Here is a 46,784-nt window from a genome sequence, read left to right as displayed (position 1 = left end):
GATCCGGGACGCCTTCTCCCGGCGGGTCGTGGCCTGGGAGACCTCCGCCCGCGCGGACGCCGACCTGGTCCTCACCTCGCTGGAGTACGCGCTGGCCAGCCGTGAGGTCGCTCCCGGCCAGCTCGTGCACCACGCCGACCACGGCTGTCAGTACACGTCCATCAAGCTCACAACTCGCCTCCTACGAGCGGGAATCCACGCATCCATGGGATCGATCGGGGACTCCTACGACAACGCCCTCGCCGAGAACCTGTGGATGCTGATCAAGACCGAGTGCATCCGCGGCCGCGTCTTCGACACCCGCGCCGAGGCGAACCTCGCGCTCTTCGAGTACCTCGACGGGTTCTACAACCCCCGCCGCATCCAGAAACGACTCGGCTACCTCAGCCCCATCGAATACGAGGAGAAGCACTACGCCAACCACGCGACGGCCGAACAAGTGAACCTGAAACCCCGCCAACCCCTTCTGACCAGCTGATCAGCACCTCCCGCACGCCGGGGGAAGCTCAAGGGATACCCGAGCGTGCTGGAAATCAGTACTCACACAGCGGACGGTACTCGTGCCGCGAAGTCGACGGTGGGGATCGCATGATGCCAGGCGGCATCGCGAGCCTGGCATGCGCCGAGCACCTGAGCCGGGTCTTCGATGACCTCGACACCAAGCGTGTGGTCGGTGTCATCGAAGTGGAACTTCACCATCGTGCGGGAGTCGAACAGCCAGTAGTCGAAGTCGGGAAGCCCGAGCTTCGCGGCGGTCGTCCGGTTGAGGTTCCTGATGTCTTCCCCGGCTTCCACGTTGCCGAGGCCGCTGATGAGAAGGAACCGCTGCCCGGTGGTAAGCGGGTCGTCCACGAGGCGGACACGCTCGAACCGCTTGCCGAGGCCGGTCTGTCGCCGCACGTTGGCGTGCCATGGATTCGTCGCGTCGAACGGCAGCTCTTCGCCGCGCAGGAAGCGCTCGAACCGCTCAGTACCGAGATCCACCGCGTAGCCGCGTCGGGTCTCAAGCCGCCAAGCGGTGTGCTCGAACTCCTCGAAGAGGTGGGAAATGTGTTCGAAGGGGAGAATTTCGGGCACCTAGCCTACTCCTTCGGGGTGAATCGGGTGAGCAGATCGCGAGGGACGACGACGAACGTCTCGCCGGGTAGCACATCCCTCAGCTGTCCGAGGGCCTCGTCGTCGGTGAGACGATAGCCCTGGACGACGATGTCGCCGGTCTCCGTTTCGTAAAGTGTGGGGCAGTTGCCGCCGTCCGAGGTGCTGCCGAGGAACTTGAGCTTCATGGTGCTCTCCCTCTCTGCTGGTCGGGGAACCAGGATGGACCGTTGACGGATGCCATGAAGGCCATTCGCCCGAAATGCGACAACCATGATTTGTCTGAGCGAAGTTGAGCATGAAGGCAGGCCGCCGAGGCCGTCGGCCGGCCCCCGTTGTCTCAGGACGTGCTGCGAAGGATCACGGATGTACTTGGAACCTGAGCCGGACACTGCCAAGCGGATGCGCAAGATGCACTTGGTAGCAGCGGAACAGCTCCACGCAACGCCGCTGGGCTCGCGTGAGGCATGGGGCTGGCGCGGGCGCACCCTCAGCCGCCCGGTCGCCACGGCCTCCGGAGACGGCTGGCTCCGCCTGGTATCCGCGCAGGCCGACAAGGCCGGCGGCAAGCTCTGGGAGGGACCGCAGGAGGCCGAGCGCCTCATGCCTCCTGCGGTACCCCGCCCCCGCTTGCGGGAGCGGCACGTTTGGACCGAGGGAGAGTACGGCTACCTGGCGGAGCTGTACGAGGCAGTGACCACGCCCACCATCACCACCCGCGAGCCGATTCTCCGTGAGGCGCCGGCCCTCGATGGTGCCTGGTGGGACGGCCTCAGGGGCGCGCTCGACGCCATCGCCACAGTGTCCAGCAGTCGAGTGGCAGTTCGTCAGGAGTACCTCGACCGGGCCATGCCCGAGTACCTGGGCATCCCCATCGACACCACCGCTCCTGTCTGGACGACGGCTCATGGCGACCTGCACTGGGCCAACCTCACCGGACCGACACTCACGGTGCTCGACTGGGAAGGCTGGGGCATCGCACCTGCTGGCTATGACGCGGCACTCCTCCATGCCTACAGCCTCCTCGTTCCGGACACCGCTGCCGAGGTTCGGCAGCGGCTCGGCCACATCCTTGACACTTCTGCCGGGAGGTTCGCGGAACTCGTGGTCATCACCGAGTTGCTCCAGGCCGTCACCCGAGGCGACAACCTCGAACTGGAGGAACCACTGCGTGCGCGGCTGGCCTACCTGGCGGCCCAGAGCTGAGGTGGCAGCCAGCCCGCACGCTCACCCCTTACCGCGATAGATCCTGCCAGTGGCGCCTGTCCGGAGTTGTGATCACGTGGCGGGGAAAAGGGTTGAACGGATGATCATCCGGCTGCTAGCTTGCGGTTGACCGTGATACCACCCAAGGAGGTGAGACCCGTGAACGCTGTATCGATGTGGGTGCTCCCCCTTCCCGTCACGGCTGGCGATTGATGTAGGTGTCGCCGGGAGCGCCTTGACAACCAGGCAATCCCGGAAGGCAACAACCCATGAATTCTCTGCAGTTCACCGCCGAGTCGTCGTCGAACGGCATGGTCGAGCGCGACTTCACCGTGGGCGGGGTCCCCGGCGTCCTCTGGTCCCCTGTGGCCGGCGCGGACCGTGCACCTTTGGTCCTGATGGGGCACGGTGGTGGCAACCACAAGAAGCACCCGGCGATGTCGGGCAGGGCACAGCGCCTGGTGGAAGCCTGCGGCTTCCACGTCGCCGTGATCGACGCGCCCGGTCACGGCGACCGGCCGCGCACGGAGCACGACGAGCAGGAGATCGCCGCGCTGTTCGCGGCGCGGGCGGCCGGCGAGCCGGAAGGCCCGATCGTCGTCCGCTACAACGCACACCTGGCGGATCTCGCCGTTCCCGAGTACCGCGCGACCCTGGACGCCCTCCAGGCGCTTCCGGAGATCGGCGCCGACGGGCCGGTCGGCTACTGGGGCATCAACATGGGCACCGCAATCGGCGTACCGTTCGTGGCGGTGGAGCCCAGGATCACGGCCGCGGTCTTCGGCCAGCACTGGCCCCACGTCCTGGCCGAGAAGGCGAAGCAGATCACCATCCCGATCGAGTTCGACCTGCAGTGGGACGACGAGCACATCTCGCGGGAAGAGGGACTCACGCTGTTCGACGCCTTCGCCTCGAAGGAGAAGTCCCTGCACGTGAACTCGGGCAAGCACAAGGAGCTGCCCAGGTTCGAGGCTGACAGCGCGGTCCGGTTCTTCGCCCGGCACCTCGGCGGAGCGGTTACCGCGTCGGCCTGACGCGCGTGGTTGCGGTGTCTGGCTGTGCGGTGTTGCTCGTCACTTGGGCGGCTCCGGAGGTTCGTGAGTTCGGGTTGAGCACATGGTCGGGCGGATGACCATCACGATCATGTGGTGTGCGCGTCGTTCCAAGACGGCGAGGCGGGAGACCGCCGCGCGGAGAAAGTGGACGTGAAGCCACCTCGGAGATCAGGTGGTGCGCCGGAAGTACGACAACCATGTATCTGCCCACCGGGTGCGCGGCGGAGCCCCGCTCACGCCCGCCGACTGCGCCGGTAGTAGTCCGCGGCGACCACGGCGAGGAGGGGGCCCCAGGCGAGGAGAGGGGCGTAGCAGGCGGTCATGATGTGGCCGGCGAGGCCGTGCGGGGCGTCGGGGCCGCCCATGGCGCCGGGGCCGTACCAGCCGGAGGCGGACCGCCAGGTGATCAGGGTGACGGCGAGGGCGCCGAGGGAGGCGGGGACGACGGCGGCCAGTGGGTGGATCCGGCGGCCGCCGATCAGGGGGAGCCAGGTGGGGGCGATCTGCCCCCAGGGGCGGACCAGGCCCATGCTGAGGAAGGCCAGGGCTTCGGCGAAGGTGCTCAGGGCGATGGCGTAGACCGTGCCCCGACCGGGGACGTGAAGCTGGCGCACCAGCGCACTGCTGAGGCCGACCGGGATGCCGGCGCCGAGGGCGAGCCGCCAGAGGCCCGAGGGGAGGGCGGTGAGGGCAGCGAGCCTGGCGACGCGCACGGCCCAGGCGGGAGCGGGCAGTGCGGCGTTGGGTGGCGCGGCGATGGGGGCGGTGGTGGTGCTCATGGCGAGGTCTCCTCTGGTCGGGGTTGACGGGTCCAGACTCGCGGCGGGCCGGTGGGCGGGGCAGATGCCGATCTGGCTGAGCTGGGGCAGCGTCATATGCCGTTCGGCACAGGCGCGATCGTCGTGATCTGCCTAGGCTGGGCGGTATGGACGGGGAGACGGGGTGGCGGACGGCCGGTGCCGTGCTGTCGGTGGTGGCAGCGGCGGTGCTGGTGCCGGGGGTGGTGATGGCCGGCCGGTCCGGGCGCCCGAGGCCGGTCGTGGTGGCCAGGGCGGCCGGTCCGGTGTCGCTCGCGCTGACCGTGCTCGGCTGGGCCGTCGGCCCGTACCCGGAGAGCGACCGGCTGCTCGGGCTGGCCGGAGTGGCCGAACTGCTGGCGCTGCTGGGTCTGGTGACCGTGACGCTCCGGGCGGGCCGGGACTGGTTCCCGGTCGCGCTGGTCGGTGCGGCCGTGGTCGGCTGGCCACTGCGCTATGTGCGGCTGCCGCAGAGTCCGCTGGAGCTGGCCGAGTCGCTGGTGTTCGGGGCGGGCACTGTGCTGCTAGCCGCGCTGCTGGGGCTGTACCTGGGGGTGCAGGACGAGCACCGGCGGCGCGAGGTGGCCGCCGCGCGCCGTACGCAGCGGCTCGAACTCGCCCATGACCTGCACGACTTCGTGGCCCATGACGTGAGCGCGATGGTCGCGCTGGCGCAGGCCGGTGCGATCGTGGCGACGGTCGATCCGGAGCGGGCGGCGGAGGTCTTCCGGCGGATCGAGCAGTCCGGGCAGCAGGCGCTGACCTCGCTCGACCGTACGGTCCATCTGCTGCGCACCAAGGAGGAGGGGGTGGCAGCCGCACGTACTCCGCAGCCCGGTCTGGCCGAACTGCCCGAACTGGTGGAGCGGTTCGCCGCCGTCGAGCCGGTCGAGGTGTCGCTGGAGCTGCCTGCCGAGCCGGTCGGGCGGGAGGCCGCCGCGACCGCGTACCGGGTCGTGGTGGAGGCTCTGACCAACGTCCGGCGGCACGCGCCCCGGGCGCGCTCGGTCGAGGTGGAGGTCCGGCGTGCCGGGGGGCGGCTGGAGGTACGGGTGACCAGCGACGGCAGCGCCGGTGAGCGGACGACCAGGCACGGCGGCGGTCATGGACTTGCCCAACTGGCCGAGCGTTGCGAGGCGTTGGGCGGCAGCTTTACCGCCGGCAGGCACGGCGGCAACGGCTGGCGGGTGAGCGCGCTGATCCCGGCCGGCGCGCCGGCCCAGAAGAGCGCGTCGGTGTCGGAGAGCGCGCCGACCGCGAAGAGTGCGCTGGTGTCAGAGAGTGCGCCGGTTCCGGCGGCCGACGGTGAGGTGCGGTGACGGTGGCGGCGATCAGAGTGCTGCTCGCGGACGACGACGACGCGATCCGCAGCGCCTACCGGATCATCCTGGAGGCGCAGCCCGACATCGAGGTGGTCGCGGACGCCGCCGACGGCGCGGCCGCCGTCGAGCTGGCCCACCGCCTGCGGCCGGACGTGGTGCTCGCGGACGTCCGGATGCCGCGCATGGACGGCCTCGAGCTGACCAGGCGGCTGGCGGGGGAGTTCCGGGTGGTGGTGGTGACCACCTTCGACCTGGACGAGTACGTGCACGCCGCGCTGCGCAGCGGTGCCGCGGGCTTCCTGCTGAAGCGGTCGAGCCCGGCGCTGCTGGCGGAGGCGGTACGGGCGGCGGTGGCCGGGGACGCGCTGCTCAGTCCGCAGATCACGGTAAGGCTGCTGCGGCAGCTGGCCCCTCCGTCCGCCGCCCCGGTGGCAGCGCCACCCCGCGAGTCCCTCACCCCGCGCGAGGCGGAGATCGCCCGGCTCGTGGCCAACGGCGCGACCAACGCCGAGATCGCCGCCGAACTGTTCATCTCACCGGGCACGGTGAAGAACCACCTGGCCGCGGTGCAGCGCAAGCTCGGCGTCCGCAACCGGGTCGGCATCGCGGCCTGGGCCTGGGACACCGGGAGTGGCGTACGGCCGGACACCCGTCGGGACGGCTGAGCGAGCACTGGACGCGCGGACACCCCTGCGGACGTGCGAGCACCCCGCCTCTCGTGAGCTTGTGAACGAAAGGTCAAGCGGGTGTTCGGGGTGGTCCACTCTGGAGAGTGAGGGCCACTATCACGTCAACATGGAGCCGTGAAATTTGCACCGGGAGCATCATCATTGATATAGGCGGATGCCTCTGACCAGTCGCTTCACAGGAGAATGCGACGGAATGTGTCCATTTGCCTTCGTTGTGTCGATGAATCGCGGCTTGATCGCCTTGGCGATCGTTTGTCAGGTGGCGTAGATCACAAAGATCGTCAGGGACTGCGTGTCGCAGATCACAAGCTGACGGGCATAGGATGCGCTCGATCCGGGCTTTGTGAACTGCCTCACATGAGGTGGATCTCGGGAACCGGATCGCGGGTTCACCGCAGTGTGACCCGTCGGTTCCGATCTGCAGTCAAGGACGACTGGACGGAGGGAGCGGGGGCTATGAATGCCTACGCGCCGATCCTCGTACTCGGTGCCATCGCGGCGGCGTTCGCGGTCGGTTCCGTCGTGATGGCCTCACTCACCGGCCCCAAGCGCTACAACCGGGCCAAGTTGGACGCGTACGAGTGCGGCATCGAGCCGACCCCGCAGCCGGTGGGCGGCGGTCGGTTCCCGATCAAGTACTACCTGACGGCGATGCTCTTCATCGTCTTCGACATCGAGATCGTCTTCCTCTATCCGTGGGCGGTCAGCTTCGACGCCCTGGGGATCTTCGGGCTGGTCGAGATGCTCCTGTTCATCGCCACCGTCTTTGTCGCGTACGCCTACGTCTGGCGGCGCGGCGGTCTGGAGTGGGACTGAGCGAACCCGGTTTGTGAACGGGGGGACAAGTCACCGGACTTGAGAGGACAGAGAGGGATCTGATGGGTATCGAGGAGAAGCTGCCGAGCGGCTTTCTGCTCACCACCGTGGAGACCGCGGCGGGGTGGGTGCGCAAAGCCTCGCTCTTCCCGGCCACCTTCGGACTGGCCTGCTGCGCGATCGAGATGATGACCACCGGGGCCGGCCGCTACGACCTGGCCCGGTTCGGCATGGAGGTCTTCCGCGGCTCGCCCCGGCAGGCCGACCTGATGATCGTGGCGGGCCGGGTGAGCCAGAAGATGGCCCCGGTGCTGCGCCAGGTGTACGACCAGATGGCCAACCCGAAGTGGGTCATCTCGATGGGCGTCTGCGCCTCCTCGGGCGGGATGTTCAACAACTACGCGATCGTCCAGGGTGTCGACCACATCGTCCCCGTGGACATCTACCTGCCGGGCTGTCCGCCCCGCCCGGAAATGCTGATGGACGCGATCCTCAAGCTGCACGACAAGATCCAGCACGAGAAGCTCGGGGTGAACCGGCGCCGCGCCGAGGAGCAGGCCGAGGAGCTCGCCCTGCACGCCACCCCGACCAGCGAGATGCGGGGGCTGCTGCGATGAGCGACATCAACGGCAGCAGCGGCGCGAAGAACGTGAACGGCGGCGCGAGCGGCGGCAACGGTGCGAACGGCAGCAACGGCGCGGGCGGCGGCGCCGTCCCCGCCACCCGCACCGAACTCCCGGTCGAGGTGATCGGCCGGCGCCAGGGCATGTTCGGCGCCAAGGGCACCGGCGACACCTCCGGCTTCGGCGGGCTCAGCGCCCCGATCGCACTGCCCCCCGCGAGCAGCCGCCCCTACGGCCACGGCTTCGACGAGGTGGCCGACGAGTTCGAGGGCGCGCTGGAGGAGCAGGGCCTGGACGTGGCGGAGGTGATCGAGAAGACCGTCGTGGACCGGGCCGAACTCACCTTCCACATCGCCCGCGAGCACCTGCTGAAGGCGGTCCGGATCCTGCGCGACGACCCGGCGCTGCGCTACGAACTCTGCCTCGGCGTGAGCGGGGTGCACTACCCGCACGACACCGGGCGCGAGCTGCACGCGGTGTACCACCTGCGCTCGATCACCCACGGCCGGCTGCTGCGGCTGGAGGTCAGCGCACCGGACGCCGACCCGCGGATCCCGTCCGTGGTGAGCGTCTACCCGACCAACGACTGGCACGAGCGCGAAGCGTACGACTTCTTCGGGCTGGTCTTCGAGGGCCACCCGGCGCTGACCCGGATCATGATGCCGGACGACTGGCTGGGCCATCCGCAGCGCAAGGACTACCCGCTCGGCGGCATTCCCGTCGAGTACAAGGGCGCCCAGATCCCGGCGCCCGACCAGCGGAGGTCGTACAGCTGATGCCCACTGACTTCGAGAACGCGGCCGAGTACCGGCAGGCCGGCGAGCGCGAGACCACCGAGGGCCGGGTGTTCACCGTCACCGGTGGCGACTGGGGCGAGGTGGTCGAGGCCGTCGCCCGGGCCGACGACGAGCGCGTCATCGTCAACATGGGTCCGCAGCACCCGTCCACCCACGGGGTGTTGCGGCTGATCCTGGAGATCGACGGCGAGACGGTGAAGGAAGCCCGCTGCGGCATCGGCTACCTGCACACCGGCATCGAGAAGAACATGGAGTTCCGCAACTGGGTCCAGGGCACCACCTTCGTGACCCGGATGGACTACCTGACTCCGCTGTTCAACGAGACCGCGTACTGCCTGGCGGTCGAGAAGCTGCTCGGCATCACTGCCGACGTCCCCGAACGGGCCGACGTCATCCGGGTGTTGATGATGGAGCTCAACCGGATCTCCTCGCACCTGGTCTGCCTGGCCACCGGCGGTATGGAGATCGGCTCCACCACGCTGATGATCTACGGCTTCCGGGACCGCGAAGTCGTCCTGGACGTCTTCGAGTTGGTCACCGGCCTGCGGATGAACCACGCGTACGTCCGTCCCGGCGGGGTGGCCCAGGACCTGCCGCCCGGGGCCGTCGACCAGATCCGCGAGGCGGTCAAGCTGCTGCGCTCGCGGATGCACGAGTACGACAAACTCGCCACCGACAACCCGGTGTTCAAGGCCCGCCTGGTGGACGTCGGCTTCCTCGACCTGTCCGGCTGCCTCGCCCTCGGCGCCACCGGACCGATCCTGCGCGCCACCGGCCTGCCGCACGACCTTCGCAAGTCCGACCCCTACTGCGGGTACGAGAACTACGACTTCGAGGTCGCCGTCGCGGAGAGCGCCGACTCCTACGGGCGGTTCCTGATCCGCCTGGAGGAGATGAGGCAGTCGCTGCGGATCGTCGAGCAGTGCCTGGACCGGCTGCGGCCCGGGCCGGTGATGGTCGCCGACAAGAAGATCGCCTGGCCCGCCCAACTCGCCCTCGGGCCGGACGGGTTGGGCAACTCGCTCGACCACATCCGCAAGATCATGGGCACCTCGATGGAGGCCCTGATCCACCACTTCAAGCTGGTGACGGAGGGCTTCAGGGTCCCGGTCGGGCAGGCGTACGCGGCGGTGGAGTCGCCCAAGGGCGAGCTCGGGGTGCACGTGGTCAGCGACGGCGGCACGCGGCCGTACCGCGTCCACTTCCGCGACCCCTCGTTCACCAACCTGCAGTCGATGGCGGCGATGTGCGAGGGCGGCCAGGTGGCCGACGTGATCGTCGCGGTGGCCGGGATCGACCCGGTGATGGGAGGCGTGGACCGGTGACCGATTCCCAAGGCGGCGTCGAGCTCGGCCTGCCGGCGATGCCGGCCAAGCCGTACCCGCCCCAGGTGCACGACCGGCTGGCGGCGGACGCGCGCGAACTGATCGCCCGCTACCCCGTCGCCCGCTCCGCGCTGCTGCCGCTGCTGCACCTGGTGCAGGCCGAGGAGGGCTACGTCAGCCCGACCGGAATCCGCTTCTGCGCCGAGCAGTTGGAGCTCACCACCGCTGAGGTCACCGCCGTCGCCACCTTCTACACGATGTACCGCCGCCGCCCGGCCGGCACGTACCACGTGGGGGTGTGCACCAACACGCTCTGCGCGGTGCTCGGCGGCGACCAGATCTTCGCCGAGCTCAAGGAGCACCTCGGGATCGAGAACAACGAGACCACCGAGGACGGCGCGATCTCCATCGAGCACATCGAGTGCAACGCCGCCTGCGACTACGCGCCGGTGGTGATGGTCAACTGGGAGTTCTTCGACAACCAGACCCCGCAGAGCGCGAAGCAGTTGGTGGAGCAGTTGCGCGCGGGCGGCGAGGTACGGCCCACCCGAGGCGCCCGGCTGTGCGGCTTCAAGGAGACCGCGCGGATGCTGGCCGGCTTCCCCGACGAGCGCCCGGACGCGGTGGACGAGTCCGGCGCGGGCGGCGCGCCCTCGCTGGCGGGGCTCAGGCTCGCCAGGGGCGAGGCGCTGCCCGGCACTTCGGGAACCAAGGTGGTCTCCCCCCGGCACGAAGGGACGGACGCGTGATGACCTCCGTGGAGCCGGCCGAGAAGCTGCTCTCGCCGGTGCTCTCGGCCTCCTGGGACGACACCCGTCCCTGGACGCTCGCCACCTACCGCCGGTACGACGGTTACAAGGGCCTGCAGGCCGCCCTCGCCATGCCGCCGGACGACGTGATCGCGCTGGTCAAGGACTCCGGCCTGCGCGGGCGCGGCGGCGCCGGCTTCCCGACCGGGATGAAATGGCAGTTCATCCCGCAGAACGACGGCAAGCCGCACTACCTGGTCGTCAACGCCGACGAGTCCGAGCCGGGCACCTGCAAGGACATCCCGCTGCTCTTCGCCAACCCGCACTCGCTGATCGAGGGCATGATCATCGCCTCGTACGCGATCCGCTGCGACCACGCCTTCATCTACCTGCGCGGCGAGGTCGTCCCCGTGCTGCGCCGGCTGCACGCGGCCGTCGCCGAGGCGTACCAGGCCGGCTACCTGGGCCGGAACATCCTCGGCTCGGGGATCGACCTGGACATCACCGTGCACGCGGGCGCCGGCGCGTACATCTGCGGCGAGGAGACGGCGCTGCTGGACTCGTTGGAGGGGCGGCGCGGCCAACCGCGGCTTCGGCCGCCGTTCCCGGCGATCGCCGGCCTCTACGCCTGCCCGACGGTGGTCAACAACGTCGAGTCGATCGCCTCCGTGCCGCCGATCCTGGCGCGCGGCAAGGACTGGTTCAAGTCGCTGGGCACCGAGAAGTCCCCCGGCTTCACGCTCTACTCGCTCTCCGGGCACGTCACCAACCCCGGCCAGTACGAGGCACCGCTCGGCATCACCCTGCGCCAGCTGCTGGAGATCAGCGGCGGGATCCGGGCCGGGCACCGGCTCAAGTTCTGGACCCCGGGCGGCTCCTCGACCCCGATGTTCACCGACGAGCACCTGGACGTCCCGCTGGACTACGAGGCGGTCGGCGCGGCCGGCTCGATGCTCGGCACCAAGGCACTGCAGATCTTCGATGAGACCACCTGTGTGGTCCGCGCGGTCACCCGCTGGACCGAGTTCTACGCCCACGAGTCCTGCGGCAAGTGCACCCCGTGCCGTGAGGGGACGTACTGGCTGGTCCAGCTGCTGAAGCGGATCGAGGCCGGCGAAGGCGTCGAGGGCGACCTGGAGAAGCTGGCGGACATCGCCGACAACATCAACGGCAAGTCCTTCTGCGCCCTCGGCGACGGCGCCGCCAGCCCGATCGCCTCCTCGCTGAAGTACTTCCGCGCCGAGTACGAGCAGCATCTCGCCGAGCGACGCTGCCCCTTCGACCCGGCGGCCGCCACGGTCTGGGCCGACCGGCGAGACGCCCACCCGTCCGCCACCGAGAGGGAGGTGCACGCGTGACCGCCACGACCGAGACCGGGTCGGCCACCGACCTCGTCACGCTCACCATCGACGGAGTCGAGGTCCAGGTCCCCAAGGGGACCCTGGTGATCCGCGCCGCCGAGCAGATCGGTACCCAGATCCCGCGCTTCTGCGACCACCCGCTGCTGGATCCGGCCGGTGCCTGCCGCCAGTGCATCGTGGAGATCGAGGGCCAGCGCAAGCCGGTCGCCTCCTGCACCATCCCGGTGGCCGAGGGCATGGTGGTCCGCACCCAGCTCAGCTCGCCGGTCGCCGAGAAGGCGCAGCGCGGCGTGATGGAGCTGCTGCTGATCAACCACCCGCTGGACTGCCCGATCTGCGACAAGGGCGGCGAGTGCCCACTGCAGAACCAGGCGATGACCAACGGCCGGGCGGACTCCCGCTTCGAGGGCATGAAGCGCACCTACGCCAAGCCGATCCCGCTCAGCAGCCAGGTGCTGCTGGACCGGGAGCGCTGCGTGCTGTGCGCCCGCTGCACCCGCTTCTCGCAGCAGATCGCCGGCGACCCGTTCATCGAACTGCTGGAGCGCGGCGCGCTGGAGCAGGTCGGCATCGGCGACGGCGACGAGTTCGAGTCGTACTTCTCCGGCAACACCATCCAGATCTGCCCGGTCGGGGCGCTGACCTCGGCGGCGTACCGGTTCCGCTCCCGTCCGTTCGACCTGGTCTCCTCGCCGGGCGTCTGCGAGCACTGCTCCTCCGGCTGCGCGCAGCGCACCGACCACCGCAGGGGCAAGGTGCTGCGCCGCCTGGCGGGCGACGAGCCCGAGGTGAACGAGGAGTGGAACTGCGACAAGGGCCGGTTCGCCTTCCGCTACGCGCAGTCGCGCGACCGGATCACGACTCCCCTGGTGCGCGCGGAGAACGGCGAACTCGTGCCCGCCGGCTGGCCGGAGGCGCTGGAGCGCGCCGCCGCCGGGCTGCGCGGGGCACGGGCGGCGGTGCTCACCGGCGGCCGGGTGACGGTCGAGGACGCCTACGGGTACGCCAAGTTCGCCCGGGTGGTGCTCGGCACCAACGACGTGGACCTCCGCTCCCGTCCGCACAGCGGTGAGGAGGCGGATTTCCTGGCCGCGGCGGTCGCCGGCCACGGCGTCGACCTGGACGGGACCGGCGTTTCCTATCAGGCGCTGGAGGCCGCGCCCGCCGTGCTGCTGGTCGGTTTCGAGGCCGAGGAGGAGTCGCCGATCGTCTTCCTGCGGCTGCGGAAGGCCAACCGCGCCAAGGGACTTCGGGTCTTCTCGATCGCCTCGCACGCCTCCCGGGGGCTGGCCAAGCTGCGCGGTGCGCTGCTGCCCGCGGCACCGGGTACCGAGGCGGAGTGGCTGGTCGCCCTCGCCGGGAAGGAAGTTCTTGCGGACGACGCCGGGCGCGCCGCCGACGCGCTGCGCAGCCCGGGTGCGGTGATCCTGGCCGGTGAGCGGCTGGCGGCGCTGCCCGGTGCCCTGACCGCGGTGCTGCGGCTCTCGGAGGCGACCGGTGCCCGGGTGGCCTGGGTGCCGCGCCGGGCGGGGGAGCGTGGGGCGATCGAAGCCGGGGCGCTGCCCGGGCTGCTGCCGGGCGGCCGTCCGGTGTCCGTGCCGGCCGCCCGGGGTGACGCCGCCGCAGTCTGGGGCCTGGCCGAACTCCCGGCCGGGCTGGGCCGGGACACCGACCAGATCCTGTCCGCCGCCGCCGGCGGCGACCTGGACGCGCTGCTGGTGGGCGGCGTCGGCCTGGACGACCTGGCCGATCCGGTGCTGGCCGAGGAGGCGCTGGCCCGAGTGCCGTTCGTGGTGTCGCTGGAGCTGCGCCCGTCCGCCGTCACCGAACGGGCCGACGTGGTGCTGCCGGTGGCCGCCGTGGCGGAGAAGGCCGGGACCTTCCTGGACTGGGAGGGCCGGGTGCGGATGTTCGAGGCCGCGATCAAGCCCGACCAGCTGATGCAGCGTCAGCTCTTCTCCGACGTCCGGGTGCTGAACATGCTGGCGGACGCGATCGGACGGCCGCTGGGCCTGCCGGACGTCCTGGCGGCCCGGCTGGAGCTGGACCGCTTCGCGCCGTGGACGGGCGACCGGCCGGCCGCGCCGGCCACCCACCCGGGCCCGCTGCCCCGCCCGGCCACCGGGCAGGCGGTGTTCGCCGGCCACCGGCTGCTGCTGGACAACGGCACCCTGCAGCAGGGTGACGAGCACCTGGCCGGCACCCGGCACGCCGCCGTGGTCCGGCTCTCGGCGGCCACCGCCGAGGAGATCGGCGCCCGCCGGGCCGTCCGGGTCACCGGACCGGCCGGTTCGCTGGTCCTGCCGCTGGAGATCACCGGGGCGATGCCCGACCGCACCGTCTGGCTGCCGCTGAACTCCACTGAGGGCGGCGCCCATCGCACTCTCGGCACCACGGTCGGCCACCTGGTCACCATCGCCGCGGCCGACTCGGCCCCCGCCGTCTCGGACGCGGCAGTCCCCGCGGAGGAATCCTGATGCTCGCCGCGTATGAAACCCTCGGCTTCTTCGGCCGCGACCCGTGGTGGCTGGTGCTGCTGAAAGCGGTGTTCTGCTTCGCCTTCCTGGTGCTCACGGTGCTGATCGCGATCGTCTGGGAGCGCAAGGTCGTCGCCTGGATGCAGCTGCGGATCGGCCCCAACCGGCACGGCCCCTGGGGCATGCTCCAGTCGCTGGCCGACGGCGTGAAGCTGGCACTGAAGGAGGACCTGGTCGTCACGCACGCCGACAAGGTGGTCTACGTGCTGGCGCCGATCGTCAGTGCGATCCCGGCGTTCATGGCCTTCGCGGTGATCCCGTTCGGCCCGGCCGACGACGAGGTGTCCGTCTTCGGCACCCGTACCCCGATGCAGCTCACCGACCTGCCGATCGCCCTGCTCTACATCCTGGCGGTGGCGTCGGTCGGCATCTACGGGATCGTGCTGGCCGGCTGGTCCTCCGGCTCGACCTACCCACTGCTCGGCGGCCTGCGCTCGGCGGCCCAGATGGTGAGCTACGAGATCGCGATGGGCCTGTCCTTCGCGGCGGTGTTCATCTACTCGGGCTCGATGTCCACCTCGCAGATCGTCGCCTCCCAGGAGCCGACCTGGTTCGCGGTGCTGCTGCCGGTGTCGTTCATCGTCTACATCGTCGCGATGGTCGGCGAGACCAACCGGGCGCCCTTCGACCTCCCCGAGGCCGAGGGCGAGCTGGTCGGCGGCTTCAACACCGAGTACTCCTCGCTGAAGTTCGCGATGTTCATGCTGGCCGAGTACGTCAACATGGTCACCGTCTCCGCCGTCGCCAGCACCCTCTTCCTGGGCGGCTGGCGGGCGCCGTGGCCGGTCTCCGCCTTCTGGGCCGGGGCGAACCACGGCTGGTGGCCGTTGCTGTGGATGGTCGTCAAGATCCAGCTGCTGCTGTTCCTCTTCATCTGGCTGCGCGGCACCCTGCCCCGGCTCCGCTACGACCAGTTCATGAAGCTGGGCTGGAAGGTGCTGCTGCCCGTCTCGCTGGTCTGGCTGGTGATGGTGGCCAGCGTCCGGGCGCTGCGCAACGAGGGCTACGACTTCGGCCAGGTGGTGCTCTACGTCGGCGCGCCGATCGGGGTGATCCTGCTGCTGGCCCTGCTGCGGGACGTGCTCCGCAAGGAGCCCGAGCCGGCCGCATCCGACCACGGGGCCCCGCCGGGCGGGGAGTTCGACCCGATGGCCGGCGGCTACCCGGTGCCGCCGCTGCCCGGCCAGCAGCTCCCGCCCGTACCGCGCCGCCGCAGCCGGGCCCCGCAACTCCAGGACGCCCTCAACGGGCCCGACCATTCCGAAGGGAGCTGAACCGGGATGTCGGACGACAGGACTGACAAGACCACCGGGCCCACTCCAACGACCGGGCCGTCGATCCTCGGACCGGCCGCAGGCTTCGGCGTGACCTTCAAGGCCATGTTCAAGAAGCGGCTCACCGAGCAGTACCCGGAGTACCGGAAGCCCACCGCACCGCGCTTCCACGGCCGCCACCAGCTGAACCGGCACCCGGACGGCCTGGAGAAGTGCGTCGGCTGCGAGCTCTGCGCCTGGGCCTGCCCGGCCGACGCGATCTACGTCGAAGGCGCGGACAACCGGGACGAGGAGCGCTACTCGCCCGGCGAGCGCTACGGCGCGGTGTACCAGATCAACTACGCCCGCTGCATCCTGTGCGGGCTGTGCATCGAGGCGTGCCCGACCCGGGCGCTCACCATGACCAACGAGTACGAGCTGGCGGACGACTCCCGGGCCGACCTGATCTTCACCAAGGAGCAACTGCTGGTGGGGCTGAGCGAGGGCATGGTCGACACCCCGCACGCGATCTACCCGGGTGCCGACGAGGGCGCCTACTACCGGGGCGAGATCCCCGCCGCCGCGCCGGGCACGGTGCAGCAGGAGCGCACGGTACGGGACAAGGAGGTGCAGCCGTGACCTCCACCGGAGAGGCGGTCCAGTTCTGGGTGCTGGCCGTGGTCGCGGTCGGCGGCGCGCTGGGCATGCTGCTGATGAAGAAGGCCGTGCACAGCGCGCTCTGCCTGGCGGCCACCATGCTGGCGCTGGCGGTCTGCTACCTGGCGCAGGGCGCGGTGTTCCTGGGCGTGGTGCAGATCGTCGTCTACACCGGCGCGATCATGATGCTCTTCCTGTTCGTGGTGATGCTGGTCGGGGTCACCTCCGCGGATTCGCTGAAGGAGCAGCTGAAGGGCCAGCGGATCGCCGCCGCGCTCTGCGGACTCGGCTTCGGAGTACTGCTCGTCGCCGGCATCGCCAGCGCGAAGCTGGGGCACTTCACCGGGCTGGCCGAGGCCAACGCCGAGGGCAACGTGCAGGGGCTGGCCCGACTGCTGTTCACCAAGTACGTCTGGGCGTTCGAGGTCACCGGCGCCCTGCTGATCACCGCCGCGGTCGGCGCCATGGTGCTGACCCACCGCGAACACGTGAAGGCCCGCAGCACCCAGCGCGAGCTGGCCGCCCAGCGGGTCAGGGACAACATCCAGGTGCCGCCGCAGCCCGCCCCCGGCGTCTACGCCCGGCACAACGCGGTGGACATCCCTGCCCTGCTGCCGGACGGCACCGTCGCCGAGCACTCCGTGATGGGCACGCTGCGCGAGCGCGGCCAGATCCGCGACGTCAGCCAGGAGATGCTGCGCCGGATGGCCGAGCTGGAGTCCGCCACCGCCGATTGGCTGGGCCGGCCGCCGTCCGCGCGCCCGCCGGTCACCGGGCCGCGCAAGGCGCTGGAGACGGTCCCCGAGAAGGCTTCGAAGAAGGAGGCGGACGAGACGTGAATCCCGTCAACTACCTCTACCTGGCCGCCCTGTTGTTCACCATCGGCGCGAGCGGCGTGCTGATCAGGCGGAACGCGATCGTGCTGTTCATGTGCGTCGAACTGATGCTGAACGCGTCCAACCTGGCACTGGTCACCTTCTCCCGGATGCACGGCAACCTGGACGGCCAGATCATCGCCTTCTTCACCATGGTGGTCGCGGCGGCCGAGGTCGTGGTCGGCCTCGCCATCATCGTCAGCATCTTCCGGACCAGGCACTCCGCTTCGGTCGACGACAGCAACCTGATGAAGCTGTAGGCGGAGGGCCCAACACGTGAACTCCCTTATTCCGCTGCTGGTCGCGGCCCCGCTGGCCGGCGCCGCCCTGCTGCTGCTCGGCGGACGGGCACTGGACCGGATCGGGCCCTGGCTGGGCACGCTGGCCGCCGCGCTCTCCTTCGCCTTCGGCGCCGTGCTGTTCTCGGACATGCTGGGGCGCCGGGCCGAGGCGCGGGCGGTGCACCAGCACCTGTTCAGCTGGATCCCGGTGAACGGCTTCCAGGCCGACGTCTCCTTCCAGCTCGACCAACTGTCCATCACCTTCGTCCTGTTGATCACCGGCGTCGGCACCCTGATCCACCTCTACTCGGTGGGCTACATGGCCCACGACGAGCGCCGCCGCCGCTTCTTCGGCTATCTCAACCTCTTCCTGGCAGCGATGCTGCTGCTCGTGATCGCCGACAACTACCTGCTGCTGTACGTCGGTTGGGAGGGCGTCGGGCTCGCCTCGTACCTCCTGATCGGGTTCTGGCAGCACAAGCCGAGCGCGGCGACGGCCGCCAAGAAGGCGTTCATCGTCAACCGGGTCGGCGACATGGGCCTGTCGATCGCGATCATGCTGATGTTCACCGAGTTCGGCAGCTTCGCCTTCGAGCCCGTCTTCGGGGCCGCCGGACGGGCGAGCGAGGGCAAGCTGACCGCGATCGGCCTGATGCTGCTGCTCGCGGCCTGCGGCAAGTCCGCCCAGGTGCCGCTGCAGTCCTGGCTCGGCGACGCGATGGAGGGCCCGACCCCGGTCTCGGCCCTGATCCACGCGGCCACCATGGTGACCGCCGGGGTCTACCTGATCACCAGGTCGGCCGCCGTCTTCAACCTGGCCCCCGACGCCCAGACCGCCGTGGTGGCGGTCGGTGCGGTGACGCTGCTCTTCGGTGCGATCGTCGGTTGTGCCAAGGACGACATCAAGAAGGCGCTGGCCGGCTCCACCATGTCGCAGATCGGCTACATGGTGCTGGCGGCCGGGCTCGGCCCGATCGGGTACGCCTTCGCCATCATGCACCTGGTCACCCACGGCTTCTTCAAGGCCGGGCTCTTCCTCGGTGCGGGGTCGGTCATGCACGGCATGGACGACGAGGTGAACATGCGGCACTACGGGGGCCTGCGCAAGTACATGCCGATCACCTTCGTCACCTTCGGCCTCGGCTACCTGGCGATCATCGGTTTCCCCGGTCTGTCCGGCTTCTTCTCCAAGGACAAGATCATCGAGGCGGCCTTCGCCAAGGGCGGGACCGAGGGCTGGATCCTGGGCCTGTGCGCCCTGGTGGGCGCCGCAGTCACCGCGTTCTACATGACCCGGGTGATGGTGCTGACCTTCTTCGGCGAGAAGCGCTGGCAACCGTCGGCGGAGACCGGCGAGGAGCCGCACCCGCACGAGTCGCCGTCCGTGATGACCGTCCCGATGGTCCTGCTGGCCGTCGGTTCGGTCTTCGCCGGCGGGCTGTTCACCCTGAACAGCTCCTTCCTCAAGTGGCTCGAACCCGTCACCGGGCACGCCGAGGGCCACTCGCCGCTCCAGCCGCTCACCGTCACCCTGCTCACCACCCTGTGCATGCTGGCGGGCGTGGGCCTGGCGTACCTGATGTACGGGCGCTCGCCCGTACCGGTCACCCCGCCGGTCGGCTCGCCGCTCACCCGGGCGGCCCGCCGTGACCTGCTCCAGGACGACTTCAACCACGCGGTCCTGGTCCGCCCCGGCTCCGGGCTCACCGCCGCGCTGGTCTACCTGGACAGCAAGGGTCTGGACGGCTTCGTCAACGGCCTGGCCGCCACCATCGGCGGCCTCTCCAGCCGCCTGCGCCGGATCCAGACCGGGTTCGCCCGCTCCTACGCGCTCTCCATGTTCGGCGGTGCGCTGCTGCTGGCCGCCACCACTCTCCTGATGAGGTCGGTCTGACCATGCGACAAAACACTCCTCCAGGAGGCAGGCCATGAGCTATCTGCTGTCCGCGACCTGCGCCGTCCCGGCCGCCGGCGCGGTGCTCACCGCCGCGCTGCCGGCCGGCACCTCCGAGGCCCGCCGCCGGACCGGGAAGGCCGTCGCGCTGGCCGTCTCGGCGGCCACTCTGGGGCTGACGGTCGCCGTCGCCGCGAGCTTCCGCCCCGGCGGGCCGCGCTACCAGCTCACCGAGTACCACCCCTGGATCCGCAACTTCGGGATCGGCTTCTCGCTCGGCGTGGACGGCATCGCCGCGGTCCTCGCGCTGCTCACCGCGGTACTCGTTCCGATCGTCATGCTGGCCTCCTGGCACGACGCCGATCCGCCCTCCTCGCCCGCCAACGGGCGGGGGCACCCCCGGCCGGAGGCTGGGGGCGAGGGGCCCGGCACCCCCGACGGGACCTTCGAGAACGTCCGCCGCACCCAGGGCTTCTTCGCCCTGGTCCTCGCGGTGGAGGCGATGGTGCTGGTCTCCTTCCTGGCCACCGACGTCTTCGTCTTCTACGTGTTCTTCGAAGCCATGCTGATCCCGATGTACTTCCTGATCGGCGGCTTCGGCGACCGCGCCGGCGGCCCGGACTCCGGCGCCCAACGCTCTTACGCGGCCGTGAAGTTCCTGCTCTACAACCTGCTCGGCGGCCTGGTCATGCTGGCCGCCGTGATCAGCCTGTACGTGATCGCGCAGGACCAGGGCGAGGGCACTTTCAACCTGCCGGTCCTGGCCGACGCGATCGCGAGCGGCAAGCTGGCGATCGACCCGACCACCGGCAAGCTGCTCTTCCTGGGCTTCTTCTTCGCCTTCGCCGTGAAGGCCCCGCTCTGGCCGCTGCACACCTGGCTGCCGAACGCGATGGGCGAGTCCACCGCCCCGGTCGCGGTGCTGATCACGGCCGTGGTCGACAAGGTCGGCACCTTCGCGATGCTCCGGTACTGCCTCGGCCTCTTCCCGGACGCCTCCCGCACCTTCGGGCCGTACATCCTGGTGCTCTCGCTGATCGGGATCGTCTACGGCGCGCTGCTGGCGGTCGGCCAGAAGGACATCAAGCGGCTGGTGGCGTACGCGTCGATCTCGCACTTCGGCTTCATCATCATGGGCATCTTCGCCTTCACCAGCCAGGGGCAGTCCGGCGCCACCCTCTACATGGTCAACCACGGCATCTCCACCGCCGCCTGGATGCTGGTCGCGGGCTTCCTGATCTCCCGTCGGGGCTCGCGGCTGATCTCGGACTTCGGCGGAGTGCAGAAGGTCGCCCCGGTGCTGGCGGGCACCTTCCTGATCGGCGCTCTCGCCACGCTCTCGCTGCCCGGGATGGCGCCGTTCGTCAGCGAGTTCCTGGTGCTGGTCGGCACCTTCAGCAGGTACCCGGCGATCGGCGTGATCGCCACCATCGGCATCGTGCTCGCCGCGCTGTACGCGCTGCTGCTCTACCAGCGCACCATGACCGGCCCGGTCAAGGCCGGGGTCGAGGGCATGGCCGACCTGCGGTTGCGTGAACTCCTGGTGGTGGCACCGCTGGTGGCGCTGACCCTGTTCCTCGGCGTCTACCCCAAGCCGCTCACCGATCTCGTCAACCCGGCGGTGAACGCCACCCTCTCCCAGGTCCACCGGACCGACCCGGCCCCCGTCCACCCGGTCGCCGCCACCACCTCCGGAGGTGAGCACGAATGAGCCAGCTGCTCGCCGCCGCCGGCGGCAACAGCCCGAGCATCCCGGCTCCGCACATCGAGTACGGCCAGCTCTCCCCGATGCTGGTGGTCTTCGGCGCCGCGATCGCGGGAATCCTGATCGAGGCCTTCCTGCCCCGCCGGCTGCGCTACGTCACCCAGGTGGCCGTCTCGCTGCTCGGCCTCGGCGGTGCCTTCGCCGCCGTGGTGGTGCTCGCCGCCCACGGCCACGCCACCACCAAGTCCGGACTGCTGGCCATGGGTGCGGTGGCCATCGACGGCCCGGCGCTCTTCCTGCAGGGCGTGGTCCTGCTCTCCTCGGTGCTCGCCGTGCTGATGTACGCCGAGCGCCGCCTGGAGCCCCGCCGAGGCGGCCACCGGGTGGACGCCTTCGCCGCCCAGGGCGCCGCCGTACCGGGCGGCGAGCAGGAACGGCAGGCGACCACGGCCGGGTTCACCACCACCGAGGTCTTCCCGCTCACCCTGTTCGCGGTCGGCGGCATGCTGCTCTTCCCGGCTGCCGACGACCTGCTGACCATGTTCGTGGCGCTGGAGGTCTTCTCCCTCCCGCTCTACCTGCTCTGCGCCCTGGCCCGGCACCGCCGGCTGCTCTCCCAGGAGGCGGCGGTCAAGTACTTCCTGCTCGGCGCCTTCGCCTCGGCGTTCTTCCTGTTCGGCACCGCGCTGCTGTACGGCTACGCGGGCAGCGTCCAGCTCGGCGACATCGCCGACGTGGTGTCAGGGGTCGCCCCGGTCACCCCGGCGCTCGCGGTCACCACCCAGAACGACGTACTGCTGCTGATCGGCCTGGCGATGCTCTCGGTCGGCCTGCTGTTCAAGGTCGGCGCGGTGCCGTTCCACGCCTGGACCCCGGACGTCTACCAGGGTGCGCCGACCCCGGTCACCGGCTTCATGGCGGCGGCCACCAAGACGGCGGCCTTCGGCGCCTTCCTGCGGCTGTTCTACGTGGCCTTCCCCGGCCTCAAGTGGGACTGGCGGCCCGTCATGTGGGCGGTGGCGATCCTCACCATGGTGGCCGGGGCGATCCTGGCGGTCACTCAGCAGGACGTGAAGCGGCTGCTGGCGTACTCCTCGATCGCGCACGCCGGATTCATCCTCACCGGCGTGATCGCCACCAATCGGCAGGGCCTGGGCGCGGTGCTGTTCTACCTGCTCGCGTACTCCTTCGTCACCCTCGGCGCGTTCGCGGTGGTGACCCTGGTCCGCGACTCCAAGGGCGAGGCCACCCACCTGTCCAGCTGGGCCGGACTGGGCCGGCGCTCGCCCCTGGTGGCGGCGGTCTTCGCGCTCTTCCTACTGGCCTTCGCCGGTATCCCGCTGACCAGCGGGTTCACCGGGAAGTTCGCGGTCTTCCAGGCCGCGGCGGCGGGCGGGGCGACCCCGCTGGTGATCGTCGGTGTGCTGAGCTCGGCGGTCGCGGCCTTCTTCTACATCCGGGTCATCGTGCTGATGTTCTTCTCCGACCCGAAGGCCGGCGGCCCGGCGGTGGCCGTGCCCAGCCCACTCACGGCCACCGCGATCGGTATCGGCGTCCTGGTCACGCTGGTCCTGGGACTCGCTCCGCAGTACTTCCTGGACCTCGCGAGCAAGGCGTCACTGTTCGTCCGTTAACGGTCCGTCCGCCGGTTCCACACCGGTCTTCCGCCAGTTCCACACCTCTTGACGCACCACCCGGCCGGGGCCCGCAGCACATCATCGCGGGCCCCGGTCGCGCCCGCTCCGCACCCCGCCATCGGACGGGGGCACCTTCGGCCGTCAGACGGGGGCCGGAGGACCACACACCGCAGGGGCCCATGCCCGTGCTGGTGATCCACTCGTGACCGGATACCCTCCTTGTAGGCCAGCGGCGGCACTCAGGGACCGGGCCGCTAGATCGACCAGGGACAGGAGTGGTCTTCGTGACCGTCGTGGGGCCCTTCGGGCTGAGCGTGCAGGACCGCGATCTGACCCGCGACGTCCAGGTCGGCCTGGACGCCGTGGAGCGCGCACTGACCGAGACGGTCAAGAGCGAGGTGCCGTTCATCACGGTCACCGCCAGTCACCTGATCCAGGCCGGCGGCAAGCGCTTCCGCCCCCTGCTGGTCATGCTGGCCGCGCAGTTCGGCGACCCGAACGCGCCCGGCGTGGTCCCCTCCGCCGTGGTGGTCGAGCTGACCCATCTGGCCACCCTCTACCACGACGACGTGATGGACGAGGCCCCCGTCCGCCGGGGCGCCCCCAGCGCCAACTCCCGCTGGGACAACTCGGTCGCGATCCTCACCGGCGACTTCCTCTTCTCCCGCGCCTCACAGGTGCTCTCCGAGCTCGGCCCGGAGGCCGTCCGGCTCCAGGCCGACGCCTTCGAACGGCTCGTCACCGGCCAGATCCTGGAGACCGCCGGCCCCGGCCCGGACGACGACCCGCTCCAGCACTACCTGGACGTCCTGGCGGGCAAGACCGGCTCGCTGATCGCCGTCTCCTGCCACTTCGGCGCGCTGATGGCCGGCGCCGAGGAGCGGACCGTCGGCATCCTCACCCAGTACGGCGAGAAGATCGGCATCGCCTTCCAGCTCGCCGACGACGTCCTTGACATCGCCAGCGACGGTGACGAGTCCGGCAAGACCCCGGGCACCGACCTGCGCGAGGGCGTCCCCACCCTGCCGATCCTGCTGCTCCAGCAGACCCCGGTGGACCCGGAGGACCCCTCGGACGTGCGCCTGCGCGAGCTGCTCACCCTCGACCTCGCCAGGAACGACGAACTGCACGCCGAGGCACTCCGGCTGCTCCGCCGGCACCCGGCACTGGAGCGGGCCCGCCGCGAGACACTGCGCTACGCCGAAGAGGCCCGCGCCCTGCTGGAACCCCTCCCGGACTGCCCGGCCAAGGACGCCCTCCAGGGACTCTGCGACACCGTCGCCATCCGCACCATGTGACGGAGTGCCCCGGGGCGTGCGGGGCGCCGCCCGGCTCGGCCGCGTGCCCGGGAAGGGGAGCCAGCGCGCGCCCGCCCGGCGCCGCGAGTCGCACCACCCTCCCGGTCGGGAGTGCCGGGTAACGCGCCCGCCGGCCCCGACGCCCGCCGCCTCGCGCCCTTCCGCGCGCCCCGAAGACTCCGAAGGAGCAACCCGCATGCGCGTCGTCATCGCCGAGGACTCGGTACTCCTGCGGGAGGGCCTGACCCGCCTGCTCACCGACCGCGGTCTGGAGGTCGTGGCCCAGGTCGGCGACGGGGAGGCGCTGCTGCGCGCCGTCCAGGAGCTGGCCGCCGCAGAGGCCCTGCCCGACGTGGTGGTGGCGGACGTGCGGATGCCCCCGACCCACACGGACGAGGGCGTCCGCGCCTGCGTGGCCCTCCGCGGCCTGTACCCGGGCCTCGGCGTCCTGGTGCTCTCCCAGTACGTGGAGGAGCGCTACGCGGGCGAGCTGCTGGCCAGCTCCAGCCGGGGCGTCGGCTACCTGCTGAAGGACCGGGTGGCCGAGGTGCGCGAGTTCGTGGACGCGGTGGTCCGGGTGGCCGGGGGCGGGACGGCGCTGGACCCGGAGGTGGTGCAGCAGCTGCTCAGCCGCAGCCGGAAGAGCGATGTGCTGGAGCTCCTCACCCCGCGTGAGCGCGAGGTGCTCGGACTGATGGCCGAGGGCCGGACCAACGCGGCGATCGCCAAGCAGCTGGTGGTCTCGGACGGTGCCGTCGAGAAGCACGTGAGCAGCATCTTCCAGAAGCTCGGCCTGGCCCAGAGCACCGAGGACCACCGCCGGGTACTGGCCGTCCTGACCTACCTCAACGGCTAGCCGGAGGGGCTGAAGACCCGGCCCGAGAAGAGTAATCTCGATCTTGAGGGCAGGCTACCCCGCCGAGCGCTGACCACCGCAACTTCCGGGCGGGGAAGGCCGAACGGCCCGCTTGGGGAAGTCGGCACCGTACATTCGCAAGTTACGGGCCGGTCAAGATGAGCGAGCTTAGGATGCCTTCTGGTGCACCAGGCGGACGGGGCACACGGCTCACGCCCGCGGCTGGTGCTCACGAGGAGGTCTGCGGTAGTGACCAGCCAGGTCGATCAGACAGAGGCAAAGGGCGGCTCGGGCGGAGAAGGCCAGGGAGTCGCGCCCCCGGGGCGGGCGCAGGCCAAGCCGATCCGGCGGCTGGACCGGGTGATCATCCGGTTCGCCGGCGACTCGGGTGACGGCATGCAGCTGACCGGTGACCGGTTCACCTCGGAGACCGCCTCGTTCGGCAACGATCTCTCCACCCTGCCGAACTTCCCGGCCGAGATCCGGGCACCCGCCGGGACGCTGCCGGGTGTCTCCAGCTTCCAGCTGCACTTCGCCGACCACGACATCCTCACGCCGGGTGACGCCCCGAACGTCCTGGTGGCGATGAACCCGGCCGCGCTCAAGGCCAACCTGGCCGACCTGCCGCGCGGCGCGGAGATCATCGTCAACACCGACGAGTTCACCAAGCGCGCACTGGCGAAGGTCGGATACCCGGCCGACCCGCTGGCCGACGGCTCGCTCTCGGCCTACAACCTGCACAAGGTGCCGCTGACCACGCTGACCCTGGAGGCGCTGAAGGACAGCGGTCTGGCCCGCAAGGACGCCGAGCGGGCGAAGAACATGTTCGCGCTCGGTCTGCTGTCGTGGATGTACCACCGGCCCACCCACGGCACGGAGAGCTTCCTGCGCCAGAAGTTCGCCAAGAAGCCGGACATCGCCGAGGCCAACATCAAGGCCTTCCGCGCGGGGTGGAACTTCGGCGAGACCACCGAGAGCTTCGCAGTCTCCTACGAGGTCCCGCCGGCCCGGCTCCCGGCCGGCACGTACCGGAACATCTCCGGCAACCTGGCGCTCGCCTACGGACTGATCGCCGCTTCCGAGCGCTCCGGACTGCCGCTGTTCCTCGGCTCGTACCCGATCACCCCGGCCTCGGACATCCTGCACGAGCTGAGCCGGCACAAGAACTTCGGCGTGCGCACCTTCCAGGCCGAGGACGAGATCGCCGGGATCGGCGCCGCGCTCGGCGCGGCCTTCGGCGGCGCGCTCGGTGTGACCACCACCTCCGGGCCCGGCGTGGCGCTGAAGTCGGAGACGGTCGGCCTCGCGGTCTCACTCGAACTGCCGCTGCTGGTGGTCGACATCCAGCGCGGCGGCCCGTCCACCGGGCTGCCGACCAAGATTGAGCAGGCCGACCTGCTGCAGGCGATGTTCGGCCGCAACGGCGAGGCCCCGGTGCCGATCGTGGCCCCCGCGACCCCGGCCGAGTGCTTCGACGCGGCCCTGGAGGCGGCCCGGATCGCCGTCACGTACCGCACCCCGGTGATGCTGCTCTCCGACGGCTACCTGGCCAACGGATCCGAGCCCTGGCGGATCCCTCCGGTCGAAGAACTCCCCGACCTGCGGGTCGAGTTCGCGACCGGCCCGAACCACACCCTGGAGGACGGCAGCGAGGTCTTCTGGCCCTACAAGCGCGACCCGCAGACCCTCGCCCGCCCCTGGGCCGTCCCCGGCACCCCCGGCCTGGAACACCGGATCGGCGGCATCGAGAAGCAGGACGGCACCGGGAACATCTCCTACGACCCGGCCAACCACGACCTGATGGTCCGCACCCGCCGGGCCAAGGTCGACGGAATCACCGTGCCGGAGCTGGAGGTTGACGACCCGAGCGGCGAGGCCCGGGCGCTGGTGATCGGCTGGGGCTCCACCTACGGCCCGATCACCGCGGCCGTACGGCGGGTGCGCGCCGACGGCGGCCGGATCGCCCAGGCGCACCTGCGGCACCTGAACCCCTTCCCGGCCAACCTCGGTGCGGTGCTGAAGGCGTACGACCGGGTCGTGGTGCCCGAGATGAACCTGGGCCAGCTGGCCCTGCTGCTGCGCGCCAGGTACCTGGTGGACGCCCAGTCCTACAACCAGGTGCGCGGACTGCCGTTCAAGGCCGCCCAGTTGGCGGACGTGCTGTCCGCAGCGATCGGAACGCTGGAGGAGAACCATGGCTGAGGCCCGCGGCCAGGCCGCCGACAAGTCCCGCGGTTCAGCCGCCGGCGAGCCCTTCGGTTCGCTGCGGCGGGTGCCGAAGGCCGAAGCGCCGCAGAGTGCGAAGGACTTCAAGACGGACCAGGAGGTCCGCTGGTGCCCGGGCTGCGGCGACTACGCCATTCTGGCCGCCGTCCAGTCCTTCATGCCCGAGCTGGGCATCCGCAGAGAGAACACCGTCTTCGTCTCCGGCATCGGCTGCTCCTCCCGGTTCCCGTACTACATGAACACCTACGGGGTGCACTCCATCCACGGCCGTGCCCCGGCCATCGCCACCGGCCTCGCCGCCTCCCGGCCAGACCTGAGTGTCTGGGTGGTCACCGGCGACGGCGACGCGCTCTCCATCGGCGGCAACCACCTGATCCACGCGCTGCGCCGCAACGTCAACCTGAAGATCCTGCTCTTCAACAACCGGATCTACGGGCTCACCAAGGGCCAGTACTCGCCCACCAGCGAGCTCGGCAAGATCACCAAGTCCACGCCGATGGGCTCGCTGGACGCCCCGTTCAACCCGCTCTCGCTGGCCGTCGGCGCCGAGGCCACCTTCGTCGCCCGCACCATCGACTCCGACCGGCAGCACCTGCAGTCCGTGCTGCGGGCCGCCGCCGAGCACGAGGGCACGGCGTTCGTGGAGATCTACCAGAACTGCAACATCTTCAACGACGGCGCCTTCGAGGTGCTCAAGGACCCGGCGACCAGGGACGAGGCGCTGATCCGGCTGGAACACGGGCAGCCGATCGCCTTCGCCGGCCAGGGCGTCTTCCGGGGGCCGGACGGCGAGCTGCAGGTCGCCGAGGTGACGGACGCCAACCGGGCGGACATCCTGGTGCACGACAGCCACCACCCCAGCGCCGCACGGGCGTTCGCGCTCACCAGGATCGCCGACGCGGACACCCTGCACCACACCCCGATCGGCGTGCTGCGCGACGTCCGGCGCCCGGTCTACGACACCCTGATGTCCGACCAGCTCGACCAGGCGGTCGAGGCCAAGGGCCGGGGTGACCTCGCGACGCTGCTCGCGGGCACCGACACCTGGACGGTGGCGTAGGACCTGTCCGGCGGGCGGCCGGGAAGAGCGTCGGGTGTGCGGTTCCCGACGCTCTCCCCGGCCGTCCCTCCGGTCAGCCGGCGATCTTGAGCAGGATCGGGTTGGTGAGGGCCGCCATCGGGCCCCAGGGGAGGTCCGCGCCCATGGTGTTGCCCTGGCCGGGGCTGCCGTCCGCCCGTGGGTGGCGCACCTCCGCCCGGACATAGCCGGCGAGCGAGGCGGTAGTCCGCCAGGTCGCCGTGCCGCCGCCGGAAGCGGGCAGCGACTCCTGGTGCAGCTGTCCCTCATCGGTGATGAACCGCACGGTGCCACCGGGCACGCCGGAGACCTCCAGCCTGACATCCACGGGGGCGCCCCCGGGCACGGTCAGCTGCTCACCGATCCCCGCCCGCCGGCCCTGCCCGGTGGCGGTGAAGGCCAGGCCGATCCCGGCCGACTCGGCGATCCAGCTGCGGCCGGCCCGCAGTCCGGCCAGGACGTCCGCCCGGGTCAGGTCGTCGGCCAGCACCACATTGTGCGGCAGGCCGATGACCTGCGGGGCGCTGTGCGCGTCGCTGTTGCCCATCGCGGGCAGCCAGGGCCGCCCGTGCCGGACGGCCTCGGCGAGACGGGAGTCCCAGCTGTCGACGGCGGACTCGTCGTCATACGTCCAGGGGCCGTTCCAGACCTCGACCGCGTCCGCCTCCTCGTAGCCGAACTTCCACTGGCAGGCGACGTACGGGCAGTAGGGGTGCGCGGGCACGACCAGGCCGCCGGCGCGGTGGACCTGGCGCGCGAAGCGGGGGTACGCGTCGTCCCGGGAGCGGTAGCGCCAGTCGAGCCATTCCCCGGGGCCGATGCCCAGGGCCAGCCAGTGGCCGTTGCGGGTGGTGACCTCCTCGCCGGTCACGATCAGCAGGTCGGGGCCGGCCAGCGGGCCCCAGACGCCGTGCGAGGACGGGGTGTTGTGGTCGGTGGAGACGATGAAGTCCAGCCCGGCCGCCCGTGCGCCCGCGGCCACCTCGGCCGGGAGGCGGCGGCCGTCGGAGTGGACGGTGTGCAGGTGGCAGTCGCCCCGGTACCAGGCCCGGCCGCGCCCGCGCGCCCGCTCGGCCGGGTAAGAGGGCGTGAACTCCCCGCCCGCGTCGCCGAACCGGAGCGTCACCTCGACCCGGTAGTCCATCCCCTGCGGCGCCACCTGGTACGGGCCCAGCACCACGTGCCAGGTCCCGGGCTGGACGGGCCCCGGCAGATAGCCGGGGGTGGCCTCGCCCCGGCTGACCGCGAACGACGTCCGGAACCCGCCCGACCAGCCCCGGAACCCGGGCCCGCCGAGGCCGGTGCCGCGTTCGTCGAAGACCCCGATGTCACAGGAGTTGCCCGGGGTGCCGGGGGGCACGGCCGGCCGGTCATAGCTGTACGAGACGGCGATCTCCCGCACACCGGGCGGGACTTCGACCGGGAGGTAGACGAAGTCGGGCGCCCCGGTGGGGAGATGGCCGGTGATCACCCGGGTCTGCTCGCCCTCGGTGGCCGCCGCGAAGGCGACCGGCGCGAGGGTCACCGCCGCGGCCGCCCCGAGGGCCAGCCCGGCCTGGAGCACTCGTCGGCGACCCGGCCGATCCGGCGGATCGGCTGCGCCGCCGTGCTGTGGACAGTTCTCCTCCGTGCGCACGATGTCCTCCGGGGCTCGCGCGGGCCGTCGCTGCGGTGGGATGCCGGCCCGTCGTCGGATCCCTTCCCCGCCCGGTTAACCGGCGATGAGCCGCAACCGGACGGGGTGGGGCCAAGGGGCATCGGTTGGTGGCGGGACACGCCGAGCGCCGCCCGCCCCCGGGAGGCGGACGCGCCGGCATCGCCCCGGCCGGTGCCGTCAGGTCGGGCCGAGGCGTTCGGCGGCGGAGGCCATGCCGAGCCAGGTGTGCGGATTGCCCTTCCCGGTCTTCATCCGCGCCTGTCGGTCGAACTCGGCACCCGGGTCGAAGGTCGAAGTCACTGCTTCCTCTCCGCGCGCCGTGCCGCCATCTCCGTGCGCTGTACACAGTACGGAGACAATGCGTGGAAGGATTCCCCCATGGCCACGGACCGCAGCAGTGCAGGTGATCCCGCGCGCACCCTCGCACTGCTCTGGGGGGAATCGCAGCCCAAGGCCGCCCGCCGGGGGCCGAAACAGGCCCGCTCCAGCACCGAGATCGCCGCCGCCGCCATCGCCGTCGCCGACGCCGAGGGGGTCGAGGCGGTCACCATGCGCCGGGTCGCCCAGGAGCTCGGCCTCTCGCCGATGGCGGTCTACACCTACGTCCCCGGCAAGGTCGAACTGCTCGACCTGATGCTCGACACCCTCTACGGTGCGATGCCGCGCACCGCCCCGGCCGGCGCCGGCTGGCGGGCCCGGGTGACGGCCGTGGCGGAGGACAACCGGGCGCTGTACGCCGCGCACCCCTGGATCGCCGCCGTCGCCACCAGCCGCCCGCCGCTCGGCCCCGGCCTGATGGCCAAGTACGAGTACGAGCTGCGTGCCCTGGACGGGCTCGGCCTCAGCGAGGTCGAGCAGGACTCCGCGCTCACCCATCTGCTCGGCTTCGTCCAGAGCTGCGCCCGGATGGCCGCCGACGAGCGGGCCGCCGAGCAGGACAGCGCGATGAACGACCGCCAGTGGTGGGCGAGGAACGCCGAACTGCTCGCCCGGGTCTTCGACGCCGAGCGCTACCCGACCGCCGCCCGCGTCGGCGCGGCGGCGGGGGAGGCGTACGGCGGTGCGTACAGCCCTGCACACGCCTACGAGTTCGGACTGCAGCGGGTACTGGACGGCCTGGCCGTGCTGATCGACGAACGCTGAGGTCCGGTGTGCCGCGCGCGGTGCGTGGCTTCGCGCTCGCGGAGACCCTCGCCGCCGTCCTCTGATCCCGTTGCCGCCCTCGGTGGATGCACCTTCCCGCGCCCCGGGGGATGTCCACCGAGGGCGGTGAGGCACGCCACGGACCATGTCATGACCAAAATGTGGAAACGGAGATGACAGTCCGGCCTTCGCCCGCTACCGTCAGCACGGGCAAGTACGCACGTGGAGGGCAGGGCGGTCGATGGTAGAGAGATCCCAGCAGGAGGCCGGCCGGGGTTTCTGGCTCGGATTCGCCGCATACGGAATCTGGGGGGTCTTCCCGCTCTTCTGGCCGCTGCTGGAGCCGAGCGGAGCCACCGAGATCCTCGCCAACCGGATGACCTGGTCCCTGGTGTCGGTGCTGCTGATCCTGCTGGTCCAGCGCCGCTGGTCGTGGATCCGCCCGCTGCTGGCCCAGCCGCGCAGGCTGGCGCTCTCGGTGGCGGCCGCCGCGTTGATCTCGGTCAACTGGGGCGTCTACATCTGGGGGGTGAACTCCGGGCACGTGGTGGAGACCAGCCTCGGGTACTTCATCAACCCCCTGGTCACCATCGCCTTCGGCGTGCTGGCGCTGCGCGAGCGGCTGCGCTCCGCGCAGTGGGCGGCGGTCGGCATCGGCGCGGCGGCGGTCGTGGTGCTCACCGTCGCGTACGGCCGCCCGCCGTGGATCGCGCTCACCCTGGCACTCACCTTCGCCACCTACGGGCTGCTCAAGAAGCTCGTCGCGCTCGGCGGGCTGGAGAGCTTCGCGGTGGAGAGCGCCGCGATGTTCCCGCTGGCGGTGAGTTACCTCGTCTACCTCGGCGTGCAGGGGAAGAGCACTTTCGGACACACCGGCGCCGGCTACGGCTGGGGGCACACCGGGCTGCTGATGCTCAGCGGCATGGTGACGGCGATCCCGCTGCTCTGCTTCGGCGCGGCCGCCATCCGGGTCCCGCTCACCACGCTCGGTCTGCTGCAGTACCTGGCACCGGTGTTCCAGTTCCTGCTCGGGGTCCTGGTCTTCCACGAGTCCATGCCCCCGGCCCGCTGGGCCGGCTTCGCCCTGGTCTGGGTGGCGCTCGCGGTGCTCACCTTCGACGCGCTGCGCCAGCTGCGCAGGGCCCGGGAGCGCGAGTCGCTGCCGGTCTCCGCGCCCGCCACGGCCGATGACGACCAGGCGAAGGCGACCGCAGGCGGCAGCTGAGACCGACCGGCCGAAGGGCCCTGCCGGGCCGCCCCGGGAGCGTCGCGGAACGTCACACCCCGTGGTGGCGTGGACTCCTCCGTGTGAACACGTCCTTCGGGGTCTCTTCAAGCACACCCGTCTCCTGCTAACGTCCGGCTACCAACGTCCGGAAGCCGTACCCGTCCCCACGAAGGGGTAGCAGGAGGGGTTGCGATGGTCCAGCTCACGGAACAGTTCGCCAGGCCGTTCCAGCGTGCCGCACTCGCCGCAGGCAGGACGGTACGGGTACCAGCCGTACGGCGCGAGCTGGACGCGGCCGAGAGCGGTGAGCTCCTGCTCAGCTCCGGCACGGGCGGCCAGCCGGCGATTCAGTGGCGGCGGCAGGGGCGCCCGGCGCTCGTACTGAAGCCGCCGTACCGGCTGGACCGGGTGGAGCTCAGGGGCTCGCACCGGGCCCGGCTGTACGGCCTGACGGCCGGCGTCCGGCTGGTCTGCCCGGACTGGTCGCCGCTCTTCCTGATCTCCCCGGCCCAGCTGCCGCTGCTGGCCTGCGCGGTGGCTGCCTCCCGGGTGGCCGGGGCCACCCGGGTCGCCGTCACGCCGTGATGTCCTGGCTGGTGAACCGGGCCCAGGCGGCCGAACCGAAGACCGCGATGTAGAGCGCCTGCAGACCGAGGTTCTGCAACACGTTGTCCCAGTGCATCGGCTGGCGCAGCAGGTCGCCGAAGCTCATCCACTGGTGGGTGAACAGGAACGGCTGGATCGCGTGCAGCTGGGGGAAGGCGTCCAGGATCTGCACAGTGATCACCAGGCCGACGGTGGTCGCCATCGCGGCGATCCCACTGCCGGTCAGGGTCGAGATGAACAGCCCGATCGCCACCAGGCCGGACAGTGACAGCGCCACCACGCCCGCCACCAGCACCGCGCGCAGCAGCGCCGCGCCGAGGTCGATGGTGTCGCCGGACAGCAGGGTGACCTCGCCGAGCGGGAACAGCGCCGCGCCCGTGGCGACCGCGGCCAGCACCACCGCCATGGTCGCGGCCAGGCAGAACGCCAGCCCGGCGGTGAACTTGGCCGCCAGCAGCCTGGTCCGCCCGGCCGGGGCGACCAGCAGGTAGCGCAGCGTGCCGGTGGCGGCCTCACCGGCGATGGAGTCCCCGGCCACCACGCCGACCGTCATCGGCAGGAAGACCGGCAGGGCCATCGCCAGTGCCGTGAACACCAGGAACAGGCCGTTCTGCGTCACCTGGGCGATGAACGCCGGGCCCTCGCCGTTCGAGGCGTCGCCGGTCTGGATCTTCACCACCACACCGATCAGCACCGGCAGCACGGCCAGGATGCCCAGCAGCGCGATCGTCCTGGTCCGGCGGAAGGTGAGCGCGAGTTCGCCCAGGAACAGCGCGGTGAAGCCTGCCGCCGTTCGCGGCCGTGGGCCCGCTCCGACCGTGGGCAGTGCCTGCTCGGCCGCCCGAACTGCTTGCTCCGGCGGCTCGGCAGCCTGCGGTGCCTGCTCGGTCGGCAGTGCCTCAGCCCGCGACATCGAAACCCTCCCCGGTCAGCGCCACGAAGGCGTCCTCCAGCGTGCCGCGCTCCACACCGAAGCCGTGCACCCGCACCCCGGCCGCGACCAGCGCCGCGCACAGTCCGGGCAGCGTCTCCTCGTCGGCCACCACGGCCAGGCCGTCCAGCCGCGCCTCACCGATCCGCAGGTCAGCCACCCGGTGCTCGGTCAGCACCTCCCCGGCCTTCGCGACGTCCGGGGTGCGGACCACCAGCCGCCCCTGGGCGCGGCCGGCCAGCTCGGCCACGGTGCCCTGCACCACGAGCCGGCCCCTGGACATCACCGCGGCGTGCGTGCACACCTGCTCGATCTCGTCCAGCAGGTGCGAGGAGAGGAAGACCGTGGTGCCCTCGGCCGCGACCTCCCGGACCAGGGTGCGGATCTCCCGCATGCCCTGCGGGTCAAGACCGTTGGTCGGCTCGTCCAGCACCAGCAGCTCGCGCGGCTGAAGCAGCGCGGAGGCGAGGCCGAGGCGCTGCTTCATGCCGAGCGAGTACGCCCGCGCCTTCTTTCCCGCCGCCGCCGTCAGGCCGACCCGATCCAGCGCCTCGGCGACCCGGCGCGCCCGGGTGCGCGGGTCGGAGGTCGGGTCGGCCGCGTCGAACCGGACCAGGTTGTCCCGCCCGGACAGGAAGCCGTACAGGGCCGGGCCCTCGATCAGCGCGCCGACCCGGGGAAGCACCGTGCCCGCCGACTGCGGCATCGGGGCGCCGAGCACCGTGGCGAGGCCGGAGGAGGGCGCGATCAGGCCCATCAGCATCCGGATGGTCGTCGTCTTGCCCGAGCCGTTCGGCCCCAGGAAGCCGAAGACGCTGCCCCTGGGCACCGTCAGATCCAGCCTGTCCACCGCGAGCTGGCCGCTCCGGAACCGCTTGGTCAGCCCGCTGGTGCGGATCACGTCGTCCGGAGCGGTGGCGGAGGCCGGGCCGCCGACGGCGGCCCGGCCCCGTACCTGCTCCGTGTCGGGAGCAGTCGTCACTACTTCACCCCAGCGGCGTTCTGCAGCACCGGCAGGGTCACGGCGCCGGCCAGGACCCGGCCGTCATCGGTGATCAGCACGTTCAGCACCTTGGTGCTGATCAGCGAGCCGCCGTCGACCTTCTTGCCGAGGGACTTGGCGAGGGCCGCCGGGTCCTGCGGGAGCGAGGAGCGGCCGTGCTTGCGGTGGTCCGCGCCGGAGGTGCTGTCGGGCTTCGGTGCCGGGGCACTGGGCAGCTTGGCGCTGAGCACCGTCGTCCAGCCCTCGCCGATCGTCCTGACGTCGTTGCGCCCGGACGGGGCGCCGGCCTCGGGCTGCTTGTGCTGTCCGTCCGCACCGGCCGGACGCTCCGTCACCTTCGCGCCCTTGGGGGCCTTGAAGTCGAAGGTCCCGGCAGCCGGCTTGGCGAAGGAAACCGAGCTGAAGTGCACGTCCAGCACCTTGCTGCCGTCGGCGGCCTGCACCACCACAGCAAGCGGCACGCCGTTGTCGGCGTCCACCGCGATCCGCACCTCACCGATGGTGGAGCCGGACTGCTTGGGCTTCACGCTCAGCTCGTACGCCTTCTGGCCGGCCACCGTCGCCGTGCCGTCCACGGTGACCGAGGTGGTCGCGGCGCTCTGGCCGAGGAACAGCTTCGCGGCCTCCTGCGGGGTGGTCGGCGCGCCGGTGAGCGGGGCCTTGCCGGCCTCGCCGTGCCCGTGCTCGCCGGACCGGCCGGCGTCCTTCGGAGCGGTCAGGTGCAGCGCCTGGTTGCTGCTGCTGTCCCAGGCCCAGACCTGGTCGCCGTTGCGCACCAGTTCGTAGCCCGCGAGGTTCTCGATCAGGCCGACCCGCTGGTGGTCCGGGCCGTCCACCGCGACCTGCAGGGTGTGTTCGCCGCCGAGCAGCTCGGTCAGCTTGGCTGTCGGGTCCGCGCCGGCCCGGCTGCCGTGCCCGCCGCCCACGGCCCCGTCCGCCGCGCCCAGCAGCTGGGTGGGCACGCCCAGGTCGGCCGACACCTTCACGGTGCCGGACAGCGACTGGACGTCCGACCCGATCGCCTTCGCCACCAGCTGCTCCGCCGTCAGGGACGGCAGGTTCGGCCCGGAGTCGCTCGCCAGCGCGGGCACCAGCCCGATCCCGGACGCTGCCGCGGCTATCACCCCGACCGGTACCAGCGCGCGCACCGCGGCCCGGCGACGCGGCCGGTGCGCGAAGTCCTGCTCCACCATGTCCAACCTCTCGGTAGCACTCAACGGTCCTGCCACTCCATTAGAGACCGTTGGAAGGGGTCCGGGCATCGCCCTGCAGGGCCAGATCGCCGTACATCCGACGACGCAAGCGACCCTGAGTCCTTATCAGGGTCAGGTCCGCCGAACGGAGGAAAGCTGGGTATCTTCGCTGCATGGCTGCAACCGATGCCCCGTACACCCCACCGACCGTCACCTCGATGCGGCGCGCGCTGCGCCGGGCCCGGGACGGCGTCGCCCTGGACGTCGCCGAAGCGGCGGTGCTGCTGCAGGCACGCGGTGAGGATCTGCGCGAGCTGTGCGCGGTCGCGGCCCGGATCCGGGACGCCGGCCTGGCCGAGGCGGGCCGGCCGGGGACCATCACCTACTCCAAGAGCGTCTTCATCCCGCTCACCCGGCTCTGCCGGGACCGGTGCCACTACTGCACCTTCGTCACCGTCCCCGGCAAGCTGCGCAGGGCCGGCCAGGGGATGTACCTGTCGCCGGACGAGGTGCTGGACATCGCCCGCAAGGGTGCGGCGCTGGGCTGCAAGGAGGCCCTGTTCACGCTCGGCGACCGGCCCGAGGACCGCTGGCCCGAGGCCCGCGAGTGGCTGGACGCGCACGGCTACGACGACACCCAGGCGTACCTGCGGGCGATGTCGATCAGGGTGCTGGAGGAGACCGGCCTGCTGCCGCACCTCAACCCCGGGGTGGTCGGCTGGACCGAGTTCCAGCGGCTCAAGCCGGTCGCGGCCTCGATGGGCATGATGCTGGAGACCACCGCCACCCGGCTCTGGTCGGAGCCCGGCGGCCCGCACCACGGATCACCGGACAAGGAGCCGGCCGTCCGGCTGCGGGTGCTGGAGGACGCCGGGCGCAGCTCCGTCCCGTTCACCACCGGCCTGCTGATCGGCATCGGGGAGAACCACGAGGAGCGGGCGGACGCGCTGTTCGCGATCCGCCGGGTCGCCCGGCAGTACCACGGCATCCAGGAAGTGATCATCCAGAACTTCCGGGCCAAGCCGGACACCGCGATGCGTTCGATGCCCGACGCCGAGCTGGAGGAGCTGGCCGCGGTCATCGCCGTCACCCGGCTGGTGCTCGGCCCCTCGGCCCGGGTCCAGGCGCCGCCGAACCTGGTGGACAGCGAGTACGAGCTGATCATCAGTGCGGGCATCGACGACTGGGGCGGCGTCTCCCCGCTCACGCCGGACCACGTCAACCCCGAGCGCCCGTGGCCGCAGATCGAGGAGCTCGCCCGTCGCACCGAGGCGCAGGGCTTCCAGCTGCGGGAACGGCTCGCAGTCCACCCCGAGTACGTGCTGCACGGCGAGCCCTGGCTGGACCCGCGCATCCTGCCGCACGTCACCGCGCTCGCCGACCCGGCCACCGGCCTGGCCCGCCCGGACGTCGTGCCCGTCGGCCTGCCCTGGCAGGAGCCCGAGGACCTGCCCGCCCCGTCCGGCCGCACCGACCTGCACCGCACCATCGACACCGAGGGCCGCACCGGTGACCGCCGGGCGGACTTCGAGGACGTGTACGGAGACTGGCAGGCCCTGCGCGAACAGGTCGCGGCAACTCCCGTGGAGCGGCTGGACGGTGACGTGCGCACGGCGCTGGCCGTCGCCGCCGACGACCCGACCCGGCTCACCGACGAGCAGGCGCTGGCACTCTTCCACGCCGAAGGACCCGCCCTCGACGCACTCTGCCGGGTCGCCGACGACCTGCGCCGCTCGGTGGTGGGCGAGGACGTCACCTACTGCGTCACCCGGAACATCAACTTCACCAACGTCTGCTACACCGGCTGCCGCTTCTGCGCCTTCGCGCAGCGCCGCACCGACGCCGACGCCTACACCCTCTCGCTGGAGCAGGTCGCCGAGCGGGCCGCCCAGGCGTGGGAGGTCGGCGCGACCGAGGTCTGCATGCAGGGCGGCATCCACCCCGACCTGCCGGGCACCGCGTACTTCGACATCGCCCGGGCGGTGAAGGAGCGGGTGCCGGGCATCCATGTGCACGCCTTCTCCCCGATGGAGGTCGTCAACGGGGCCAGCAGGACCGGGCTCTCGATCCGCGACTGGCTCCAGCAGTCCAAGGAGGCCGGACTCGACACCATCCCCGGCACGGCCGCCGAGATCCTCGACGACGAGGTCCGCTGGGTCCTCACCAAGGGCAAGCTGCCGGCCGCCACCTGGGTGGAAGTCGTCAGCACCGCACACGAGTTGGGCATCCGCTCGTCCTCCACCATGATGTACGGGCACGTGGACACCCCCAGGCACTGGCTGGGCCACCTGCGGCTGCTCGCCTCCATCCAGCAACGGACCGGCGGTTTCACGGAGTTCGTCACCCTGCCGTTCATCCACACCAACGCGCCGGTCTACCTGGCCGGCATCGCCCGGCCCGGCCCGACCATGCGGGACAACCGGGCGGTCACCGCGATGGCCCGGCTGCTGCTGCACCCGCACATCCCCAACATCCAGACCAGCTGGGTGAAGCTGGGTGCGGAGGGGGCCGCCGAGATGCTGCGCTCGGGGGCCAACGACCTGGGCGGCACGCTGATGGAGGAGACCATCTCCCGGATGGCCGGCTCGGCGTACGGCAGTTACAAGTCCGTCCGCGACCTGGAGGCCATCGCCGAGGCCGCCGGGCGCCCCGCCCGCCAGCGCACCACCACCTACGGCGAGGTGCCCGCCGAACGCCGGGCCGCCGCGTTGGCCTCGGACGGGCACCTGCCGAAGCTGCTCCCGGTCCTGGAGTAGCGGAACCGGGGCGTGCGGACACCGCGTGCGGACCTCACGCCCCGGCGGACGTCAGCCGGACACCTCGACCCGGTCGCCGACCGAGACGTGCTCGAAGTACCAGCGCGCGTCCTCGGTGCTCAGACCGATGTTCTCGTGGGTGACGTTCTCGTGCCCGAACACGGTGCCTGTGAGAAAGGGCATGCCGCAGACGTACGTCGGGTAGCCGCTCCGGTCGGCCAGCTGTACACACCAGTCCATCGACACGCGGTACTGCTCCTCCGTCGAGCTTCCCGCGAAGTCGAAGCCCATGGTTCCGGGTTTCCCGGCCACCGTCATCCAGCCGGTCCGTGTCGGGTGCGCGGGCGCCCCGGCGGTGGCGGGCAGCTCCCTGGTGGCGCCGTCGGCACCCACGATCACCAGGTGCCGCGCGAGGTCGACCCGGATCGGGGGTCGGGCGGCGGTGGCCGTCGGGGTGCCGCTCGGAGCCGGTGACGCGCTCCCCGACGGGGTGATGGCCGGTACCACCGAGGGGGCGGCGCCGTGCCGCCCCTGGAGCAGCAGGCCGCCGCTGCCCAGCAGCGCGACAGCGCAGACCGTGCCCACGGCCGCCGCGATCCCACGCCGCCGCCTGCGCCGTCGCAGGCCCCGGTCGCGGACCGTTTGGTACGGCAGCGGCAGGGCCGCCGGGGTGTTGCTCGCCAGCCCGTGCAGTGCGACGGAGAGCCTGTCCCCGCGCGCGGTGTCGTCCAGGTCAGGCACAGCTGCGAATCCTTTCGCGGTTGGAGCGCTCGACGGGGGAACCGGCCAGCGCGTCCGGGTCGTCGGCGAGGTACTTCGCCAGTGCGGCCCGGCCACGGGACAGCCGGGCCTTGACCGTGCCGACCGCCGCACCCGTCTCGGCCGCGACCTGGTTGATGCTCAGGTCGCACAGGTGGAACAGCACGATGGCCTGCCGCTGTGCGGCCGGGAGCCTGCGCAGTGCCGCGACCAGCGCGGTGTGCTCGGGTCCGGGCCCGTCCACCGACTGCTCCGGTGTGTACTGCCGGCGCTCCAGCACCCGCCCGCGCAGCGCCCGGCGCCAGCGGCTGACGGCCAGCCGCCAGGCGACGGTGCGGATCCACGCCTCGGGCGAGTTCTCCTCGGCCGACAGCCGCCCGCGCCGCGCCCAGCCCCGGACGAAGGCCTCCTGGACCGCGTCCTGCGCCTCGTTGAAGTCCCCCGTCATGGCATAGACCTGCCGTACCAGAAGGGAGAACGAGGACAGGTAGAACGCGCTGTACTCCTCGTCGGTCATCCTGCCGCTGCTCCGTTGTCTCGATCGGATGCGGGCGCATCCTCCCTGCATACGCACGCCCGGCGGATCAGGTTGCACATGAGTTCCCAGAACGGAGCAACCGGTCGGATCGGGTGGATGTTCGACATGGTGGGCCGAGGGGTCAAAGTATTCGGCTACAGTGCGGGGCGCTTGAGGCCGCCCCGGGGGAGGGCGCTCCGCCGTCCCGCGCCCCCTTTCCGCGCGGCCCGAGGTCCGGACGACCGACGAAAGGTGCCCGACCGTGTTGCCACTGTGGTCACGCGCGCAGCAACAGGACTTCCGCAGCCGGGTACGGGGCTGCCTGCTCGGCGGGGCGATCGGCGACGCGCTCGGCGCGGGCATCGAGTTCGAGTCGCTGGAGCGGATCCGGGCCGCCCACGGTCCGCAGGGGGTGACCGGGTACGTGCCCGCGTACGGGCGGCGCGGGACGGTCACCGACGACACCCAGATGGTGCTCTTCACCATGGACGGTCTGATCCGGGCGCACGTCCGCCGGGACGGCGGCGCCTGGCACCCGCCGAGCGACGTGCACCGCGCCTATCTCCGCTGGGCCGCCACCCAGAGCGCCTGGGGCCCGGACGAGCGCGAGCCCGGGCTCGGTTGGCTGGGCCGGCAGGAGTGGCTGTACGCCGAGCGCGCCCCGGGCACGGCCTGCCTGAGCGGTCTGACCGGACCCGACGCGGCACGCCCCGGCACCCTGGAGGCGCCGCGCAACCCGCACTCCAAGGGCTGCGGAACGGTGATGCGCGCCGCGCCGTTCGGCCTGCTGGTCGCCTGGGAGCCGCAGCTGGTCTTCCAGCTGGCCGTGGAGTGCTCGGTGCTGACCCACGGCCATCCCACCGGCTACCTCTCCGCCGGGGCGTTCGCGGTGATCGTCCACACCGTGGTCCGGGGCGGCACCCTGGAGGAGGGCGTGCACCTGGCGCTGGCCCTGCTCTCCGAGCGCCCGGCGCACGAGGAGACCACCGCCGCCCTGCGCGGCGCTCTGGACGCGGTACGCGCCGGGGAGCCCTCCGCGGAGCGGGTGGAGTCGCTGGGCGAGGGCTGGGTGGCCGAGGAGGCCCTGGCGATCGGGCTGTACTGCGCGCTGGTGGCGCACGACCTGCGGTCCGGGCTGCTGCTGGCGGTCAACCACTCCGGCGACAGCGACTCCACCGGGGCGATCTGCGGCAACCTGCTCGGCGTCCTGCACGGGGAGAGCGCCCTGCCGCCCGGGTTGCTGGCCGAGCTGGAGGGCCGGGGGACGATCCTGGAACTGGCCGACGACTTCGTCCTGGAACTGCTGCACGGCCCCGAGCTGCACGGCCCCGAACTCCCGCCTGACGAACGGGCGGTGTGGGCCGGGCGCTACCCGACCGACTGACCCTGGCCGACATGCGCGAGTGCCCGCCGCGAACGGGCGCGGCGGGCACTCGAAGACCAGCGGACTGCTCAGACCTCACCGAACACGCCGTCGCCCGCAGCGGAGGCGAAGGCGGCCCAGGCGGCCCTGGAGAAGTGCAGCTGCGGACCCTGTGGGTCCTTCGAGTCGCGAACGGCGACCGTCGCGCCGGACGGCACGGCGATCTCGACGCAGGCACCGTTGCCGCCGCTGTAGCTGCTCTTGCGCCAGGTGAGGCTGCCCGTGGTCTTGGTGGTCATCTCTTGAACCTCTCCGCATAGTTCTGTATCAGAGACCGGCTGTCCGCAACGCCGAGCGCTGCCGCCCGCAGGTGGTCGTAGAGATTGGTATAGCGACGTACATCCGCGTCCTTCTCCAGGTAGAGATCACTCGTCACTCCTTCGAAGTAGACGACGGTGGAATCGGCTGACTCCGGAAACTCCATCAGGGAGAATGTCCCGGTCATGCCGGGGTGGGCGCCGTGCTCGAACGAAATCACCTGCAGGTTGATGTTCGGTTGCTCGCTCAGCAGGAGCAGCTGGAAGAGCTGGTCCGCCATCACCTCGCGGCTGCCGACCTCCCGGCAGAGCACCGCCTCATCGATCACCACCCAGAGACTGCCGAGCTGGTTCTCGCCGTATATCCGGTTCTGCCGCTTGAGCCGGACCTCCACCCGGCGCCGGACTGCGGTGGCGTCGGTGTCGGGCTGGGTGCCGGCGACGACCGCCTCGGCGTACTCGCGGGTCTGCAGCAGACCGGGCACGAAGGAGGACTCGTACGCCCGGATCGAGGAGGCCTCGGCCTCCAGGCCGATGTACACGCTGTACGGGATGTCGCCGAACTCGTGCCACCAGCCGCGCTGCCGGGACTCCCGCGCCATCTCCATCAGCCCGGCGCGGACCCGCTCGTCGGTCACCTCGTAGACGTCGCAGAGGTCGCGCACGTCGCGCATGCTGATGCTGCGCCGGCCGTTCTCCAGCCGGCTGATCTTCGACTGGGAGACCATCAGCCGGCCGGCCACCTCCTCGGCCGTCATGCCCTTCAGCTCGCGCAGGCGGCGGAGTTCCGCGCCGAGCCGTCGTCGCCGGACCGTGGGATTGACGTTGGCGGACACATCGACCTCCGGCTGCACCTCTGGCGCGCCCGGGTACGGCGCACCGCGGAACACTGTGGAAATTGGTACCAACCCCCCTGACTTGGAGCAGCATGTCATCTCGGCTCAGGTCGGCGCCGGGGATTCACCTGAGTGCAATAGAACAGATCATCGGAAAAACGCTCATTCAGGATCGTCCCCCTTGCGCCCGGAACGCCGAACCGGTAAAGGCGGATCGGCCGCCGGAAGCGCCGCAGTACCGCGACCACGCCACAGTGCCGGAAATGCGGCGGCGCCGGGCCCTCGCCCCCAGGCTTCGGCCGGGGGTATGGGGTTCCCCCCGGCCGAAGCCTGGGGGAACTCCCGCCCGTTGGCAGGCGAGGAGAGCGGATCGGCCGTCGGTGTCTGGAGAAACGGAGAAAGGCGAAAGGCGGCCCACCCGGCACTCCACTGCCGGGCGGACCACCCCTCGCCTGCGTTGCTCATCCTGCGTATCGGCGCGTTCCGTTCATCACGCGCCCACCCGCGCCGCGACGCCACGGCCGTCGGCCGCGGGTCGCGCCACCGTCTGCCGCCCGGGAGCCTGCGTCCGTCCGTTGGCGGAGCCGCCCTTCGTCGGGGCGGGCAGGCCGTTCTGCACGTCCATCACGGCATGCGCGACCATCCCGCCGAGCGGGTCGTACCGGATCAGGTCGCGCAGGCGTGACCTGGAGGACCTTCCCTCGTTTCCCGGGTAGAGGTGCTTCCCCAGACCCACGGCGTGCGCCAGTGCGGCCAGTGCGGCCGTCCTGGGGTCCGGCGGAACGCCGGTCCGGATGGCGGTGTCCAGACGTTGTTTGATGGCGGCGTTCGTACAGTCGTCCGACGCCTGGTAGCGCGTCGTCGGCAGCACACCGCACACCTGGCCGGTCACCGCCGTCACCATGCCGCACCGCTCCAGGTGCGCCAGGTACGTCTGGCGGAGCCCCAACCGGGGCCCGCCTATCCAGTGCGCGGCCCGCACCGGACTGCCGCGGCGGCGCAGCAGTTCCAGAGCGTGGTCCAGAGTCGGGTCGCCGGTCGGCCGTGGCAGCACCACGGCGATCCGGTCCCCGTCCGGGACTATCCTTCCGGCCAGGGACAGCTCGACGAGCTGTGCCCCGGCGAGTCCGAGGTCGAGGGTCTGCGGCTGCGCCGTGGTACCCGTGTTCGGGTCCAGTGCGAGCAGCAAGAGTTCCTCGGGAACTGTTCTGCGGCTCTTGCCCATCCAAGCCTCCCCGCGTGGATGAATGACAGAGTGACGCCTCTCACAGCGGCTTGTCGAGTACGCCTCCGAATCGTGACCTTGGGTGCGCAGGCGGGAACCGGTCACCTCAGGCCCCGCGTCTGACACTCGGACTGGTCGCTGCAGGGCCCGGCGGGGAGAATAACGGCCGGTCGGGCGGGGTGCGGCGGCCAAAGCGGCCACCAGTGGCGGAGACTGTACAGCTACAGAGGCGCGGCGAAAAGCCGTTCCAAATCAGGTCGGCCCGCCGACGGGCCGGCACGGGCTCGGGCGGCGGCGGCCGGGCGGACGAGGAGGATGGGTTACGTGGGCGAGTTCCCCGACAAGGTGCACGGCGACGGGGAAGCGGAGGCGACCGCGCCCGAGCGGTCGGCCGAGCGGACCGGCGCCAAGGCCGACGACGCCGCTGAGCCGGGGAGCACGGGCAAGGACGCCGGGTCCGGTGCCGAGGCGGAGCCTGCGGCCGGGGAGAAGGCTGAGGTGAAGTCCGCGGCCGGTGCCGAGGTGAAGTCCGGGGCCGAGGGCAAGGCGGTGAAGTCCGCGGCCGGTGCCGAGGCGAAGTCCGGGGCCGAGGGCAAGGCGGTGAAGTCCGCGGCCGATGCCGAGGTGAAGTCCGGGGCCGAGGGCAAGGCGGTGAAGTCCGCGGCCGGTGCCGAGGCGAAGCCTGCGGCCGGGGACAAGGCTGAGGTGAAGTCCGCGGCCAAGGCTGAGACCAAGGCCAAGGCCAAGACTGAGGCGAAGGCGGAGGCGGAGGAGCGCGCCGAGACCGGCGGGAAGGCTGCTGCGGTGGCCGGCAAGCAGGCTGACGCCGAGACCGCCGAGACCGCCGAGGCTGGTGCGGAGGCCCGGGCCGAGACCGTCCGGGGCGGTGCCACGGTTCAGCTGAGCGTCCGCAATGTGGACAGCAGGACCACCATGCTCCGCCTGCCGGCGGACAGCCGCACCAGGGCGCTCCGGCTCCCGGACGACTTCCGGGAGAGCCTGTCGAAGGCCGCGAAGTCCGCCGAGACGTCCGCGAAGAGCGAGGACGGTGCCGCCGGGACCAAGCCCGCGGCCACGAAGGGCGCCGGTTCGAACGACGGTGTCGACGCGTCTGCCGTCAAGGCCGCTGAGGCCGCCGAAGCCGCCGGCGCGGCTTCGCGTCTTGGTATGCGGGACAGCCTGCCCGTGGACAGCCGCACCAGGGCGCTCCGACTCCCGGACGTCAAGGGCGCCAAGGACGCCAAGGACGCCAAGGCGTCGCCGAGTTCGACGACGTCCCCGGAGAAGCCGAAGGACGCGGAGAGCACCGAGGACGCCGAGGACACGAAGGGCGCCAAGGACTCCGGGGAGGCGAAGAGCACCGGCCTGAAGTCCGCCGAGCGCGGGAAGCCGGCCGAGTCCGCCAAGCCGTCCGCCGGGACGGTCCCCGAGCCCCCGCCCGAGCCGGCCCCCCGCCCCGAGCCCGAGCCCATCCCCGAGCCGGAGCCGGAGCCGGAGCCCAGGCCGACCCCGGCCCCCCGTCCGGTGCCGACTCCCGCCCCGGCGCCCAAGCCGCTGCCGGTGCCCGACCCCGCTCCGGTGCCGGCTCCCCCGCCGCTGCCGACCCCGCCGCCGCTGCCGGGCCCGGAGAACACCTCCGAGGCGATGGAGGTGCTGGCCGCGCTCAGCCGCCGTCCGGTCACGCCGTTCCAGCGGGCGATGAAGCGGACCACCATCTGGACGGTCTTCCTGGCCGTGGTGTTCGGCGTGCTCGCGGTCGGCCAACTGCTCCGTCCGCTGCCGGACCCGAAGGCGAAGCTGTCGCTCGCCGACTCGTTCACCTTCAACGGCGACAAGCTCGACATCCCGTGGCCGAACAAGGGCCAGGCCACCGCCGAGGTGGTCGGCGTGGGCAACCTCGGCAGCGTGGGCGACGAGACCCCACAGCCGATCGCCAGCGTCACCAAGGTGATGAACGCGTACATCATCCTGCGCGACCACCCGCTCAAGAAGGGCGAGATGGGCCCCACGCTCACCGTGGACAAGCAGGCCGCCTCGGAGTCCAGTGACGCCGACCAGTCCCGGGTCACCCTGACCGAGGGGGAGAAGCTGACCCAGTACGAGGCGTTGGAAATGCTGATGCTGCCGTCGGCCAACAACGTGGCCCGGCTGCTGGCCCGTTGGGACGCGGGCAGCGAGGAGGCGTTCGTCAAGAAGATGAACGACCAGGCTGCCAAGCTCGGTATGGCCAACACCGTCTACGCGGACCCGGCCGGCTACAACAACGACACCAAGAGCACCGCCAAGGACCAGCTGAAGCTGGCCGAGCAGGTCATGCAGAACGAGGTCTTCCAGCGGGTCGTCAGCACCCCGGACACCGTCATCAACAACCAGCGGATCTACAACACCAACTACCTGCTCTCCGCCAAGAACGGTGTCATCGGCACCAAGACCGGCTCCAGCAGCGCGGCCAAGTCCTGCCTGATGTGGGCGGCCGTCAAGGAGATCAGCGGCACCAGGCGGATGATCATCGGTGTCACGCTCAACCAGCCGGTGACGGCCACCGACGACGTCCTGAGGGCCGCCCAGACGGTCAGCCAGAAGATCATCACCGCGGCGCAGAACGGCCTCACCGGCCAGACCCTCGCCAAGCAGGGCGACGTGGTCGGCTACGTGGACGACGGTCTCGGCGGGAAGGTCCCGGTCGTGGCCTCCAAGGACCTCACGGTGGCCGGCTGGTCCGGTGTCACCACCAAGCTCACCCTGGACCAGGCCAAGATCGGCCACACCGTCAAGGCCGGAACCGAGGTCGGCACCATCTCGGCCGGCGAGGGTGACGGCAGGGTCCAGGTCCCGGTGACCCTGCAGTCCGACCTCAACCCGCCGTCGATCACGTCGCGCCTGCTGCGTCTGCTCTGACCGGCGGCGGACCGACACGTGGGGGCAGGCGCCCGGCGCCTGCCCCCACGTCGCGTTCCAGGACCCGCTGTTGAGTGCGGTTCACTCGAACGGGACGGTGGCGAGGGTTACTTCTTCTTTCCAGCGAGCTGCTGGAGGCGGGTCTCGACGCCCCAGGCGGTGACCCGCAGCAGGGCCTCGACGACGATGTTGCGGCTCATCTTGGAGGCGCCCAGCTCGC

At 71.1% G+C, this 46,784-nt stretch carries 42 protein-coding genes and 1 pseudogene; 29 read left to right on the top strand and 14 right to left on the bottom strand.

Features of this window, described 5'->3' with window-relative positions:
• Nucleotides 1-478: transposase (locus ACWDAK_RS31460; RefSeq protein WP_427395445.1), on the top strand; the 478-nt coding region annotated here is incomplete at its 5' end.
• A gap of 62 nt (nt 479-540) precedes the next feature.
• On the opposite strand, the gene ACWDAK_RS31455 is transcribed toward ACWDAK_RS31460, so the two are convergent.
• Both ACWDAK_RS31455 and ACWDAK_RS31450 read right to left on the bottom strand, forming a co-directional pair.
• Nucleotides 541-1,077: a DUF6879 family protein gene (locus ACWDAK_RS31455; protein ID WP_427395446.1), complete on the bottom strand. Its 537-nt coding sequence runs from the start codon at nt 1,075-1,077 to the stop codon at nt 541-543.
• Nucleotides 1,078-1,082: 5 nt separating this feature from the next.
• Complete coding sequence (locus ACWDAK_RS31450; RefSeq protein WP_427395447.1) at nt 1,083-1,283, bottom strand: hypothetical protein; 201 nt, start codon at nt 1,281-1,283, stop codon at nt 1,083-1,085.
• A 178-nt stretch (nt 1,284-1,461) separates the two neighbouring features.
• On the opposite strand from ACWDAK_RS31450, the gene ACWDAK_RS31445 reads away from it, so the two are divergent.
• Both ACWDAK_RS31445 and ACWDAK_RS31440 read left to right on the top strand, forming a co-directional pair.
• Nucleotides 1,462-2,301, top strand: coding sequence for a hypothetical protein (locus tag ACWDAK_RS31445; RefSeq protein ID WP_427395448.1), 840 nt, complete (start codon nt 1,462-1,464; stop codon nt 2,299-2,301).
• A 269-nt stretch (nt 2,302-2,570) separates the two neighbouring features.
• Nucleotides 2,571-3,335, top strand: coding sequence for an alpha/beta hydrolase family protein (locus tag ACWDAK_RS31440; RefSeq protein ID WP_427395449.1), 765 nt, complete (start codon nt 2,571-2,573; stop codon nt 3,333-3,335).
• Between the two features lie 254 nt (nt 3,336-3,589).
• Here ACWDAK_RS31440 and ACWDAK_RS31435 read toward each other — a convergent pair whose 3' ends face one another.
• Nucleotides 3,590-4,135, bottom strand: a complete 546-nt coding sequence (locus ACWDAK_RS31435) for a hypothetical protein (RefSeq protein ID WP_344640729.1) — start codon at nt 4,133-4,135, stop codon at nt 3,590-3,592.
• A 146-nt stretch (nt 4,136-4,281) separates the two neighbouring features.
• On the opposite strand from ACWDAK_RS31435, the gene ACWDAK_RS31430 reads away from it, so the two are divergent.
• The 20 genes from ACWDAK_RS31430 to ACWDAK_RS31335 all read left to right on the top strand — a co-directional run bounded on the left by ACWDAK_RS31430 (nt 4,282) and on the right by ACWDAK_RS31335 (nt 28,114).
• Nucleotides 4,282-5,472 carry a sensor histidine kinase gene (locus tag ACWDAK_RS31430; protein ID WP_427395450.1) on the top strand — a complete coding sequence of 397 codons (1,191 nt, stop codon included), beginning with the start codon at nt 4,282-4,284 and terminating at the stop codon, nt 5,470-5,472.
• Nucleotides 5,469-6,140 carry a response regulator transcription factor gene (locus ACWDAK_RS31425; protein WP_344640727.1) on the top strand — a complete coding sequence of 224 codons (672 nt, stop codon included), beginning with the start codon at nt 5,469-5,471 and terminating at the stop codon, nt 6,138-6,140. The genes ACWDAK_RS31430 and ACWDAK_RS31425 overlap by 4 nt, the downstream gene beginning before the upstream one ends.
• A gap of 480 nt (nt 6,141-6,620) precedes the next feature.
• Nucleotides 6,621-6,980 (top strand): NADH-quinone oxidoreductase subunit A, encoded by a 360-nt coding sequence (locus ACWDAK_RS31420; protein ID WP_344640726.1) that lies wholly within the window; start codon nt 6,621-6,623, stop codon nt 6,978-6,980.
• Nucleotides 6,981-7,042: 62 nt separating this feature from the next.
• Nucleotides 7,043-7,597, top strand: coding sequence for a NuoB/complex I 20 kDa subunit family protein (locus tag ACWDAK_RS31415; RefSeq protein WP_344640725.1), 555 nt, complete (start codon nt 7,043-7,045; stop codon nt 7,595-7,597).
• Nucleotides 7,594-8,379, top strand: a complete 786-nt coding sequence (locus ACWDAK_RS31410) for an NADH-quinone oxidoreductase subunit C (protein WP_344640724.1) — start codon at nt 7,594-7,596, stop codon at nt 8,377-8,379. Before ACWDAK_RS31415 ends, ACWDAK_RS31410 begins: the two co-directional genes overlap by 4 nt.
• Entirely contained in the window at nt 8,379-9,725 is a 1,347-nt protein-coding gene (locus ACWDAK_RS31405; RefSeq protein ID WP_344640723.1) for an NADH-quinone oxidoreductase subunit D, read from the top strand. The genes ACWDAK_RS31410 and ACWDAK_RS31405 overlap by 1 nt, the downstream gene beginning before the upstream one ends.
• Nucleotides 9,726-9,763: 38 nt before the next feature.
• Nucleotides 9,764-10,474: an NADH-quinone oxidoreductase subunit NuoE gene (gene nuoE / locus ACWDAK_RS31400; protein WP_344640743.1), complete on the top strand. Its 711-nt coding sequence runs from the start codon at nt 9,764-9,766 to the stop codon at nt 10,472-10,474.
• Complete coding sequence (gene nuoF, locus ACWDAK_RS31395; RefSeq protein WP_344640722.1) at nt 10,474-11,832, top strand: NADH-quinone oxidoreductase subunit NuoF; 1,359 nt, start codon at nt 10,474-10,476, stop codon at nt 11,830-11,832. The genes nuoE and nuoF overlap by 1 nt, the downstream gene beginning before the upstream one ends.
• Nucleotides 11,829-14,312 (top strand): NADH-quinone oxidoreductase subunit G, encoded by a 2,484-nt coding sequence (locus tag ACWDAK_RS31390; RefSeq protein WP_344640721.1) that lies wholly within the window; start codon nt 11,829-11,831, stop codon nt 14,310-14,312. Before nuoF ends, ACWDAK_RS31390 begins: the two co-directional genes overlap by 4 nt.
• Complete coding sequence (gene nuoH / locus ACWDAK_RS31385) at nt 14,312-15,646, top strand: NADH-quinone oxidoreductase subunit NuoH (protein WP_344640720.1); 1,335 nt, start codon at nt 14,312-14,314, stop codon at nt 15,644-15,646. The genes ACWDAK_RS31390 and nuoH overlap by 1 nt, the downstream gene beginning before the upstream one ends.
• Nucleotides 15,647-15,652: 6 nt before the next feature.
• On the top strand, nt 15,653-16,264 hold the full coding sequence (nuoI, locus tag ACWDAK_RS31380; RefSeq protein WP_344640719.1) for an NADH-quinone oxidoreductase subunit NuoI: 612 nt from the start codon (nt 15,653-15,655) through the stop codon (nt 16,262-16,264).
• On the top strand, nt 16,261-17,121 hold the full coding sequence (locus ACWDAK_RS31375) for an NADH-quinone oxidoreductase subunit J (RefSeq protein WP_344640718.1): 861 nt from the start codon (nt 16,261-16,263) through the stop codon (nt 17,119-17,121). Before nuoI ends, ACWDAK_RS31375 begins: the two co-directional genes overlap by 4 nt.
• Nucleotides 17,118-17,417, top strand: coding sequence for an NADH-quinone oxidoreductase subunit NuoK (gene nuoK, locus ACWDAK_RS31370; protein ID WP_280698134.1), 300 nt, complete (start codon nt 17,118-17,120; stop codon nt 17,415-17,417). The genes ACWDAK_RS31375 and nuoK overlap by 4 nt, the downstream gene beginning before the upstream one ends.
• A gap of 16 nt (nt 17,418-17,433) precedes the next feature.
• Nucleotides 17,434-19,332, top strand: a complete 1,899-nt coding sequence (nuoL, locus tag ACWDAK_RS31365) for an NADH-quinone oxidoreductase subunit L (protein ID WP_344640717.1) — start codon at nt 17,434-17,436, stop codon at nt 19,330-19,332.
• Between the two features lie 34 nt (nt 19,333-19,366).
• The gene (locus ACWDAK_RS31360) at nt 19,367-21,043 is read left to right on the top strand and encodes an NADH-quinone oxidoreductase subunit M (protein WP_344640716.1); all 1,677 of its coding nucleotides are present in this window, start codon (nt 19,367-19,369) and stop codon (nt 21,041-21,043) included.
• Nucleotides 21,040-22,671: an NADH-quinone oxidoreductase subunit NuoN gene (nuoN, locus tag ACWDAK_RS31355; protein WP_427395451.1), complete on the top strand. Its 1,632-nt coding sequence runs from the start codon at nt 21,040-21,042 to the stop codon at nt 22,669-22,671. The genes ACWDAK_RS31360 and nuoN overlap by 4 nt, the downstream gene beginning before the upstream one ends.
• 287 nt (nt 22,672-22,958) lie before the next feature.
• Nucleotides 22,959-23,972: a polyprenyl synthetase family protein gene (locus ACWDAK_RS31350; RefSeq protein ID WP_427395452.1), complete on the top strand. Its 1,014-nt coding sequence runs from the start codon at nt 22,959-22,961 to the stop codon at nt 23,970-23,972.
• Nucleotides 23,973-24,168: 196 nt separating this feature from the next.
• Complete coding sequence (locus ACWDAK_RS31345; protein WP_344640713.1) at nt 24,169-24,828, top strand: response regulator transcription factor; 660 nt, start codon at nt 24,169-24,171, stop codon at nt 24,826-24,828.
• 249 nt (nt 24,829-25,077) lie between these two features.
• A complete protein-coding gene (locus tag ACWDAK_RS31340; protein WP_427395453.1) occupies nt 25,078-27,030 on the top strand; it encodes a 2-oxoacid:acceptor oxidoreductase subunit alpha in 1,953 nt (650 codons plus the stop codon).
• Nucleotides 27,023-28,114: a 2-oxoacid:ferredoxin oxidoreductase subunit beta gene (locus tag ACWDAK_RS31335; RefSeq protein ID WP_344640711.1), complete on the top strand. Its 1,092-nt coding sequence runs from the start codon at nt 27,023-27,025 to the stop codon at nt 28,112-28,114. The genes ACWDAK_RS31340 and ACWDAK_RS31335 overlap by 8 nt, the downstream gene beginning before the upstream one ends.
• 73 nt (nt 28,115-28,187) lie before the next feature.
• Here the strand turns inward: ACWDAK_RS31335 and ACWDAK_RS31330 are convergent, their stop codons facing one another.
• Both ACWDAK_RS31330 and ACWDAK_RS31325 read right to left on the bottom strand, forming a co-directional pair.
• Nucleotides 28,188-29,657 (bottom strand): CehA/McbA family metallohydrolase, encoded by a 1,470-nt coding sequence (locus tag ACWDAK_RS31330; protein WP_344640742.1) that lies wholly within the window; start codon nt 29,655-29,657, stop codon nt 28,188-28,190.
• Between the two features lie 309 nt (nt 29,658-29,966).
• Nucleotides 29,967-30,089, bottom strand: a complete 123-nt coding sequence (locus ACWDAK_RS31325) for a hypothetical protein (protein ID WP_344640710.1) — start codon at nt 30,087-30,089, stop codon at nt 29,967-29,969.
• A 78-nt stretch (nt 30,090-30,167) separates the two neighbouring features.
• Between ACWDAK_RS31325 and ACWDAK_RS31320 the strand changes: the two genes are divergently transcribed.
• From ACWDAK_RS31320 to ACWDAK_RS31310, 3 genes are all read left to right on the top strand, one after another.
• On the top strand, nt 30,168-30,932 hold the full coding sequence (locus tag ACWDAK_RS31320; protein WP_427395454.1) for a TetR/AcrR family transcriptional regulator C-terminal domain-containing protein: 765 nt from the start codon (nt 30,168-30,170) through the stop codon (nt 30,930-30,932).
• A gap of 241 nt (nt 30,933-31,173) precedes the next feature.
• Complete coding sequence (gene rarD, locus ACWDAK_RS31315) at nt 31,174-32,157, top strand: EamA family transporter RarD (RefSeq protein WP_427395455.1); 984 nt, start codon at nt 31,174-31,176, stop codon at nt 32,155-32,157.
• A gap of 195 nt (nt 32,158-32,352) precedes the next feature.
• Nucleotides 32,353-32,745, top strand: a complete 393-nt coding sequence (locus tag ACWDAK_RS31310) for a hypothetical protein (protein WP_344640707.1) — start codon at nt 32,353-32,355, stop codon at nt 32,743-32,745.
• Here the strand turns inward: ACWDAK_RS31310 and ACWDAK_RS31305 are convergent.
• Genes ACWDAK_RS31305 through ACWDAK_RS31295 form a run of 3 tightly spaced genes read right to left on the bottom strand, consistent with a single transcriptional unit; the run spans nt 32,735 to nt 35,917 of the window.
• A complete protein-coding gene (locus ACWDAK_RS31305) occupies nt 32,735-33,679 on the bottom strand; it encodes an ABC transporter permease (protein ID WP_344640706.1) in 945 nt (314 codons plus the stop codon). The two genes, ACWDAK_RS31310 and ACWDAK_RS31305, sit on opposite strands and share 11 nt — an antisense overlap.
• Nucleotides 33,666-34,679, bottom strand: a complete 1,014-nt coding sequence (locus tag ACWDAK_RS31300; protein ID WP_427395456.1) for an ABC transporter ATP-binding protein — start codon at nt 34,677-34,679, stop codon at nt 33,666-33,668. Before ACWDAK_RS31300 ends, ACWDAK_RS31305 begins: the two co-directional genes overlap by 14 nt.
• Nucleotides 34,679-35,917, bottom strand: a complete 1,239-nt coding sequence (locus ACWDAK_RS31295) for a LolA family protein (RefSeq protein WP_427395457.1) — start codon at nt 35,915-35,917, stop codon at nt 34,679-34,681. The genes ACWDAK_RS31300 and ACWDAK_RS31295 overlap by 1 nt, the downstream gene beginning before the upstream one ends.
• A gap of 149 nt (nt 35,918-36,066) precedes the next feature.
• Here ACWDAK_RS31295 and ACWDAK_RS31290 point away from each other — a divergent pair, with 149 nt between their 5' ends.
• The gene (locus ACWDAK_RS31290) at nt 36,067-38,649 is read left to right on the top strand and encodes a bifunctional FO biosynthesis protein CofGH (protein WP_427395458.1); all 2,583 of its coding nucleotides are present in this window, start codon (nt 36,067-36,069) and stop codon (nt 38,647-38,649) included.
• A 51-nt stretch (nt 38,650-38,700) separates the two neighbouring features.
• On the opposite strand, the gene ACWDAK_RS31285 is transcribed toward ACWDAK_RS31290, so the two are convergent.
• On the bottom strand, nt 38,701-39,390 hold the full coding sequence (locus ACWDAK_RS31285) for a L,D-transpeptidase (RefSeq protein WP_427395459.1): 690 nt from the start codon (nt 39,388-39,390) through the stop codon (nt 38,701-38,703).
• Nucleotides 39,383-39,925: a SigE family RNA polymerase sigma factor gene (locus tag ACWDAK_RS31280; protein ID WP_344640702.1), complete on the bottom strand. Its 543-nt coding sequence runs from the start codon at nt 39,923-39,925 to the stop codon at nt 39,383-39,385. Before ACWDAK_RS31280 ends, ACWDAK_RS31285 begins: the two co-directional genes overlap by 8 nt.
• 262 nt (nt 39,926-40,187) lie before the next feature.
• Here ACWDAK_RS31280 and ACWDAK_RS31275 point away from each other — a divergent pair, with 262 nt between their 5' ends.
• Nucleotides 40,188-41,309, top strand: coding sequence for an ADP-ribosylglycohydrolase family protein (locus ACWDAK_RS31275; protein ID WP_344640701.1), 1,122 nt, complete (start codon nt 40,188-40,190; stop codon nt 41,307-41,309).
• Between the two features lie 68 nt (nt 41,310-41,377).
• On the opposite strand, the gene ACWDAK_RS31270 is transcribed toward ACWDAK_RS31275, so the two are convergent.
• From ACWDAK_RS31270 to ACWDAK_RS31260, 3 genes are all read right to left on the bottom strand, one after another.
• Nucleotides 41,378-41,587: a DUF397 domain-containing protein gene (locus tag ACWDAK_RS31270; protein WP_344640700.1), complete on the bottom strand. Its 210-nt coding sequence runs from the start codon at nt 41,585-41,587 to the stop codon at nt 41,378-41,380.
• The gene (locus ACWDAK_RS31265; RefSeq protein WP_344640699.1) at nt 41,584-42,441 is read right to left on the bottom strand and encodes a helix-turn-helix domain-containing protein; all 858 of its coding nucleotides are present in this window, start codon (nt 42,439-42,441) and stop codon (nt 41,584-41,586) included. The genes ACWDAK_RS31270 and ACWDAK_RS31265 overlap by 4 nt, the downstream gene beginning before the upstream one ends.
• A 490-nt stretch (nt 42,442-42,931) precedes the next feature.
• Nucleotides 42,932-43,666: a GOLPH3/VPS74 family protein gene (locus tag ACWDAK_RS31260; protein ID WP_344640698.1), complete on the bottom strand. Its 735-nt coding sequence runs from the start codon at nt 43,664-43,666 to the stop codon at nt 42,932-42,934.
• Nucleotides 43,667-43,990: 324 nt separating this feature from the next.
• Here ACWDAK_RS31260 and ACWDAK_RS31255 point away from each other — a divergent pair, with 324 nt between their 5' ends.
• Nucleotides 43,991-46,564 carry a D-alanyl-D-alanine carboxypeptidase family protein gene (locus ACWDAK_RS31255; protein WP_427395460.1) on the top strand — a complete coding sequence of 858 codons (2,574 nt, stop codon included), beginning with the start codon at nt 43,991-43,993 and terminating at the stop codon, nt 46,562-46,564.
• Between the two features lie 107 nt (nt 46,565-46,671).
• Here ACWDAK_RS31255 and ACWDAK_RS31250 read toward each other — a convergent pair.
• Nucleotides 46,672-46,784: pseudogene (locus ACWDAK_RS31250) on the bottom strand (dolichol-phosphate mannosyltransferase); the annotation flags it as partial.

It is taken from the genome of Kitasatospora sp. NPDC001175 (assembly GCF_053598215.1).
The sequence above is the reverse complement of the archived record's forward strand: the minus strand, read 5'-3'. Positions and strand labels throughout refer to the sequence as shown.

Bases quoted from the DNA above. Each gene is read 5' to 3' on its own strand.
- ACWDAK_RS31450 (WP_427395447.1), bottom strand. From the start codon at position 1,283: ATGAAGCTCAAGTTCCTCGGCAGCACCTCGGACGGCGGCAACTGCCCC.
- ACWDAK_RS31445 (WP_427395448.1), top strand. From the start codon at position 1,462: ATGTACTTGGAACCTGAGCCGGACACTGCCAAGCGGATGCGCAAGATG.
- ACWDAK_RS31440 (WP_427395449.1), top strand. From the start codon at position 2,571: ATGAATTCTCTGCAGTTCACCGCCGAGTCGTCGTCGAACGGCATGGTC.
- ACWDAK_RS31435 (WP_344640729.1), bottom strand. From the start codon at position 4,135: ATGAGCACCACCACCGCCCCCATCGCCGCGCCACCCAACGCCGCACTG.
- ACWDAK_RS31430 (WP_427395450.1), top strand. From the start codon at position 4,282: ATGGACGGGGAGACGGGGTGGCGGACGGCCGGTGCCGTGCTGTCGGTG.
- ACWDAK_RS31420 (WP_344640726.1), top strand. From the start codon at position 6,621: ATGAATGCCTACGCGCCGATCCTCGTACTCGGTGCCATCGCGGCGGCG.
- ACWDAK_RS31415 (WP_344640725.1), top strand. From the start codon at position 7,043: ATGGGTATCGAGGAGAAGCTGCCGAGCGGCTTTCTGCTCACCACCGTG.
- ACWDAK_RS31410 (WP_344640724.1), top strand. From the start codon at position 7,594: ATGAGCGACATCAACGGCAGCAGCGGCGCGAAGAACGTGAACGGCGGC.
- ACWDAK_RS31405 (WP_344640723.1), top strand. From the start codon at position 8,379: ATGCCCACTGACTTCGAGAACGCGGCCGAGTACCGGCAGGCCGGCGAG.
- nuoE (WP_344640743.1), top strand. From the start codon at position 9,764: ATGCCGGCCAAGCCGTACCCGCCCCAGGTGCACGACCGGCTGGCGGCG.
- nuoF (WP_344640722.1), top strand. From the start codon at position 10,474: ATGACCTCCGTGGAGCCGGCCGAGAAGCTGCTCTCGCCGGTGCTCTCG.
- nuoH (WP_344640720.1), top strand. From the start codon at position 14,312: ATGCTCGCCGCGTATGAAACCCTCGGCTTCTTCGGCCGCGACCCGTGG.
- nuoI (WP_344640719.1), top strand. From the start codon at position 15,653: ATGTCGGACGACAGGACTGACAAGACCACCGGGCCCACTCCAACGACC.
- ACWDAK_RS31360 (WP_344640716.1), top strand. From the start codon at position 19,367: ATGAGCTATCTGCTGTCCGCGACCTGCGCCGTCCCGGCCGCCGGCGCG.
- nuoN (WP_427395451.1), top strand. From the start codon at position 21,040: ATGAGCCAGCTGCTCGCCGCCGCCGGCGGCAACAGCCCGAGCATCCCG.
- ACWDAK_RS31345 (WP_344640713.1), top strand. From the start codon at position 24,169: ATGCGCGTCGTCATCGCCGAGGACTCGGTACTCCTGCGGGAGGGCCTG.
- ACWDAK_RS31335 (WP_344640711.1), top strand. From the start codon at position 27,023: ATGGCTGAGGCCCGCGGCCAGGCCGCCGACAAGTCCCGCGGTTCAGCC.
- ACWDAK_RS31320 (WP_427395454.1), top strand. From the start codon at position 30,168: ATGGCCACGGACCGCAGCAGTGCAGGTGATCCCGCGCGCACCCTCGCA.
- rarD (WP_427395455.1), top strand. From the start codon at position 31,174: ATGGTAGAGAGATCCCAGCAGGAGGCCGGCCGGGGTTTCTGGCTCGGA.
- ACWDAK_RS31310 (WP_344640707.1), top strand. From the start codon at position 32,353: ATGGTCCAGCTCACGGAACAGTTCGCCAGGCCGTTCCAGCGTGCCGCA.
- ACWDAK_RS31305 (WP_344640706.1), bottom strand. From the start codon at position 33,679: ATGTCGCGGGCTGAGGCACTGCCGACCGAGCAGGCACCGCAGGCTGCC.
- ACWDAK_RS31290 (WP_427395458.1), top strand. From the start codon at position 36,067: ATGGCTGCAACCGATGCCCCGTACACCCCACCGACCGTCACCTCGATG.
- ACWDAK_RS31280 (WP_344640702.1), bottom strand. From the start codon at position 39,925: ATGACCGACGAGGAGTACAGCGCGTTCTACCTGTCCTCGTTCTCCCTT.
- ACWDAK_RS31270 (WP_344640700.1), bottom strand. From the start codon at position 41,587: ATGACCACCAAGACCACGGGCAGCCTCACCTGGCGCAAGAGCAGCTAC.
- ACWDAK_RS31260 (WP_344640698.1), bottom strand. From the start codon at position 43,666: ATGGGCAAGAGCCGCAGAACAGTTCCCGAGGAACTCTTGCTGCTCGCA.